This window comes from Idiomarina piscisalsi (genome assembly GCF_003987095.1).
GTDB lineage: Bacteria > Pseudomonadota > Gammaproteobacteria > Enterobacterales > Alteromonadaceae > Idiomarina > Idiomarina piscisalsi.
In genome coordinates, this window is the sequence record NZ_PIQA01000001.1 from 57,672 (window position 1) to 114,253 (window position 56,582).

59 protein-coding genes and 5 tRNA genes (2 of these 64 cut by a window edge) are annotated in these 56,582 nt (G+C 46.3%); 27 read left to right on the forward strand and 37 right to left on the reverse strand.

The features are described from left to right. The 3 genes from pnp to CWI73_RS00240 form a co-directional block, all read left to right on the forward strand. Window positions 1-154 carry the 3' portion of a polyribonucleotide nucleotidyltransferase gene (gene pnp, locus CWI73_RS00230; protein ID WP_126751015.1) on the forward strand. The gene continues 1,997 nt to the left of window position 1, outside the view, so 154 of the gene's 2,151 nt are visible here — the last part of the coding sequence; its start codon lies off the left edge, out of view; the stop codon is at window positions 152-154. 105 nt (window positions 155-259) lie between these two features. Next, entirely contained in the window at window positions 260-1,147 is an 888-nt protein-coding gene (gene nlpI / locus CWI73_RS00235; RefSeq protein WP_126751016.1) for a lipoprotein NlpI, read from the forward strand. Continuing rightward, window positions 1,144-2,274, forward strand: coding sequence for an SEL1-like repeat protein (locus tag CWI73_RS00240; protein ID WP_126751017.1), 1,131 nt, complete (start codon window positions 1,144-1,146; stop codon window positions 2,272-2,274). Before nlpI ends, CWI73_RS00240 begins: the two co-directional genes overlap by 4 nt. On the opposite strand, the gene CWI73_RS00245 is transcribed toward CWI73_RS00240, so the two are convergent. The 22 genes from CWI73_RS00245 to CWI73_RS00350 form a co-directional block, all read right to left on the reverse strand. Next, on the reverse strand, window positions 2,253-2,645 hold the full coding sequence (locus CWI73_RS00245) for an MAPEG family protein (protein ID WP_053952806.1): 393 nt from the start codon (window positions 2,643-2,645) through the stop codon (window positions 2,253-2,255). The genes CWI73_RS00240 and CWI73_RS00245 overlap by 22 nt on opposite strands. A gap of 26 nt (window positions 2,646-2,671) precedes the next feature. Continuing rightward, window positions 2,672-3,640, reverse strand: coding sequence for a lipoyl synthase (gene lipA, locus CWI73_RS00250; RefSeq protein WP_053952805.1), 969 nt, complete (start codon window positions 3,638-3,640; stop codon window positions 2,672-2,674). After that, entirely contained in the window at window positions 3,624-4,289 is a 666-nt protein-coding gene (gene lipB, locus CWI73_RS00255; RefSeq protein ID WP_126751018.1) for a lipoyl(octanoyl) transferase LipB, read from the reverse strand. Before lipB ends, lipA begins: the two co-directional genes overlap by 17 nt. Before the next feature lie 44 nt (window positions 4,290-4,333). Next, window positions 4,334-4,600: a DUF493 family protein YbeD gene (gene ybeD / locus CWI73_RS00260; RefSeq protein ID WP_126751019.1), complete on the reverse strand. Its 267-nt coding sequence runs from the start codon at window positions 4,598-4,600 to the stop codon at window positions 4,334-4,336. 11 nt (window positions 4,601-4,611) lie between these two features. Continuing rightward, complete coding sequence (locus CWI73_RS00265; protein WP_126751020.1) at window positions 4,612-5,772, reverse strand: D-alanyl-D-alanine carboxypeptidase family protein; 1,161 nt, start codon at window positions 5,770-5,772, stop codon at window positions 4,612-4,614. Window positions 5,773-5,840: 68 nt separating this feature from the next. Beyond that, a complete protein-coding gene (locus CWI73_RS00270) occupies window positions 5,841-6,662 on the reverse strand; it encodes a septal ring lytic transglycosylase RlpA family protein (protein WP_126751021.1) in 822 nt (273 codons plus the stop codon). Beyond that, window positions 6,649-7,614 (reverse strand): lytic murein transglycosylase B, encoded by a 966-nt coding sequence (gene mltB / locus CWI73_RS00275; protein WP_126751022.1) that lies wholly within the window; start codon window positions 7,612-7,614, stop codon window positions 6,649-6,651. The genes CWI73_RS00270 and mltB overlap by 14 nt, the downstream gene beginning before the upstream one ends. Before the next feature lie 15 nt (window positions 7,615-7,629). After that, window positions 7,630-8,745: a rod shape-determining protein RodA gene (rodA, locus tag CWI73_RS00280; RefSeq protein ID WP_126751023.1), complete on the reverse strand. Its 1,116-nt coding sequence runs from the start codon at window positions 8,743-8,745 to the stop codon at window positions 7,630-7,632. Continuing rightward, window positions 8,732-10,627: a penicillin-binding protein 2 gene (mrdA, locus tag CWI73_RS00285; protein ID WP_126751024.1), complete on the reverse strand. Its 1,896-nt coding sequence runs from the start codon at window positions 10,625-10,627 to the stop codon at window positions 8,732-8,734. Before mrdA ends, rodA begins: the two co-directional genes overlap by 14 nt. An 11-nt stretch (window positions 10,628-10,638) precedes the next feature. After that, complete coding sequence (gene rlmH, locus CWI73_RS00290) at window positions 10,639-11,109, reverse strand: 23S rRNA (pseudouridine(1915)-N(3))-methyltransferase RlmH (RefSeq protein WP_053952797.1); 471 nt, start codon at window positions 11,107-11,109, stop codon at window positions 10,639-10,641. Further along, window positions 11,110-11,430, reverse strand: coding sequence for a ribosome silencing factor (gene rsfS, locus CWI73_RS00295; RefSeq protein WP_126751025.1), 321 nt, complete (start codon window positions 11,428-11,430; stop codon window positions 11,110-11,112). Between the two features lie 72 nt (window positions 11,431-11,502). Further along, window positions 11,503-12,132, reverse strand: a complete 630-nt coding sequence (gene nadD / locus CWI73_RS00300) for a nicotinate-nucleotide adenylyltransferase (protein WP_126751026.1) — start codon at window positions 12,130-12,132, stop codon at window positions 11,503-11,505. Continuing rightward, window positions 12,129-13,211 (reverse strand): DNA polymerase III subunit delta, encoded by a 1,083-nt coding sequence (holA, locus tag CWI73_RS00305; RefSeq protein ID WP_126751027.1) that lies wholly within the window; start codon window positions 13,209-13,211, stop codon window positions 12,129-12,131. The genes nadD and holA overlap by 4 nt, the downstream gene beginning before the upstream one ends. Before the next feature lie 11 nt (window positions 13,212-13,222). Next, window positions 13,223-13,672, reverse strand: a complete 450-nt coding sequence (locus CWI73_RS00310; RefSeq protein ID WP_241968797.1) for an LPS-assembly lipoprotein LptE — start codon at window positions 13,670-13,672, stop codon at window positions 13,223-13,225. 41 nt (window positions 13,673-13,713) lie between these two features. Next, window positions 13,714-16,290 carry a leucine--tRNA ligase gene (gene leuS, locus CWI73_RS00315; RefSeq protein WP_126751029.1) on the reverse strand — a complete coding sequence of 859 codons (2,577 nt, stop codon included), beginning with the start codon at window positions 16,288-16,290 and terminating at the stop codon, window positions 13,714-13,716. 35 nt (window positions 16,291-16,325) lie between these two features. Continuing rightward, on the reverse strand, window positions 16,326-16,523 hold the full coding sequence (locus tag CWI73_RS00320) for a hypothetical protein (protein ID WP_053952792.1): 198 nt from the start codon (window positions 16,521-16,523) through the stop codon (window positions 16,326-16,328). A gap of 102 nt (window positions 16,524-16,625) precedes the next feature. Then, window positions 16,626-18,137 (reverse strand): apolipoprotein N-acyltransferase, encoded by a 1,512-nt coding sequence (gene lnt, locus CWI73_RS00325; protein ID WP_126751030.1) that lies wholly within the window; start codon window positions 18,135-18,137, stop codon window positions 16,626-16,628. Further along, complete coding sequence (corC, locus tag CWI73_RS00330; protein WP_126751031.1) at window positions 18,137-19,018, reverse strand: CNNM family magnesium/cobalt transport protein CorC; 882 nt, start codon at window positions 19,016-19,018, stop codon at window positions 18,137-18,139. The genes lnt and corC overlap by 1 nt, the downstream gene beginning before the upstream one ends. After that, a complete protein-coding gene (ybeY, locus tag CWI73_RS00335) occupies window positions 19,018-19,503 on the reverse strand; it encodes an rRNA maturation RNase YbeY (protein ID WP_126751032.1) in 486 nt (161 codons plus the stop codon). The genes corC and ybeY overlap by 1 nt, the downstream gene beginning before the upstream one ends. Then, on the reverse strand, window positions 19,500-20,492 hold the full coding sequence (locus CWI73_RS00340; RefSeq protein ID WP_126751033.1) for a PhoH family protein: 993 nt from the start codon (window positions 20,490-20,492) through the stop codon (window positions 19,500-19,502). Before CWI73_RS00340 ends, ybeY begins: the two co-directional genes overlap by 4 nt. 11 nt (window positions 20,493-20,503) lie before the next feature. Continuing rightward, complete coding sequence (gene miaB, locus CWI73_RS00345; RefSeq protein WP_126751034.1) at window positions 20,504-21,943, reverse strand: tRNA (N6-isopentenyl adenosine(37)-C2)-methylthiotransferase MiaB; 1,440 nt, start codon at window positions 21,941-21,943, stop codon at window positions 20,504-20,506. An 82-nt stretch (window positions 21,944-22,025) separates the two neighbouring features. Beyond that, window positions 22,026-22,895: a DMT family transporter gene (locus tag CWI73_RS00350; RefSeq protein WP_126751035.1), complete on the reverse strand. Its 870-nt coding sequence runs from the start codon at window positions 22,893-22,895 to the stop codon at window positions 22,026-22,028. A gap of 116 nt (window positions 22,896-23,011) precedes the next feature. Here CWI73_RS00350 and CWI73_RS00355 point away from each other — a divergent pair, with 116 nt between their 5' ends. After that, the gene (locus CWI73_RS00355) at window positions 23,012-24,151 is read left to right on the forward strand and encodes an FAD-dependent monooxygenase (RefSeq protein WP_126751036.1); all 1,140 of its coding nucleotides are present in this window, start codon (window positions 23,012-23,014) and stop codon (window positions 24,149-24,151) included. Between the two features lie 56 nt (window positions 24,152-24,207). On the opposite strand, the gene CWI73_RS00360 is transcribed toward CWI73_RS00355, so the two are convergent. From CWI73_RS00360 to lolB, 13 genes are all read right to left on the reverse strand, one after another. Further along, a tRNA-Leu gene (locus CWI73_RS00360) sits at window positions 24,208-24,294 on the reverse strand. A gap of 14 nt (window positions 24,295-24,308) precedes the next feature. After that, window positions 24,309-24,383, reverse strand: a tRNA-Gln gene (locus CWI73_RS00365). 44 nt (window positions 24,384-24,427) lie between these two features. Next, window positions 24,428-24,502: transfer RNA gene (locus CWI73_RS00370), tRNA-Gln, on the reverse strand. A 24-nt stretch (window positions 24,503-24,526) separates the two neighbouring features. Next, window positions 24,527-24,611, reverse strand: a tRNA-Leu gene (locus tag CWI73_RS00375). A 17-nt stretch (window positions 24,612-24,628) separates the two neighbouring features. Then, window positions 24,629-24,705: transfer RNA gene (locus CWI73_RS00380), tRNA-Met, on the reverse strand. A 144-nt stretch (window positions 24,706-24,849) separates the two neighbouring features. Further along, on the reverse strand, window positions 24,850-25,518 hold the full coding sequence (locus CWI73_RS00385) for an SDR family oxidoreductase (RefSeq protein ID WP_126751037.1): 669 nt from the start codon (window positions 25,516-25,518) through the stop codon (window positions 24,850-24,852). Between the two features lie 20 nt (window positions 25,519-25,538). Next, window positions 25,539-26,921, reverse strand: a complete 1,383-nt coding sequence (locus tag CWI73_RS00390; RefSeq protein ID WP_126751038.1) for a class II fumarate hydratase — start codon at window positions 26,919-26,921, stop codon at window positions 25,539-25,541. Window positions 26,922-27,073: 152 nt separating this feature from the next. Further along, window positions 27,074-28,165, reverse strand: a complete 1,092-nt coding sequence (ychF, locus tag CWI73_RS00395) for a redox-regulated ATPase YchF (protein WP_126751039.1) — start codon at window positions 28,163-28,165, stop codon at window positions 27,074-27,076. Between the two features lie 6 nt (window positions 28,166-28,171). After that, window positions 28,172-28,768: an aminoacyl-tRNA hydrolase gene (pth, locus tag CWI73_RS00400; RefSeq protein WP_053952778.1), complete on the reverse strand. Its 597-nt coding sequence runs from the start codon at window positions 28,766-28,768 to the stop codon at window positions 28,172-28,174. Between the two features lie 15 nt (window positions 28,769-28,783). Next, window positions 28,784-29,455: a 50S ribosomal protein L25/general stress protein Ctc gene (locus CWI73_RS00405; RefSeq protein WP_126751040.1), complete on the reverse strand. Its 672-nt coding sequence runs from the start codon at window positions 29,453-29,455 to the stop codon at window positions 28,784-28,786. Window positions 29,456-29,597: 142 nt separating this feature from the next. Then, window positions 29,598-30,545 carry a ribose-phosphate pyrophosphokinase gene (locus CWI73_RS00410; protein ID WP_053952776.1) on the reverse strand — a complete coding sequence of 316 codons (948 nt, stop codon included), beginning with the start codon at window positions 30,543-30,545 and terminating at the stop codon, window positions 29,598-29,600. Between the two features lie 15 nt (window positions 30,546-30,560). After that, on the reverse strand, window positions 30,561-31,421 hold the full coding sequence (ispE, locus tag CWI73_RS00415; protein WP_126751041.1) for a 4-(cytidine 5'-diphospho)-2-C-methyl-D-erythritol kinase: 861 nt from the start codon (window positions 31,419-31,421) through the stop codon (window positions 30,561-30,563). Continuing rightward, entirely contained in the window at window positions 31,403-32,038 is a 636-nt protein-coding gene (gene lolB, locus CWI73_RS00420; protein ID WP_126751042.1) for a lipoprotein insertase outer membrane protein LolB, read from the reverse strand. Before lolB ends, ispE begins: the two co-directional genes overlap by 19 nt. Window positions 32,039-32,172: 134 nt before the next feature. Here lolB and hemA point away from each other — a divergent pair, with 134 nt between their 5' ends. The 10 genes from hemA (at window position 32,173) to CWI73_RS00470 (ending at window position 44,013) form a co-directional block, all read left to right on the forward strand. Beyond that, a complete protein-coding gene (hemA, locus tag CWI73_RS00425; RefSeq protein ID WP_126751043.1) occupies window positions 32,173-33,444 on the forward strand; it encodes a glutamyl-tRNA reductase in 1,272 nt (423 codons plus the stop codon). A 6-nt stretch (window positions 33,445-33,450) separates the two neighbouring features. Beyond that, window positions 33,451-34,545: a peptide chain release factor 1 gene (gene prfA / locus CWI73_RS00430; protein ID WP_380299037.1), complete on the forward strand. Its 1,095-nt coding sequence runs from the start codon at window positions 33,451-33,453 to the stop codon at window positions 34,543-34,545. After that, the gene (gene prmC, locus CWI73_RS00435) at window positions 34,542-35,390 is read left to right on the forward strand and encodes a peptide chain release factor N(5)-glutamine methyltransferase (RefSeq protein WP_126751044.1); all 849 of its coding nucleotides are present in this window, start codon (window positions 34,542-34,544) and stop codon (window positions 35,388-35,390) included. Before prfA ends, prmC begins: the two co-directional genes overlap by 4 nt. Then, entirely contained in the window at window positions 35,390-36,862 is a 1,473-nt protein-coding gene (locus tag CWI73_RS00440) for a DUF3369 domain-containing protein (RefSeq protein ID WP_126751045.1), read from the forward strand. The genes prmC and CWI73_RS00440 overlap by 1 nt, the downstream gene beginning before the upstream one ends. Before the next feature lie 22 nt (window positions 36,863-36,884). Next, entirely contained in the window at window positions 36,885-37,259 is a 375-nt protein-coding gene (locus CWI73_RS00445) for a SirB2 family protein (protein ID WP_126751046.1), read from the forward strand. 16 nt (window positions 37,260-37,275) lie between these two features. Further along, on the forward strand, window positions 37,276-38,547 hold the full coding sequence (locus tag CWI73_RS00450; protein WP_126751047.1) for a DUF819 family protein: 1,272 nt from the start codon (window positions 37,276-37,278) through the stop codon (window positions 38,545-38,547). A 15-nt stretch (window positions 38,548-38,562) separates the two neighbouring features. Further along, entirely contained in the window at window positions 38,563-39,405 is an 843-nt protein-coding gene (kdsA, locus tag CWI73_RS00455) for a 3-deoxy-8-phosphooctulonate synthase (protein WP_126751048.1), read from the forward strand. A 2-nt stretch (window positions 39,406-39,407) separates the two neighbouring features. Further along, on the forward strand, window positions 39,408-40,901 hold the full coding sequence (locus CWI73_RS00460) for a TrkH family potassium uptake protein (protein ID WP_126751049.1): 1,494 nt from the start codon (window positions 39,408-39,410) through the stop codon (window positions 40,899-40,901). An 82-nt stretch (window positions 40,902-40,983) separates the two neighbouring features. After that, a complete protein-coding gene (locus CWI73_RS00465; RefSeq protein ID WP_053952765.1) occupies window positions 40,984-41,610 on the forward strand; it encodes a TetR/AcrR family transcriptional regulator in 627 nt (208 codons plus the stop codon). 63 nt (window positions 41,611-41,673) lie between these two features. Beyond that, on the forward strand, window positions 41,674-44,013 hold the full coding sequence (locus CWI73_RS00470) for an acyl-CoA dehydrogenase (protein WP_126751050.1): 2,340 nt from the start codon (window positions 41,674-41,676) through the stop codon (window positions 44,011-44,013). Window positions 44,014-44,032: 19 nt separating this feature from the next. On the opposite strand, the gene CWI73_RS00475 is transcribed toward CWI73_RS00470, so the two are convergent. Continuing rightward, window positions 44,033-45,367, reverse strand: a complete 1,335-nt coding sequence (locus CWI73_RS00475; RefSeq protein WP_126751051.1) for a S41 family peptidase — start codon at window positions 45,365-45,367, stop codon at window positions 44,033-44,035. Between the two features lie 150 nt (window positions 45,368-45,517). Here CWI73_RS00475 and nagZ point away from each other — a divergent pair, with 150 nt between their 5' ends. Then, window positions 45,518-46,522, forward strand: coding sequence for a beta-N-acetylhexosaminidase (gene nagZ / locus CWI73_RS00480; protein ID WP_126751052.1), 1,005 nt, complete (start codon window positions 45,518-45,520; stop codon window positions 46,520-46,522). Here nagZ and queC read toward each other — a convergent pair. After that, complete coding sequence (gene queC, locus CWI73_RS00485; RefSeq protein WP_126751053.1) at window positions 46,519-47,178, reverse strand: 7-cyano-7-deazaguanine synthase QueC; 660 nt, start codon at window positions 47,176-47,178, stop codon at window positions 46,519-46,521. The genes nagZ and queC overlap by 4 nt on opposite strands. A 63-nt stretch (window positions 47,179-47,241) precedes the next feature. Between queC and queE the strand changes: the two genes are divergently transcribed. The 12 genes from queE to CWI73_RS00545 all read left to right on the forward strand — a co-directional run. Further along, window positions 47,242-47,913: a 7-carboxy-7-deazaguanine synthase QueE gene (gene queE / locus CWI73_RS00490; RefSeq protein WP_126751054.1), complete on the forward strand. Its 672-nt coding sequence runs from the start codon at window positions 47,242-47,244 to the stop codon at window positions 47,911-47,913. A gap of 92 nt (window positions 47,914-48,005) precedes the next feature. After that, window positions 48,006-48,281: a Flp family type IVb pilin gene (locus tag CWI73_RS00495; RefSeq protein WP_126751055.1), complete on the forward strand. Its 276-nt coding sequence runs from the start codon at window positions 48,006-48,008 to the stop codon at window positions 48,279-48,281. 1 nt (window position 48,282) lies between these two features. Further along, window positions 48,283-49,500, forward strand: a complete 1,218-nt coding sequence (locus CWI73_RS00500) for a TadE/TadG family type IV pilus assembly protein (RefSeq protein WP_126751056.1) — start codon at window positions 48,283-48,285, stop codon at window positions 49,498-49,500. Further along, entirely contained in the window at window positions 49,484-50,020 is a 537-nt protein-coding gene (locus CWI73_RS00505) for a hypothetical protein (RefSeq protein WP_126751057.1), read from the forward strand. The genes CWI73_RS00500 and CWI73_RS00505 overlap by 17 nt, the downstream gene beginning before the upstream one ends. 2 nt (window positions 50,021-50,022) lie before the next feature. Next, window positions 50,023-50,526 (forward strand): hypothetical protein, encoded by a 504-nt coding sequence (locus CWI73_RS00510; protein WP_126751058.1) that lies wholly within the window; start codon window positions 50,023-50,025, stop codon window positions 50,524-50,526. Between the two features lie 47 nt (window positions 50,527-50,573). Further along, window positions 50,574-51,638: a hypothetical protein gene (locus CWI73_RS00515; protein ID WP_126751059.1), complete on the forward strand. Its 1,065-nt coding sequence runs from the start codon at window positions 50,574-50,576 to the stop codon at window positions 51,636-51,638. 34 nt (window positions 51,639-51,672) lie between these two features. Continuing rightward, on the forward strand, window positions 51,673-52,179 hold the full coding sequence (locus CWI73_RS00520) for a hypothetical protein (protein ID WP_126751060.1): 507 nt from the start codon (window positions 51,673-51,675) through the stop codon (window positions 52,177-52,179). A gap of 184 nt (window positions 52,180-52,363) precedes the next feature. Beyond that, the gene (cpaB, locus tag CWI73_RS00525; protein ID WP_126751061.1) at window positions 52,364-53,071 is read left to right on the forward strand and encodes a Flp pilus assembly protein CpaB; all 708 of its coding nucleotides are present in this window, start codon (window positions 52,364-52,366) and stop codon (window positions 53,069-53,071) included. Beyond that, window positions 53,056-54,285: a type II and III secretion system protein family protein gene (locus tag CWI73_RS00530; protein WP_126751062.1), complete on the forward strand. Its 1,230-nt coding sequence runs from the start codon at window positions 53,056-53,058 to the stop codon at window positions 54,283-54,285. The genes cpaB and CWI73_RS00530 overlap by 16 nt, the downstream gene beginning before the upstream one ends. Further along, window positions 54,263-55,486: a TadA family conjugal transfer-associated ATPase gene (locus CWI73_RS00535; RefSeq protein ID WP_126751063.1), complete on the forward strand. Its 1,224-nt coding sequence runs from the start codon at window positions 54,263-54,265 to the stop codon at window positions 55,484-55,486. The genes CWI73_RS00530 and CWI73_RS00535 overlap by 23 nt, the downstream gene beginning before the upstream one ends. Further along, entirely contained in the window at window positions 55,468-56,316 is an 849-nt protein-coding gene (locus CWI73_RS00540) for a type II secretion system F family protein (RefSeq protein WP_126751064.1), read from the forward strand. Before CWI73_RS00535 ends, CWI73_RS00540 begins: the two co-directional genes overlap by 19 nt. Continuing rightward, window positions 56,316-56,582: the 5' portion of a type II secretion system F family protein gene (locus CWI73_RS00545; protein ID WP_126751065.1), read on the forward strand. 525 nt of this gene lie beyond the right edge of the window; only the first 267 of its 792 coding nucleotides appear in the window; it begins with the start codon at window positions 56,316-56,318; its stop codon lies off the right edge, out of view. The genes CWI73_RS00540 and CWI73_RS00545 overlap by 1 nt, the downstream gene beginning before the upstream one ends.

Here is a 56,582-nt window from a genome sequence, read left to right on the forward strand (position 1 = left end):
AGTTGGCGACGTAGTGCCGGTTAAAGTATTGGAAATTGACCGTCAGGGCCGTGTTCGTTTAAGTATGAAGGAAGCGGTTGAGAAAAAAGAAGAGGCTAACGACACAGCAAGTGACGAAAGCAAAGCTTCTGAAGAGAACTCAACAGAAGAGTAATCTTCGATATACGCGAAAGCCCCGCAATTTTAGCGGGGCTTTTTTTTGCCTGAAAGGCGCTGAATGTGCTGTAATGTAGGTTATCGTTAAATTAAAGGTACTATTATGCAGTTGGTTCGTTCCCACGCCATTCTTGGTTTTGCTATTGCTTCGATGTTTTTGTCTGGCTGTGCCTCGTTAACGGGACAACAACCTTCGGCAATAAGCCAAATAGTCCTTGCAGAGCCCGAGCGCGCTGAGTTTCGTTATGAAATTGAGCTGGCACGGCTTGACCAAATCCTCACGGAAGACTTAAGCACCGAGCAACGCGCCGAGCTTTATTATCGCAGGGGAGCGTTATATGACGCTGTAGGCCTTAGCACATTAGCGAGAATGGATTTCACCCGAGCCCTTGAATACAACCCACGGCTTGCTGACGCATACAATTTTCTTGGTATCCAATATACTCAGTTGCAAGAGTTTGATTACGCCTATGAAGCCTTTGACTCAGCGATAGAGCTTGAACCTAAGCACAACTATGCGTATTTGAATCGAGGTATCGCGGAATATTATGACTCGCGCTTTGAACTTTCTAAAGAAGACCTGGAATATCACTTAGAGCGTGAGCCTTCTGATCCCTATCGAGTTATTTGGTTATATCTCACCAGCGTTGATATCAACAATGAACAAGCGAAAAAAGCACTCAGTGAAAACGTTCGTGAGCTGGACAAGTCGGAGTGGGGATATCAGGTAGTACAGCTGTTTCTTGGCAACCTGGACGTGGATGAGTTTAGAAAACGCATGACTCAGCAACTGGCTGAAGACGAACAATTAACGGAACGGCTATGTGAAGCTTATTTCTACTTGGGTAAGTATATGCAGCTGAACAATAAGCCGCTGGATGCCATGAACTACTTTAAGCTGGCTCTTTCAACAAACGTATATGAATTTGTTGAGCACCGCTATGCGTCAGTAGAGCTAGACAGAGTTCGGCAGTCGCTTATTAATCGATGATGAAAAAATCGCTTATTGCTCTTACTGTATTGGTATTTGGCAGTATTGGTCATCAGCACCTGACTAGCAATCAAGAGCGTTTTCTTCATGCTGAAAGTGGCGATATTCATGCTCAATTTGAGCTTGCTCATTCATACTGGCAGCAAGGTCAGAAAACCTCAGCCTATTATTGGTGGGAGAGAGCTGCGAATAGCGGCAGTGTTAAATCAATTAACCGCTTAATGACGCATTTCCCACAAAGTTCTGATAAATGGCTGACTCTGGCCGCAAATGCCGGAATCTCCTCAGCAATAGATGCAGTTGCCAAACGGCAGCTTGTCAGTTCAAGCTTTTCTTTAGAGCGCTGGGTGGCACGTTGGCAACATGAGCAGACGGCTTGGCTTGAGAAACAATTCGACTCATTGAACTCCTTTGAAAATAACCCCCAGTGCAAAACGACTCTGGCTGTTATTGGTCACAATCATTCGCAAAAGTCTGGCTATCTCAAAGTGTTGAGCGCATTGGAGGAAAGTGCTTTCGAAGTAAATTGGTGTTCTCAATGGGTTGTCGACTCAGAGCTCGAGTGCACTTTACAAGGGGAAAGGGAACGGGCGAGTTGTAGCGCAACCGAATCGGCTGACTATGAAATTATTTTCGCTGAATCGGGTATTGCCAGTGCTTCTGACCGACAAATTGTTTTAACCAAACATAGCTCCAGAGCCGTTATTCTTCATGAAGTTGCTCACTGGTTAGGGTTGGCAGACGAGTATCCTATGTCCGAAGTTTTGGCGGAAAGCTTTTGTCAGGGGTTGTACCTGCATAAAAGCTTAAATATTGTAGTTACCGACGCCAGTAATAATAAGCTCTATGAACCTGATATAAAGGCTCTTTACGAGCGTCTTCCATGGAAGAACAGTTTGGACTCATGGCGAGATATAGCGCAGTATAATGGTAGTTATTGGGTGTTAGGCTCGGATGACAAGCAGCACGACATTGGCTTATTTAAAGCCGATACCTGTAATGCTGAAGCGCGGTTTCAGGCGTGGAAGCCCGTGAAGGAAACTACCGCTATGGAGCAGCATGCAACCGAATACTGGCCTGCAATTTACTTGCAGCTAATAGAGTCTCAAAGCGAAACGGCTAATTGAGCCAAGATAATAACTGGACAAAATGTTGCCATAAACCAAAGCAAAGAGCGCAGTTTGTCATAGTTCGCTAAGTAAGTAATGTGGTAGAGCACTCGTAACACAATAAAGGCAATGGCAAGGAACTCAATGCGCTCAGTAACTGTGTTTGTCGCTATTGCTGCGAGCAATGCTACTGCGTATAACGGGAATGCTTCATAAGCGTTATAGTGTCCTGCAACGGCGCGTGCTCCGCGACCAATGAGGCGTTGCTGCTGGGCTCTTGGGTGTTTATTATCGTAACCGTTATCGCGGTTTTGGAAATAAACAACAGGGGCTTTGGCTAGAATTGGTAGCAGCCCGGCAATGAGTAAACACCATAAAAGTAAGCTCACAAAGCACTCCTGTTGTTTTTAGTCAATTAACGTACTGTTTCACCTGCAGCCTGCAAGTCTGCATGATAAGAAGAACGTACTAATGGACCACTGGCAATGTGTGAAAAGCCCATTTCTACACCGGCTACTCGTAGCTCTTCAAACTCATCCGGGTGGACGTAGCGAGCGACTGGCAAGTGATGACGACTTGGCTGAAGGTACTGACCAATAGTCAGCATATCAACATCATGCGCTCTCAAGTCACGCATAACCTCTAGTATTTCTTCTTTGGTTTCACCTAAACCAACCATCAAGCCTGACTTAGTTCGGATATCAGGGCGTGCTTCTTTGTATTTTTTAAGCAAGTCCAGCGACCACTGATAGTTGGCACCAGGGCGTGCTGCTTTGTATAGGCGTGGCACGGTTTCCAGGTTATGGTTGAAAACATCGGGCGCTTCTTCTTTAAGAATATCCAAAGCCACCTGCATACGGCCACGGAAGTCTGGCACTAACACCTCAACCTGAATATCGCCGTTACAATGGTGGCGAATTTCACGAATACAGTCAGCAAAGTGCTGAGCACCGCCATCTCGTAGGTCGTCGCGGTCGACTGAAGTAATAACTACGTACTTCACTTTCATGTCGCGAATGGTTTTGCCTAGCTTTTCAGGCTCTTCAGCGTCAGGAGGTAAAGGACGACCATGAGCAACGTCACAGAAAGGGCAGCGGCGAGTACATATATCACCGAGAATCATGAAACTTGCAGTCCCATGATTAAAGCATTCTGGTAAGTTAGGACAGGAAGCTTCCTCACAAACAGAATGTAAACCATGACTGCGCATAGCTTGTTTTATTTCATCAATTCGCTCGGTGGAAGAGGGAAGTTTCACTTTCAACCATGACGGTTTACGCAACATTTCATCGCGCTCGGTTGGAATAACCTGCACGGGAATAAGTGCCATTTTGTCGGCGTCGCGCATTTTGACGCCAGGTTCAACTCTAACTGGCTTTGACATAATCTTGAGCGAGTCCTGTTTGTTGAAGAATGTTGCTGTACGACAGCGCATCAGTAAAGTGTTTGATGACAGCATTAGCTGCTTCATCAAAGGTTTGCGGGCCATTCATATCTTTAGTTTGAACCATTTTAATGCCGGTCAAACCGCAAGGGTTAATTCGGGCAAACGGCTCCATATCCATATTGACATTCAGTGCAAGCCCATGGAATGAACAGCCTTTGCGAATACGTAACCCTAAAGAACACACCTTGTCTCCGTTAATATAGACTCCGGGAGCGTCGCGCCTGGCCGCAGCTTGAACTTGGTAGTCAGCGAGCATATCAACAATGGTTTGTTCTATGCGGTTGACCAGCTGTCTTACACCGAACTTTAAGCGTCGAATATCTAATAGGAAATATATAACTACTTGACCCGGACCGTGATAAGTCACTTGTCCGCCACGATCAACCTGTATAACAGGAATATCACCCGGAGCGAGGAGGTGTTCTTCTTTGCCTGCTTGCCCTTGCGTAAAGACAGGATCGTGTTCCACTACCCAAAGTTCATCAGCGGTAGTTTCATCACGCCTATCGGTAAACGCCTGCATAGCATGCCATACGGGCTCGTATGGCTGCCTGCCAAGGTTACGTATAATCAGAGTATCGTTCATGCCGCGATTATAACGTTTGTAAAGCTTAACGGCTAGTCGTTACATCAAAGTACGTAACGAACGTCCTCAATATCGGAAAGCGAGCGGTACAAGACTTCAATGTGTTCCTGGCTTTCAACGCGAACGGAAACTGAAACAGAATGATAATTGCCTTTGCTGCTCGGTTTTACAGATGGGCTGTAATCTCCTGGCGCATGCTCCTGGAGTACGGCTACAACTTGATCTGGCAAACTCTCAGTAGCGACGCCCATCACCTTAAACGTGAAGTGCGTCGGAAAGTCTACCAGTTTATCAAAGCGCGTTTTTTGCATGACCTAAACCTTTATTCTTCACTAAACTGTTGTTTAATATAGTCCATGATTTTTTTGAAAAAGCCGCCTTCCTCAACAGCTTGTAAGGTAACTAACGGGAATGATGCAACATCTTCGCCATTAAGCTGTAAATATACGGTGCCTACTTTTTGACCCTTACTTAGTGGTGCTTGTAGCTTTTGGTCTAATTCGAAATTTGCGTTTAAATCGTCCTTTTGACCGCGAGGCAAAGTGACAACAACATCCTCGCTGATACCCAAGGCGACTTCGTCGATGTCGCCGCCCCAGATTCGGTGCGCAACAAAGCTTTCACCGGCTTTATAGGCCTTTACTGTTTCGTAGTAACGGAAACCGTAGTTAAGTAGCTTTTTACTTTCTATTTTTCGCGCTTGTTCGCTGTTCGCTCCCATAACGACCGCAATAAGGCGAGTTCCGTCTTCTACAGCCGAAGATACTAGGCTATAACCAGCTTCATTAGTATGTCCAGTTTTAATACCGTCTACATTTAAGCTTCTGTCCCAAAGCAATGAGTTGCGGTTGTACTGCTTAATGTTGTTATAAGTAAATGATTTTTGCGCATATAGCTCGTACTCTTCTGGCGTTTCATTAATCAATGCACTGGCCAAAGTTGCCATATCACGTGCCGATACGTACTGGTCTGGATCTGGCAGCCCATGGCTGTTTGCAAAATGGCTGTTTGACATGCCAAGTTGCTCAGCGTAGTTGTTCATAAGGTCAGCGAAGGCGTCTTCACTACCGGCAATATGTTCAGCCATGGCAACACAAGCGTCGTTACCTGATGAGATGATAATACCTTTGTTCAGCTTTTCGACAGACACTTGCTTGCCGACTTCGATAAACATCTTTGATGACTCAGGGAAATTCTTAGCCCAGGCATTTTCACTAATAGTGACTTGATCAGTCGGTGAAATTCGGCCGGCAAGAATTTCTTTTCCGATAATGTAACTTGTCATCATTTTAGTCAGACTTGCAGGTGGTAAGCTTTCGTCTGCATTTTCTTCAGCCAGCACTTTACCGGTTGTGTGGTCAATCAAGATATAAGCTTTTGCATTAACTGATGATGCACTAGGTACCAGAGATTGAGCAGCTGCTACGCTTGCAGTACTAAAGGTAATGGCAACGATGGCAAAAAAACGACAGATTTTTTTCATTGGAATTATCTTTTTAGTCAGGTGAAACAACATGTAAAACGCGAGTTTTAATTTAGCGCCGGATTATATCAGTTCTGCGCTGTCCCGTCAGGCGCAGCCGTTGTGTTTTGCGTTGCTTTTACACGAAAGGCTTTAGGGTAACCACTGGCTCTTACTTGTTCGAGTAGGTCGTGACTTTCGTGTTCCGGAACAGGCCCTAATACTAGTTTGTATAGACCATCATTTTGCTCGGTAGTTGCAATTTCTTTAAGCGTTGTCGGTAATTGGTCTTTTATTTGCGACAAACGTTGCTTATCGGACGATGCCACTAATTGAATATGGTAAGAACTCGTTGCTGGTTGCTCACCGGCACTGGCTAACGGTGTTTTCAGGTTTATCGCTTCGACCCGGACATGAGCGGTTCCAGAATCCAGCATATCAAGCTTATAAGCGGCGGCAAAAGAAAGATCAATAATGCGTTCGGGGTGGAAGGGACCGCGGTCATTGACTCTTACGATAACGCTTCGCTCATTGCTTAGGTTCGTGACTTTTACATAAGTGGGTAAGGGCAGGCTAGTATGAGCGGCTGTCATACTGTACATGTCATAGTACTCGCCATTCGAGGTAAGATGGCCATGAAATTTATTGCCGTACCATGAGGCATAGCCCTCTTCGACATAGCCTTGAGCTTGCTCCATAACCTCATATTGCTTGCCAAAAACTTCATAGTCACGGTTGCCCTGAGGGCTATGCGGCTCGGGCACCGGAACCGCATTTCGTAACTCTGCCTGAGTGGGTAAGCGAGTCGGCGCGCTGTCGTGGTGTTGGCTGTACCTTCCAGAAGGTTTAGAACTGCAACCAACAACCAGAACAGTGATTAACGAGCAATAGAGCAGGCTAGCGGCGCGCATTTTTCAATTGCTCACTGAATTGGTAAACCGCCATGGCGTAGAGTGGACTATGGTTATAGCGTGTAATCACGTAAAAGTTATTGTAGCCCAACCAGTATTCTGCGGCATTTTCAGTTTGAAATTCAAAGACCCGAACCTTGGTGTCCGGTGTCACGGTTTCGTTATTGGGTAAATCAAGCCCTTGATTTTTCAGTGCTTGACGCGTGGTATTGGGCTTCATGCCCTTACTAATCACTTTTGACCAGTTCTCACTATGGTTCAGCGATTGAGCAACAGGCTGTCCTGCTTGCCATTTATGTTTTGCGAAGTAATTGGCGACACTGCCAATGGCATCGACCGGGTTGGTTAACAGGTTGCGCTCACCATCACCGTCAAAGTCGATGGCATAATGACGATAACTGGATGAAATGAACTGTCCGTAACCCATAGCTCCTGCATAGGAGCCTTTCGCTGAATTAATATCCCAGCCTTCTTCAGAAGCCAGCTGGAAAAACTCACTGAGCTCTGAACGAAAGAATTTGGCACGAGGAGGATAATGAAAACCCAGAGTATATAAAGAGTCCAGTACTGAGTATTTCCCCATGTAGTTACCATAAAAGGTTTCTACGCCAATAATAGCGACAATAATTTGCGCCGGAACACCATACTCTTGCTCTGCTTTTTGAAGGGTTGCTTCGTGTTTTTTCCAAAACTTTAAACCGGCTTTGAGTCGCTTTTCGGTCAAAAATATTGGGTAGTACTGATACCAGGGCTTGGCTTCCCAAGGACGCTGTATCGCTTCAAGTACTTCGTTGTTAACCTTGGCCTTGCTTAACCACTTATTCAGTTGTTCTCTGTCAAGGTTATGTTGCTGAACTTGCTGCTCAATAAACTCATCAACACTTGGTACATTATCCTGTGCTACCAGACCAAAACTGAAAATAGATAGTGTAATGCCTGCTAATAAACGCATAACCAGCCTCTTGTTTTAATTGTTTATAATGAGCCTATGGTGAGTTGCTATCGACATTAATATGCCAAAGCCTGCCATTAGCGTCACCATTGAGGTGCCACCGTAACTAATTAAGGGCAATGGTACCCCAACAACGGGTAAGAGTCCTGAAACCATACCAATATTTACAAAAACATACACAAAGAAGGTCAGCGTTATAGAGCCGGCGAGCAATTTACTAAAAATATCCTGAGCTCGCATTGCAAGGATAAGACCGCGCAAAATCACAAAACCGTATAGAGCCAGAAGCAACACAACACCGGTAAGACCGAATTCCTCGCTAAATACCGAAAAGATAAAATCGGTGTGCCGTTCAGGCAGAAACTCAAGTTGTGACTGAGTTCCCTGCAACCAGCCTTTGCCATCAATACCACCCGAGCCTATGGCTATTTGTGATTGAATAATGTGGTAGCCGCTACCAAGTGGGTCTCTCTCTGGGTTTAAAAAGGTCAGTACACGCTCTCGTTGATAGTCGTGCATGAGATAAAACCAAAGTACGGGTGCAAAGGCGGCGGCCGCTACAGCGGCGGTCATGACCAGTCGCCAACTGAGACCCGCCAGAAAAATAACAAACAATCCGGAACTGGCAACAATCAATGAAGTTCCTAAATCGGGCTGCTTCGCTATTAGTAATGTGGGTATCAACACAAGAAGCAGGCCGCCAAAAATGTGAGTTAATGTGGGAGGAATTTGTCGTCTGTCCATATACCAAGCCAACATGAGTGGCATAGCAAGCTTCATTATTTCAGATGGCTGTATCGTTATGGGGCCAATATCGAGCCAACGTTGTGCGCCTTTGCCCATTTCGCCAAAAGCAAGAACGGCCACTAGCAGCAGCACTGCCAACAGAAATAACGGAACGGCAAGTCGACTTAATGCCCGTGGTGGAATTTGTGCAAGAATAAATAGCATCACAAAAGACACCAAAATTCGGATTGATTGACGTTGCATCATAGCCATGTCTTGCCCTGATGCGCTAAAAACCACGAACAAACTGACAATCGAAAGCGTAACAAGGGCCAAAAATAAAGGTCCGTCAATATGAATTTTTTTTAGTAGGGGATTCCGCTGCCGTTCTTCAGTTGTCAGCATTGTCTTTCACCTGCTGTTTGTCTTTTATCATGTAACGCGAATGCCATGCATCAAGCATTTTACGAGCAACAGGTGCCGCCACACTGCCGCCACCACCGAGTGAATTTTCAATAGCAACGACGATAGTGACTTTAGGGTCAGTTGCCGGTGCGTAACCAACGTACATAGCGTTGTCGCGGTAGCGCTCTGCAATTTCTTCCGCATTGTATTCTTCGTCCTCGCCCAGGCTTCTAACTTGCGCTGTACCTGTTTTTCCCGCTGAGCTGTATTCGGCGTCTCTAAAAGATGAGCGTGCCGAACCGGTGTTACTCATGTTCACCTTCTTCATTGCGTCTTTAATAACGTTCCAGTGCGCAGGCTTTTCAATTTCTACGGGACGTTTATAAGTAATTAATGCTTCAGACACTTGCCCCCCATCTAAAGTACCGCGAAGTAGCCGAGGAATAACATGCTTTCCCTCGTTCGCCACAATGGACGTTGCGACAGCTAATTGAATGGGCGTTGCCGTCCAATAACTTTGTCCAATACCTACTGATAACGTTTCACCGGCGTACCAGGGCTGACCAAATCTGGCTCTTTTCCAGCCGCGGGATGGCATGAGTGCAGGTACCTCTTCATGGATATCAATGCCGGTGATCTCACCAAAGCCAAATTTTGTCATAAAGTCAGATATTTTATCGATACCCAGCTTCAGCGACATGTCGTAGTAAAACGTGTCACAGCTTTCAGTTATCGCACGGGTTACATCAACCCAGCCGTGGCCCCAGGCAAGCCAATCTCGGTAACGTCTGTCAACGCCTTTTATTTCGAACCAGCCCGGGTCCCAAATGCGAGTGTCTTTAGTAATGGTACCATCCTCAAGACCGAGCAATGAGAGTTGAGGTTTAACGGTTGACGCTGGCGGGTAAGCACCCTGTGTGGTCCGGTTAAGCAGTGGGCTGTCTTTAGAGTTCAACAAGGAGCGATATTGTTTAACTGAGATACCGTTGACAAACCAGTTCGGGTTATAGCTTGGGTTGCTTGCCATGGCCAGAATAGCGCCTGTATCGCTATTCATTAGAACGATTGAACCCCGATGTTCTTCAAGCAGCTCAACGGCTTTTTTCTGGAGTTCAATATCAAGCTCGAGAATAATGTCCTTTCCAGGCTCAGGCGCTTCAATGCTAAGCGTGCGAACGGCGCGCCCGCGGTTATTTACTTCAACACTCTGGTAACCGACCGTACCGTGTAGTTGCTTTTCATAGTACTTCTCAATGCCCAGTTTGCCGATGGTTCGGCTGGCAGCATAATTTGCAAGTTCCCCTTGCTCTTTAAGGCGGGTAACGTCTTGTTGATTAATTTTTGCAACGTAGCCAACGGCGTGGGTCAGTAAGTCATCGTACGGATAGCTTCGGATAAGTCGGGCTTCCAGACTAACCCCGGGGAACTTATGCTGGTGTGCGGCAAAAATTGCCAGGTCTTTTTCACTGACGTTATCCAGAAGCGGGACATTATTAAAGCGACGTTGACTTTTTAGGTTTTGTTCGAATTGTTGGAGTACATCATCTGAAAAGCCCAGTAAATTTTGTAATTGCGTAAGTGTTGCATTGAGATCATTGACTTCTTCCGGGGTCACATCAATGCTGTATATGGGTTTGTTCTCAGCCAGAAGAACGCCATTTCTGTCGTAAATAAGCCCTCGATTAGGGGCTAAAGGCACAAGCTTTATGCGGTTGTCGTTAGAGCGGGTTTGCAGTTCGTTGTGCTCACTGACTTGCAAGTGGAACATATTGGAAGCCAACAGCACAAAGACGGCCACAACAATAACGATAGCGACCATCGCACGGCGGGCAAAAATAGCAGATTCGGCTTCGTGATCACGTATGGTTGTGCGCTGGCGCATTATTATCGTTATTATTCTCTGTGATAAGGGTGATTATTATTCAAACTCCATGCCCGGTAAAGGCTTTCCGCAACAATTAATCGAACCATTGGGTGCGGCAAAGTTAAATTCGATAACGACCAACGCTGCTCTGCCAGTGACAGGCATTCATCTGATAGACCTTCAGGACCACCAACCAGCAACGTAACATCGCGACCATCCATTTGCCAGGCCGAGAGTTGCTTTGCCAGTTTAGGTGTGTCCCAGGCTTTGCCGTTAACTTCTAGTGTAATGACTTTATTGCCTTTGGGGATAGCCTGAATAAGCGCCTTGCCTTCTTCTTGCATTATTCGGTTCACATCGGCCTTTTTGGTTCGTTTGTGAGCCGCAATTTCGGTCAAAACAAGCTTACAGTCATTTGGGAAACGCTTCTGGTATTGGTCAAAGCCTTCTTTTACCCAGGTTGGCATTTTGGTGCCAACCGCAAGTAATTGAATGTGCACTTACTGACCCCAAAGCTTTTCTAATTGGTAAAAGTCGCGGATGGTTTCCTGCATAACATGTAAAACCACATCACCCAGGTCAACTAAGACCCATTCCGACTGCTCACCACCTTCAATTCCAATAGGTGGGAAACCAGCGTGCTTGGCTTCCGTTGCCAGGTACTCGGCAATGCTCTTAACGTGTGTTTTAGAGCTACCCGAGCAAATGACCATAAAGTCAGCAACGTCGGTTTTATCGTGCACATCAAGAACTTGTATGTCACGAGCTTTCATATCTTCAATTTTATCAATGACAAAATCGCGTAATTCTTTTGCCTGCAAAGGAGGGTCTCCATTCGATTTTAAGTTTTGTTTCAACCGCTAAGTTTAACAGATTATCTCTGTTCTGTTCAGCTACAAATACAGTTTGTTTTCTTTAATGTACTTGTAAACAGATTCAGGAATTGGCGGCGATGCAGGGCGTTTGTGTAACTGCTCGCGAAGTTCGGTTGCGGAAATGTCGATAAGAGGAGTTTGGGCAATATAAAGCTTGCCGTTTTTGGCACTTTCTAAGTCGCTTGGTTGGTTAACTCTGTGTTGAGCTATAAAAGTTTCAAGCTCGTTACCTTGTGGCGCGAAAGGTACACCACTGCGAGGCATCACTACGATATGCGCATATTGAACGATTTCCCGCCATTTGTGCCAACGATTCAGGCTCATCAGCGAGTCCATTCCCATAACAAAAACAAGTGTATCGTTAGGAAAGCGTTCAGAAAACTCAGCGAGTGTGGCTGCAGTATAGGAAGGGCGTGATTGTTGTAACTCCCAGTCTTCAGCCTCAAAACCGGGATAGTCTTTGCAAGCAAGCTTAACCATGTCGAGTCTCTGTTCAGCTGAAGCTTCTGGCTGCGTACGATGTGGGGGAATAGCACTAGGCATAAACGCAAGCCGGTCAATTCCGAGTTCTTTCATCAGTGCGCTGGATGTTTTTAAATGACCGTTATGTATAGGGTCAAAAGTGCCACCGAAGAATGCTCGAATCATAGTGAAATAAAAGAACGTTCAGTCTGAAATGGTTGAGAGAAAGTGTTTAAATACTCGGTGGTGTTTAAGTGGTTCGTGCCTTGCTGGCAAAGCAGCCCGAGCAAATGAACAGTTAATATTAGCGGAGATTCACCGCTGTCCTGTTTTAATGCCATTTCTAAGCGTTCGATTAGGTAGTGTAACTGATGCAAAGCGTCTATAGACAAAGACTCTGCGCGCTTCATATAGCCAGGTTGTTGGTTGGACCAAATCATATTACGGCGAAAAACGGCAGAGACATCAAGGTTGTTACCACTGTTTTTAAGGATAGTCAGCAGTTGCACTTCTCTTTGCAAAATCCAGGCAAAACGGTGAAAGTCGTCTTCTTCATCAAGTAAACGCGTAAGTCTGTGCAGAGCTTCTTTATAATTACCGGCCTGAATACTTTCCTGTAAGGCGAATACATTAAAGCGGCTGGAATCACTGCTGGCATCGGTCAGAAAATCTTGAGTGATAATGCCCGAGTCACTGAGCAGTTGCCATTTACGAAGTTCCTGATCGAGTGCTAGTAGATTCCCCTCGAACCAATCAGACAATAACTCAGGAACACCGTTTGCTAGCTGTAACTGGTATTTTTGAGCTCGCTTATGAATAAAGGCGGGGAGTCGGCCTTTATCGGGGCTTTGCGTTTTTATTAAAGGCCCTTGTTGAGATAACGACTTAAACCAACGACTGTTTTGATGTTCTTTTTTTAAATAACTGCCAATGACCACAAGAGTATGGTTTTCCGGAAGCTGGCTTGCATAGCTGTGTAAAGCGTTTGAGCCCTCTTTACCGGGTTTGTTTTCAGGAAGTTCGAGTTCGATGAGTGTGTTGCTGCCGAACAAACTCATTGACTGTTCAAGCTCACTGAGTTGCTTCCAGTCAAAGTCTTTTGATTGTATCCAATGGTACTTTTCAGCGTCTTGACCAAAGTGCTGGCGGATAGAATCTATGGCATCCATGCGCAGCAGTAAGTCATCGCCGAACAGCAGCAGTACGGGAGGAACGCCCGAGCGTTCAAGGTACTGGTTGAGTTGTTCGGGATACAAGGTCTGCACTTAACGCTCCGTTATTGCGACAGTTCAGAGACAATTTGCTGAAGGATAATTCGCGATGCTTCAGCCCGCATTTCGTTAACCAACATTTCACGCTCACGGGTTTTTGCCAGGGCAAAGTTTGGGTCGTCCTGGTAGTCGCGGGCAACTTCAGCAGTTCTCTCGACTAATACCTGGTCGTTTTTTAAGAGCTGATAGTTCACTTGGTAGAGTAACTCGTATTCTGCCACCTGTCCGCTTTCGAATAATGACAGGGTGCGGCGTTCGAGTTTGTCAGAAAGCAGAGCTAACTGATAACTACTGCCGCTTTCTACGACGTTAATACCCGAGTGTACTAATCGCTGTTCCATTTGCGAGGCTAGCTCTTTTGACACATTAGAGTGTAATGCCATTGAGTCCAGGTTGGGAGGCAACTGGTAGTCACCACGCAACTGAAAGCCACACCCTGAGAGTGTGGCTAACATTGTTAGACTCAGTAGTAGCCGGCTCATTATTCTCATCGTCATTAACCAACAACAATATTGAGAATTTTGCCGGGAACGTAGATTTTCTTACGTATGTCTTTCCCTTCAATGTGCTTTTGCACTGACTCATCGTCGAATGCTTGTTGTTCGACTTGCTCGGCAGAAGCGTCAGCAGGAACGGTAAGCTTGGCGCGAACCTTCCCATTTATTTGAACCACGATAAGCTTTTCATCTTCAACCAAAGCGCTTTCGTCGACATCTGGCCATGCAGTAAACGACAATGGTTCTTCATGACCGAGCTCAATCCAAAGCTGTTCACAAATGTGTGGTGTAATAGGGGCTAGCATACGAACGACAGCATCAATGGCTTCACCTAGCACCTGACGGTCGGCAGATGTTTCCATGGGGGCTTTCTGAAGGTGATTCAGTAACTCCATAATAGCCGCAATAGCCGTATTAAAATGCTGGCGGCGACCCATATCATCACTGACTTTGGCTATAGCTTTGTGCAGCTCACGGCGTAAGTTCTTTTGCTGAGAATTCAACGTTTCACCAGAGACATAGCCACCGGCGTTAATAAAGTCGAAAGTGAGTTTCCACAAACGACGTAGGAAACGCTGAGCGCCTTCAACACCAGTATCAGACCACTCCAATGTCATTTCTGGTGGTGCCGCAAACATCATAAACAAGCGCACGGTGTCAGCACCGTATCGTTCTACCATGGTTTGCGGGTCAATACCGTTATTCTTAGACTTCGACATTTTACTCATGCCGGCGACTTCAACGGGTTTACCGTCCGCTTTTAATGTAGCCCCTGAAATAGCGCCTTTTTCGTCGCGTTGAACATCAACATCCAGCGGCGAGAACCATTCTTTACCACCTTTTTCAGTCTCGCGGTAATAACTGTCTGCTAATACCATACCCTGACAAAGCAAACGCTTGAACGGCTCGTCAGACTCGACTAAGCCGGTATCGCGAAGCAGTTTGTGGAAAAAGCGAGCGTACAGTAAATGCAGTATCGCATGCTCAATACCGCCAATATATTGATCCACCGGTAGCCAATAGTTTGCCTTCTCAGGATCTAACATCGCGTCATGAGTTTGCGCACTGCAATAGCGAGCGTAATACCAGGATGACTCCATAAAGGTGTCAAAGGTATCGGTTTCGTGCTCAGCCGGCATACCGTTATATTCAGTTTTACGCCATTGGGGATCAGACTTGATTGGCGAGTTAACACCATCCATAACGACATCTTCTGGTAATTTCACCGGCAGTTGTTCTTCAGGGACAGGTACAGACTCACCATTTTCCAGATTCAGCATCGGAATGGGTGTGCCCCAGTAACGTTGGCGCGAAACTCCCCAGTCTCTCAGGCGATAATTCACTTTTTTCTCGCCGATGCCTTTCTCATTGAGTTCTTTCGCTATGGCGTCAAAAGCATCAGCCGAGCTTAACCCGTTGAAACGATCAGAATTGATGACTGTGCCTTTTTCCGTAATAGCCGCTTTAGCAATGTCATTATCGCCCGATAAAGGCTCAATAACTGGTTTTATCGGCAAGTCATATTTGGTTGCGAATTCCCAGTCGCGTTGGTCGTGGGCTGGTACTGCCATGACGGCGCCTGAGCCATAATCCATAAGTACGAAGTTAGCGACCCATACCGGAATTTCTTCGCCTGTCATAGGATGCACTGCTTTAAAGCCAGTATCCATGCCCAGCTTGTCCATGGTAGCGATATCAGCTTCAGCGACCTTATTGTTCTTGCAGTCTTCTATGAAGGCAGCCAGCTCGCTATTGTTTTTAGCGGCTTCTTTTGCCAGCGGGTGACCAGCGGCAACGCCCATATAAGTGACGCCATAAATAGTGTCAGGACGGGTGGTATAGACTTTGAGAGGTTGCTCATAACCATTGACAGAAAAGTCGACTTCGACACCTTCTGAGCGGCCAATCCAGTTACGTTGCATGGCTTTAACTTGCTCTGGCCAACCGTCGAGTTGGTCAAGATCGTCTAGCAACTCTTCTGCATAGTCAGTGATTTTTATAAACCATTGTGGAATTTCTTTTTGCTCTACGGTCGCACCGGAGCGCCAGCCTTTTCCATCGATAACTTGCTCATTTGCTAAAACCGTTTGATCGACAGGATCCCAGTTCACTGTCGCGTTCTTTTTATAAACCAAGCCTTTTTCATAAAGCTTGGTAAAGAACCATTGTTCCCAACGGTAGTAATCCGGCGAGCAGGTTGCTACTTCGCGGTTCCAGTCATAGCCAAAGCCTAAGCTTTTCAGCTGCTCGCGCATGTAGTCGATATTCTGGTAGGTCCATTTAGCGGGAGCCGTTTTATTTTGAATAGCGGCGTTTTCAGCAGGTAGACCGAACGCATCCCAACCCATTGGCTGTAGCACATTTTTACCTAACATACGCTGGTGACGGCTAATGACGTCGCCGAGCGTGTAGTTACGGACGTGTCCCATGTGTAACTTACCGCTGGGGTAAGGAAACATTGATAAACAGTAGAACTTGTCTTTGCCCGGCTCTTCTTTTGCGGTAAAAACGTCTTGCTCCTGCCAGCGTTTTTGCATAGCAGTTTCAATTTTGTTGGGATTATATTGTTCTTGCATAGTCCTGCTTACTTCCGTTGGTGCAATAAAGTGAATTAACTGATGGCGTACCACATGACAAGCATGACAACGATGCCTGCTAAACCAAAAAAGCCATACTCAAATACAGAACGTTGTTTCACTTCTGCAGGGGCAGACTTATCGATACCAAATAGCATCAACCAGCTGCTTAGGCCTAAACCGCCAGCGGCAACCAGAACGGCAAACAAAATAGCATCGAAAATATTTTCCATAATGATATTCCTGTAGAAAGTACAAATAATAACTGCAGATATAGGCTCTGCTGACACACTGAACACACAGCCTAATAGTGTACTGATTTTAGGGCGTTCTGACTACGCTTGAGATCGCTTATTACGGGCTTTTGTCAATCCTGCAGGAAGCAGTCCTGACAGCGCAAGTATAAAAGCGCCCCATAAACCAAACCGCTTGTACCAAGTATCGCCATTAACTGGGTAGAGCTCGGCTGAAACGGTTGCAGCCTTAAATTGCGGAGCTTTTTCAATAAACTGACCAAACTCATCGACAATAGCAGTGACACCGTTATTCGTTGCCCGTAAAAGAGGGCGCTGCAATTCAAGCGCTCGCATTCGGGAGATTTGCATGTGTTGCCAAGGTCCGTGAGAGTCGCCAAACCAAGTGTCATTACTTATAGTGACCAAAAAGTCAGTGTCTTCAAAGGTATTGTCCCGAACCTGCTGCGGAAAGGCTATTTCGTAGCAAATGGCCATAGACAGCTTTCTGTTATTAGCTTCAAGGTTAGGCTGCTGATACCCACCCCGGCTAAAAGAGGACATGGGTAAATTAAACAGCGGAGCTATTGGACGCAAAATGTCTTCAAAAGGCACGAATTCACCAATTGGAAGCAGATGGTGTTTTTGATAACGGTTTTCGCCACCGTATTGGTAGGTGTCGTCATCAAGCACAATAACACTGTTATAAAAGGCGTCATTGAGTCTGTCGTAATCGATAATGCCAGTAATTAACGCTGAGTTGTTAACCGACGCAGATTGTTCCATCGTGTTCAGAACGTCCTGCGCATAAGGTTCTAAAGCGGTTACCGCTGACTCAGGCCAAATCACAATATCATGATTGAATTTAGGTCGCGTTAAGTCGAGATAACGCAGAATATTTGGCCACTGCTGTTCGGCTTGCCATTTCAGTGACTGCTGAATGTTGCCTTGTACTAACAGTACACTGGTTAACTCAGTACTTCGCCAGGTAGGCTGCAATTTGTAACTTAAGTTTGAAACCGTGAGTAATACAAGTGGCACAATTAAGAGTAGCGGACGATGATATTTTACAGCCATTAAAATAGACAGTGCTGTTAGCCATAAGGTGACAGTAATGCCAGATTCGCCAACCAGAGGCGCTAAATTGGCAAATACACCGTCGGTTTGCGTGTAGCCAAGACTAAGCCATGGAAAGCCTGTGAACAGCCAGCCCCGAAGTAACTCAAAGCCCAGCCAAATAAGCGGAAGTGAGAAACGCCACTGTATGCTTCGGTGTGACAATTTTTGCCAAAGCCCGAATGCAAGTGCAGGAAATAAGGACAAGTAAAGAAACAGCAGCAGGAGAATAAGAAGGGTGGCGTAAATTGGTAAACCACCATACTGGTCAATACTAACGTAAATCCAACTCAACCCTGCGGTAAACCAGCCAAAGCCAAAGGTTAACCCCGCATAAAAAGCTCGCTTCGGAGCCATTGGCCAAATGACTTTCAGAACCAAAGGTAAAATAATAAAAGGCAACCAATGCCAGTTGAACGGGGAGTATGCCAGAGTTAAAGATGCTCCAGACAAAAGCAAGAACAGAGAGTTAAGCTTACTCCCCCAGCGTTTCTTCATTATTCGGCGTTCTCCGAAGACTCGACTTCTTGAATGCTTACTTGAAGTTGTTGAATCCGTCGTTTGTCGGCGTTAGTAATACGGAAAGTGAAATTGCCTAAGGTAATTTCTTCTCCAGCTTGTGGAAGATGCCCAAAGCCATGGGCGATTAAGCCGCCTACTGTGTCGTGCTCTTCGTCGCTGAATTCTGACTTAAAGTACTCGTTAAAGTCTTCAATAGTGGTTAATGCTTTAACTGAGTATCGAGTCGGGCTTAAGCGACGAATGTTTTGTTTGTCGTCATTCTCATTGATATCGGTTTCATCTTCAATTTCGCCGACAATTTCTTCGAGAATATCTTCTATCGTAACAAGCCCTGAGACACCGCCGTACTCATCGACAACAATAGCCATATGGTAGCGGTTTGAGCGAAAGTCTTTCAGCAACACGTCTACCCGCTTGCTTTCAGGAACAATGACAGCCGGGCGCATGACTTTTTCTAACGAAAAGTCCTCTTCGTTTAAGTTAAAGCCATAACTGAGCAAGTCTTTCGCGAGTAGAATACCCTCAACCTGATCTTTATTATCCGTCACTACCGGATAACGACTGTGTTGAGAGTCGATAACGATGGGTAAAAACTCTTCGACGCTTTGGTGTACATCAATAGTGACCATTTGCGAGCGCGGAATCATGATATCGCGAACCTTAAGCTCCGCGACATCGAGCACGCCTTCAATCATTTCTTTGGTATCGTTATCAATCAGATCACGCTCTTCAGCGTCCTGAATTAAATCGACGAGTTCTTCTCTGCTTTTCGGCTCACCGGTGAATATTTGTAATAACTTGGCTGCCCAAGATTTACCCGACGAGCCGTTGGCTGAGTGGGGGTTGTCGTCGCTCATTAAAGTGTATGCTCCGTGTTGCTTGTTGTTTCATATGGGTCTGGATAATCAAGAGAAGCCATAATTCGCTTTTCTATCGACTCCATTTCGACGGCATCTTCTTCTTGTATATGGTCGTAACCCAAAAGGTGCAGAGTACCGTGTATCACCATGTGCGTCCAGTGGGCGATAACCGACTTATTTTGCTCTTTTGCTTCGCGTTCGACGACGCTTTGACAGATGACTAAATCACCCAGTAACTGGATGGGTAATTCAACGGGACTTTCAAAAGGAAAAGACAGCACGTTTGTTGGGTAATTTTTGCTTCTGAACTGGAGGTTGAGTTCAGCGGCTTCGTTATCTTTCACAACTCGAACCGTTAGCTCCACAGGCTTATCGATACCAAGGTGCTTAATAACAGCGTTGGCCGCAAGAGCAATGGTGCTTTCTTCCGGTGCGTCTTTAATACCCTCGGCAGTTTGGTAATCAAGCGTGATCTTACTCATGAGCGCTTATCGAACTCATCGTATGCTTGGACAATACGTTGAACCACTGGATGCCTGACAACATCTCCTGCCTGGAAAAAGGTAAAGCTGACATCGGATACTTTATTTAAAACCTCAATGGCGTGACGTAAGCCCGAGCGTTGGCCGCGTGGTAAGTCGACCTGTGTAATATCTCCGGTAATGACCGCACGCGAGTTAAAGCCGATACGTGTCAGGAACATTTTCATTTGTTCACAGGTTGTGTTTTGACTTTCATCCAGGATGATAAAGGCATCGTTCAAAGTACGACCACGCATATAAGCCAGTGGGGCAACTTCAATGACGTTTCTTTCAATAAGCTTCTCGACCTTTTCAAAGCCAAGCATCTCGAATAGCGCATCATAAAGAGGCCTTAAGTAAGGATCGACTTTTTGAGCCAAATCACCGGGTAAAAAGCCCAGTTTTTCGCCTGCTTCCACAGCCGGACGAGTCAGTAAAATACGGCGGACTTCCTGGCGCTCTAATGCGTCAACGGCACAAGCGACGGCTAAGTAGGTTTTGCCCGTTCCCGCAGGTCCAATACCAAAGTTCACGTCGTGTGCGAGAATGGCGCGGACGTATTCAGCTTGGTTATGGTTGCGTGGCTTAATTAGGCCGCGTTTGGTTTTAATGTGTGTCATTTTTTCTGCGGCTGGGTCGCCTTTGTCGCGGTCCTGTTCAAGGACTTTGGCCTGTTGAATGGCTAAATGTACCTGCTCTGGCTCAACTTGACCGTCACGACCTTTCATTGGTGCCGTATCGACATATAAATCAAGCAGCAACTTTTGCACAGCCGAAACCGTTTTAGCGTTGCCTATTAAACGAAACTGATGACCACGGTGGGTTATCTCAACACCAAGTCGGCGCTCAATATGCTGCAGATTCTCGTCTAAAGGCCCGCAGAGGTTAGAAAGCCGACGAGAATCCGTCGGCTCCAATTCAAAATCTAGCGTTTGCGTTTGTGGACTCAATCGATTCCTCTTTAACTCGCTTGTGGAGGCATTTTTACAACACCCAATTCGTCAGGTTCGTTGACTTTGCCTCTTTGTAAAATTGTTTCTGGGGCGGTGTCGACACGCAGCCCCATGTCTTGTTCTTCACGGATAAGGTCGCCGCGAAGACTGTTCGGTAACACTTCCGTAATACGAACATCAACGAACTGACCTATCATATGGGGTTGCCCAACAAAGTTTACAACCCGGTTATTTTCCGTTCTACCTGACAGTTCCATCGGGTTTTTCTTCGATGGTCCGGTGACCAGAATTCTCTGCTCGGTGTCCAACATACGTCGCGCGTGCGCCATAGACTGTTGGTTCAGTCGCTGCTGTAAAATTTGCAAGCGCTGCTTTTTCGTTTCTTCTGAAACATCGTCAGGTAAGTCTGCAGCCGGAGTGCCCGGACGTGCGCTATAAATAAAGCTGAAACTCATGTCAAAATCAACCGCCTGGATCAAATCCATCGTTGCCTGAAAGTCGGCATCGGACTCGCCCGGAAAGCCAATGATAAAGTCAGATGACAGGGCAATATCTGGACGTGCTTTCTTTAATGCACGCATTTTGGATTTGTATTCAAGCGCAGTATGGCCGCGTTTCATCATTGTTAGTACTCGGTCTGAGCCGCTTTGCACCGGTAAGTGCAGGTGACTCACCAGCTCAGGGATAGTTGTGTACGCTTCAATAATGTCGTCAGTAAACTCAACCGGATGCGACGTGGTGTAACGAATACGGTCTATACCATCAATGGCTGCAACCAGGTGAAGTAACTCAGCAAAGCGACATTGAGTGCCGTCAAAGTGCTCACCTAAGTAGGCATTTACGTTTTGACCAAGCAAATTAACTTCGCGTACGCCTTGATCTGCCAGCTGAGCAATTTCATAAATAACATCGTCAACAGGGCGGCTGACTTCTTCACCACGAGTATAAGGAACCACGCAGAACGAACAGTATTTGCTGCAACCTTCCATAATAGATACGAACGCACTAGCGCCGTCTGCTTTGGGCTCCGGTAAACGGTCGAATTTTTCAATTTCAGGGAAAGACACATCAACCATAGGCGCATGGGTTTCGCTGACTTGGTTAACCATTTCTGGCAAACGGTGCAGCGTCTGCGGCCCGAATATAATATCGACGAAAGGCGCGCGAGAACGTATTTCATCGCCTTCTTGCGAAGCCACGCAGCCGCCTACGCCAATGAGTAAGTCTGGCTTTTTCTGTTTAAGGTTTTTCCAACGCCCCAGCTGATGGAAAACCTTTTCCTGAGCTTTTTCGCGAATGGAGCAGGTATTCAGTAAGATCAGATCAGCGTCTTCTGCTTCTTCTGCCACATCGTACCCGTGCGTCGATTTGAGTAAGTCAGCCATTTTCGCTGAATCGTACTCGTTCATCTGACAACCCCATGTTTTGATATATAACTTCTTGCTCATGACTACTCGATGGTTGATAGGTTCTAGAATTAAGACCGCGTATTTTATCGTTTATTGGGGCAAATTGCCAAACACGAATTTGCTAGCTTTTACGACGCGATCGTATTGCAAAATAACCCGCCACAAATATGATGAGAGCGCCCCATAACATGTGCCAGGCAAGTGCTTCATTAAACAGCCAAAAGCCCAGTAGTGCGGCGAAAATAACAGAGCTGTAAGTAAATACGCCGACTTTTGCCGGAGGGGCAATTGAAAAGGCTTTGGTCATAGCTAACTGACCGTATACGGCCAGTAAACCCATCGCTAAAACACCAAACCAATGATGGCTCGGAATAGGCTCCCATAACCAAAGTAAAGGAATGCCTGACGCAATTGTGGCTAATGCCGAAAAGTAAAACACAATTTTGCTGGCCGATTCTGTGCTGGACATACGACGTATTACGGTCTTAGTAAATGCGGCTAAAGCCGCTGCTAAAAATGCCACAGCAATGACCGGAGACAGCTCACTGTTCATTGGGTCTAGGAAAATAAACACGCCAACAAAACCAAGGGCAATAGCCAGCCAGGTTTGACGGGCGACATAATCCTTTAACCAAAGCCAGCCAATAACGGGAATTAGAAATGGCGATAACAGTAGTACCAATGTGGCTTGAGCAAGCGGTATGGTGGCAATGGCATAAAAGAAGAGATACATCGCAGTGATGCCGGCAGCCGCTCTGACTAAGTGCAAGCCGAGTCGTGTTGTTTTTAAAGAGCTGGCACCTTTTCGCCAAAGCCATGGCAGTAACACTAAAAACGCCGTTAAGTTTCGAAAAAACACCAGTTGTTCGAAAGGCTGATCCTGGCTGATGAATTTTACCAGAGCACTCACACCGGCAAAGCTCGCTTCAGCGCTTAAAATTAAAAACGAGGCGAGAATAACGGCTTTTTGAGAGGTCTCTGTTGTTGGCATTCGTGTGCTCTTAAAAAATGTGATGTTTCTACCGCTGAATCTGCCCATGATAACGGAAAAAACACTAAAAATGTGTTATTTATAGAGAACTTATACTTACAGACAATTCAGGTTCTATGCGAGATTTAACGGTTGTCATAAATGGCGGTGGAATGGTCGGTGCTGCGTCAGCGCTGGCACTTGCTAAAGCCGGGGCTTACGTCAAATTATTTGAAAGTCATCCACCAAAGCTCGAGGGTCAAACCGATGATTGGGATCTCAGAATTTCGTCCGTAAACTTATCCAACTGGCAGTGGTTACGCTCACTGGGGGTTCATGAGGTCATCGCTCACAGCAAAGTAAGAGACTACCAGCGGTTAACGGTAACTACTCAGTCAGGAAAAAGCCTGACATTTGATGCCAGTGAAGTCGACCAGGCGTCACTGGGGGTGATGGTAGAAAATAACGCTTTGCAGGCAGCGCTTTGGCAGTGTTTGCGAGACTACGAAAGTGTCGAACTCGTGACAGAGAAGCGTATTAATTCCTTGAATCCTCATGACAGAACCGTCGAGTTCACTAACGGCGAGCGGAGTAGCTTCGACGTATTGCTGGGATGTGACGGTGCGAACTCCATTATAGCTCAGTTGACCCACACTGCGTATCGTGGCTGGGATTATGATCAACGTTGTTTGCTGGCTAATGTTGAGCTTGAACAGCCTGTCGCTTCCGAGACTTGGGAGGTTTTCAGACCACAGGGACCTTACGCATTACTGCCACTGTCTGACAGTAAAGCCTGCCTTATTGACTATGATAAAAGAGCGGATATTCGTTCGCTTCAGCATGATAAAACCGCACTGCAAACCCATTTATCACAGGTGTTTGAGCCACATTTAGGAGCATTTCAGTTGATAAAGGCCGCGAGCTTTCCGTTGCAGCGTAAGCATGCATTAAACTATTGTTCATACGGTTGCGTTGCGTTACTCGGAGACTCTGCTCATAGTATTCATCCTATGGCGGGGCAGGGCGTTAACCTGGGGTTCGCCGATATTCAGTGCTTGCTCAACGAATTACCTAATAAGCCAGTGACTCAGGCGCTTAACGGATACGAAAAACAAAGAAAATTTGAAAACGCTAAAATGATGCGTTTAATGGATGCACTTCAAATAAGCTGGCGCAGCAGTAATCCGATAGCTCGTCTATTGGCTGACGTCTCTTTGAATGCCGCCAGCGCCCCGATACTGAAGCATTTCTTAATAAAGCAGGCTATTGGGGAATAGAATAACTAAGGGGAAACGGGCACAAAAAAACACCCTGAGGTGGCCATTGTCTGTTGTGGTGCGGAGGGAGGGACTTGAACCCTCACGTCCTTTCGGACACTAGCACCTGAAGCTAGCGCGTCTACCAATTCCGCCACCACCGCAACAGTAGTTAGTATGGCTGGGGCACCAGGGATCGAACCTGGGAATCGCGGGATCAAAACCCGCTGCCTTACCGCTTGGCTATGCCCCATCCAACTAAGGACAGCAATCACAAAATAAAATTAAAGAAGCTAATGGCTGGGGCACCAGGGATCGAACCTGGGAATCGCGGGATCAAAACCCGCTGCCTTACCGCTTGGCTATGCCCCAATTTTAGCTACCCTGATAGAGAGTTGGTGCGGACGGAGAGACTTGAACTCTCACGCCGTGAGGCACTGGAACCTAAATCCAGCGTGTCTACCAATTCCACCACGTCCGCACATTTCTCAGTTAAGTTGGTGGCTACGGCGAGATTCGAACTTGCGACCCCAGCATTATGAGTGCTGTGCTCTAACCAGCTGAGCTACGTAGCCAACTTTTTTAACTTTCCGCTCTCTGTGAGTGCGGCGCGTATTATGCAAATCGCTCCGCAACCCGTCAACCTATTTTTGAGAAAAAATACGATAAAGCAGTGCGTTTGTGCAAAAAAACAGTCATTTGATTAAAAAGGCGTCAAATCACCATGGAAGAGGGTCACCATTACTGTGATAAAACTCGCCCGTCGACTCCATTGAAAGTTCGTCGATTCGTTGCATGAGTCGTTCGGCCGCCGTTTCTGCCGGAATATCTCCCGCATGATTGACCATGTCGGTCTGGACGAAGCCTGGATGCAGTATCGCGACAGCAATGCCTTTATCTTTTAAATCAATAGAAAGAGACTTGCCCGCTGCATTTAGCGCGGCTTTAGACATTCTGTAACCATAGCGGCTGCCCGAGCCATTGTCTGCAATTGAGCCCATCCGGCTGGTAATCAATGCAATTTTGCTGCCTTTAGATAAGTTATCGAGTAATGCTTCGGTTACCCGCAAGGGCGCTAATGCATTAACTTCGAATTGTGCTCGAATGGTGCCGGCGTCCAGCTCACCTAAAACCTCTTTGTGCAGTAGACCTGCGTTATTGATCAAAATGTCTATTTTCTTGTCGCCTAATGTTTCTCTTAAACGCAACAAGTCTGAGGCTTTAGTAACATCGACACCTTCTATGATGTCGACGTCCAATTCGGTCAGCTGCTTAGAGTTATTACGGCAAACGGCAGTGACTTTGTAACCTTTTTCGGCATACTGTTTGGCAAACTCAAAGCCGATGCCTCTGTTTGCGCCTGTTATAACGACATGGGGTTGACTCATTCTACTGCTCCTTTAATCAGTTATTGGCTGACGCCACCTTCTGTTAGCTTTTTAGGGTCTAATAATTGTTCCAGGCGCTCACGACCTAAATCGGTCATTTCGTCTGCAACATCGATAATGGGACGCCCGTTTTGGTAAGCCTTCTTCGCTATCTCAGCCGCTTTACTATAACCAATAACAGGGTTTAGCGCGGTCACTAAAATAGGGTTCTTAGCCAAGGCTTCATTAAGGCGCTCTTCGTTGACTTCAAAGTCTTTAATGGCTTTATCAGCTAAGGCATGACAGCTGTTTGTCAGAAGCTCTATCGACTGCAGTAAATTATACGCCACAACGGGCAGCATAACGTTTAGCTGAAAATTCCCTTGCTGAGCAGCAGTTGTAATAGTGGTGTGGTTGCCGTTAACTTGTGCAGCCACCATGGCCACGGCTTCCGGTATTACCGGGTTCACTTTACCAGGCATTATGCTGCTGCCGGGTTGAAGTGCCGTTAACTGAATTTCACCCAGGCCGGCTAAGGGGCCGCTGTTCATCCATCGTAAGTCATTGCTCATTTTTAACAGCGTCGTTGCCAGGGTGTTCAATTGGCCGTGTAACTGCAGGTTCAATTCTTGTCCCGCAATACCTGTAAATGGATTCGGGGATGCCTTAAATTCAGTACCGGTGAAGTCGCTGAGTTCTTTTGCAAAGGCTTCTGCGAACCCCTCTGGTGCGTTAATGCCAGTGCCTATTGCTGTGCCACCCTGAGGCAGAATTCGGCTGTGTTGGAGCAGCTGTGGCAGTTGTTCAGCGGTGTGGCTGAGCTGACCCGCCCACGTTTCTAACTCCTGCGCTAGCGTCATAGGCATGGCATCCATCAAATGGGTGCGCCCGGTTTTTACGACGTCCCGAAGCTCGACAGCTTTACTCCGAATAACCTCCATTAAATGCTTAATGGCAGGCTGTAAGCGTTTTTCAATGGCTAACACGCTGGCCACTTGAATGGATGTGGGTATGACGTCGTTACTCGACTGGCTTTGGTTGACATGGTCATTCGGATGAACATCAACGCCGTTTCTTTTACACAAATTCGCGATAACTTCATTGACGTTCATATTAGAGCTGGTGCCCGAGCCCGTTTGAAAAATGTCGATAGGGAAATGGGCTTGGTGCTCACCGTTTATAATTTGTTCGGCAGCCTGAACAATAGCGTCTCGTTGTTTTTTGTCTAAACTACCTACCCGGGCATTTGCTTTGGCGGCGGCAGCTTTTACACGGGCAACCGCTTTAATCATATCATCAGGCATTGTCAGCCCGCTTATCGCGAAGTTGTCTACGGCCCGCTGTGTCTGTGCCGCGTAGAGCGCGTCTTCGGGAACCTGAACTTCACCCATACTGTCGCTTTCAGTGCGATATCCTTGAGTCATAAAGTAAACCTCCTGCGGCGAGTTTTTATAGGTAATTAACATTAATAGGTATAACACATTACGAATGGAGTGAGAGGAAGATCACGCAGTATAGAGTGCTTTCAAATAAAAAAGCCGCTCAAGATGAGCGGCTTTGAAGCAGTATTACATTCTTAGACGTTAAAGCGGAAGTGTATGACGTCACCGTCTTTAACAATGTAGTCTTTACCTTCCAGGCGCCACTTACCGGCGTCTTTTGCACCTTGCTCGCCGTTATGTTCAATGTAGTCGTCATAGCCGACGACTTCAGCACGGATAAAGCCTTTTTCAAAATCGGTATGAATACGACCCGCGGCTTGTGGCGCTGTAGAACCGACTTTTACCGTCCATGCGCGAACTTCTTTAGGACCGGCCGTAAAGTATGTTTGCAGGTTCAGAAGCTCGTAACCAGAACGAATAACACGGTTAAGTCCAGGCTCTTCCTGACCAATCTCCGACAGAAACTCTTCTTTGTCGGCGTCGTCCAGCTCAGCAATTTCTGATTCAATGGCCGCACAAACCGGCACAACAACGGCATTCTCGGTTGCCGCTATTTTGCGAACTGTGTCCAGGTGGGGGTTATTTTCAAAGCCATCTTCATTGACGTTGGCAATGTACATAGTTGGCTTCAATGTCAGTAAGTTGTATGAGCGAATGGTTGCCCGGTCTTCTTTCGTCAACTCTACTGAGCGAGCCATATGGCCTTCATCCAGTGCAGGCTTCAGTTTTTCCAGAACGGCAATTTCAGCCTTAGCCTGAGCGTCGCCACCTTTGGCTTTCTTGCCTAAACGGTGCAAAGCTTTTTCGACGGAGTCTAAATCGGCTAATGCCAATTCGGTGTTAATTGTGTCAATGTCATCAGCAGGGTTAATTCCGCCGCTAACGTGGACAATGTTGTCATCTTCGAAACAACGGACGACATGTCCAATAGCGTCAGTTTCACGAATATTAGCCAGGAACTGGTTACCTAAGCCTTCACCTTTGGAGGCACCTTTTACCAGGCCTGCAATGTCAACGAACTCCATGGTCGTTGGTAGTACTTTCTCTGGGTTAACAATTGAAGCTAGTTTGTCCAGACGAGTATCCGGAACCGGAACTACACCGGTATTAGGTTCAATTGTACAAAAAGGAAAGTTTGCTGCTTCAATGCCTGCTTTAGTCAGTGCATTGAACAAAGTGGATTTACCGACGTTGGGTAAACCAACAATACCACACCGAAATCCCATGATGAGTTAACCTTTCTGTTGAGGACGGTAGCTGTGGAGGCGTTGAAGCGCATCCGTCCAGCCTTGTTCCATTAATGTGTCAATACTGCGACTGGCTTCATCGATACAGTCATCAATGAGTCGCTGTTCAGTTGCTGGCGCTTTACCCAGCACAAAACCGGTTACTTTCGATTTGTGCCCAGGATGACCAATGCCAATTCGCAGTCGCAGGAAGTCCTGGCTGCCAATTTGCGCGATAATATCTTTAATGCCGTTATGGCCACCCGCACCGCCGCCTTTTTTAAATTTCGCTATGCCAGGAGGTAGGTCGAGTTCATCGTATGCGACGAGTATCGACTCTGGCGGAATTTTATAGAAATTGGCGATATGTGCGACAGAGAAGCCGCTGCGGTTCATGTAATTCTGGGGTAGCACAATGCGCAGATCGTGAGCGCCTTGCTGATAACGGCCTATTAGTGCTTTTGATTTGGTATCGGCGGATAATGTAACGCCGTGTCGTCGACAAAAGTCTTCAACTAACCAAAAACCCGCGTTATGGCGGGTTTTTTCGTATTCGGGGCCTGGATTCCCCAGGCCCACTAACAGCTTAATGCTTGTTCCCATAGCTAGGACTAGTGCTTACTCTTCGTCAGCAGCGTCGTCTTTGCTCTTCTCTGCAGGAACTTCATCCGGTACTACTGTTTCTTCTTCGTCTTCTTCTTTCTCTACGCGAGGAGCTGAAACAGAAACAACCGCCTGGTCGTGGTCTTCACCTTTAGTCAACTCAACCAGCTCAACACCTTTAGGAAGGTTCAAGTCAGTTAGGTGAATAGTGTCACCAACGCTCAGTTCTGCGATGTCAACTTCCAGGTACTCTGGTAAGTCTTTCGGAAGAACCAGGATTTCAACGTCATTGACGTGGTGAACAACAACGCCACCTTCTTCTTTAACGCCTTTCGCCGTTGTTTCATTCAAGAAGTGAAGTGGTACGTGAGTGTGCAGCTTCTGGCCTTTCTCAACACGTTGGAAGTCTAAGTGAGTCAACTTAGGCTTGAAAGGGTGACGTTGCATATCTTTTAAGATGCACTGTTCTTTTTTGCCGTCGATGTCTAACGTCAGAATGTGTGAATAGAAGGCTTCGTAGTCAGCCATGTTGTTCACTTTGTTGTGATCCATTTCTAACGCTACTGGCTCACCTTTACCACCATATAGGATGGCAGGTACTTTATCCGCATGACGCAGGCGGCGGCTCGCACCTTTCCCCTTGTCCCCACGGACACTTGCTTTAATTGTGAAATCTAATTCAGCCATGATATTGGGCTCTCATTGTTAAATGTTTTAATTTGTCAGCACTCGCGACCAAGCTGCTGACCCAGATACTCAGAAACCGACGACGAGGCCGGTTTCCAAGGGCGCGCAATACTAGCACTGAAGTCTCAAAAAAACAACTTTATCAGTACTCAAACATTGCAGAGATAGACTCTTCATTACTGACGCGACGAAGTGCTTCAGACAACATGCCGGAAAGTGTCAGTTGGCTCACTTTTCCTGTCGCCTTCATTTCTTCGCTAAGTGGAATACTGTCAGTAACTACCAGTTCGTCAATCGCCGACTCTTCTATATTCTTAACAGCGTTACCGGAAAATACCGGGTGTGTTGCATAAGCAAAAACGCGTTTAGCACCATGGCTTTTAAGCGCTTCCGCTGCTTTACAAAGTGTGCCGCCAGTATCAATCATGTCATCGACAATAATGCAGTCGCGTCCTTTAACATCCCCAATAATGTGCATGACCTGAGAAACATTAGCAGAAGGGCGGCGCTTATCGATAATTGCTAAGTCGGTGTCGTCCATTAACTTGGCAAACGCGCGGGCACGAACAACGCCACCGATATCCGGAGAAACAACCACTGGGTTGTCGAATTGCTGTTGGCGCATGTGCTCAAGTAATACTGGTGTGCCAAATACGTTATCGACCGGCACATCGAAGAACCCTTGAATTTGTTCAGCATGCAAGTCAACGGTCAGAACGCGGTCAACACCAACGCTTGATAAAAAGTCAGCAACGACTTTCGCGGTAATAGGAACACGAGCAGAACGAACGCGGCGATCCTGGCGAGCGTAGCCAAAATAAGGCATTACAGCGGTAATACGGCCTGCAGACGCGCGGCGTAGTGCATCAACCATGACGATAAGCTCCATGAGGTTATCGTTGGTAGGTGCGCAGGTGGATTGCAAAATAAAGACATCGGAACCGCGGACATTTTCATTAATAGCGACACTGATTTCGCCATCACTGAAACGTCCAACAGACGCTTCACCCAGTTTAATGTATAAACGATCGGCGATTTTCTGCGCTAGCTCGGGGGTAGCGTTGCCAGCGAAAAGTTTCATGTCAGGCACAACATACCTCGACTTTTATTGGGTTAATGTTTGGAATAGTGGTGAACGGTTCTGGCCTTGAGCAATAAATGAACACAGTTCCTGAGGAATGTGCTTTTGAGCTTCCTCTGCCGCTTGTCTGCTCTCGAACGTCGAAAATAGACATGCTCCACTGCCAGTAAGCCGAGTCGGTGCGTATTCTAGCAAGGCATCGCGTAATTTAGCAACTTCAGGATGCAGAGCACAGACCACTGGCTCGAACACATTTTCATGATGACCTTGTTCCCAGGCAGCGGCTTCAATCGGTTTGCAGTCTCGCCTTAGGTCCGGGTGATTAAAAAGTTTGGCGGTGGAAATATGGACGTTGGGTTTAACAACCAAGTACCAGGGAGTAGGCGGCTCAACATCCGTGAACCGCTCACCAATGCCTTCTGCGAAACATGACTTTCCATGGATAAATACGGGAACGTCGGCGCCTAACTCGAGGCCTATTTTTTGAAGCTGCTTGTTCGACAAGCGTTCTCCCCATAGGTAATTAAGACCAACGAGCGTTGTGGCAGCATCCGATGAGCCGCCGCCCAAGCCAGCGCCTTGAGGTAAACGTTTCGTAACTTCAATGGTAACGCCTGGCAACTGACTAATGCCTTTACTTGAATACTCCTGGCGAAGCCGCACTAAGGATTTCCAAATTAAATTGTCTTCTTTGGCAATTTGAGACTTGCTACCTATGAAATCGAACTGGTCATCCGGCGCTGGTTGAAAACTTATGGTGTCGCCGTAGTCCAAAAATTGAAAAACAGTTTGCAGTTCGTGATAGCCGTCATTCCTGCGTCCCGTTATGTGTAAAAACAGGTTCAGTTTTGCCGGCGCTGGTAGCGTTAGTTGCTGGTCTGCCATTCGTTCATTTGTACCTTTATTTTTAATGTCGGGCTTTCAATGTGCACCTGCTCGGGGAGAGGGAGCTTTGTTTCTGCTTCTAACTTATAGAACCATCGAATACGCCACTGTTCATCATTTTGAATAACTGAAGCACTGGCTAGCGTACCGTCGTTGTAATACGTGAGTTTTTTCAGTTGTGACGTTTTTTGACCGACAATCCATTGATGCAGATGTTCAAAAGGAATATAAACCGGCAATACATCCGCGAGAAGAGCAGGGGCGCTTAACGCCGAGCGCATGGCTCCGTTAGAGTCTACTAACGTTGCCTGTTGGTTGCTAACGGTCAGCTTCGCCAGCTGACCTTTTAACGGATGTGAAAAGCGAAGTTCCTGATAAGTCGGTTGATATTGCCAATTAACATAAAATGAGTCGCGCTCGTCGAGCTCTTTCTGAATAAGCGCCATGCGACCTGACATCGACCAGCTATTTAACGTGTTCAGCTTATTTTGGTGTGCTTTGACAAGCTCAACATTGACTTGTCGGCTACTGTCCTGGTGTGACGGTGTTGGTATTGAGCAGCCTGCGGCAAGCAACACAGCCAGCAAAACCGCAAATCGAGTTAGGTATTGAATCATATTTTTCTATTGGCGTAATCGATGGACCGTTAGTTGACCAGAAAGCGCTGTGACTTTCAATGATTAGGGCTTTCACGTACAATCACTGCCACTTAATATCATGACCGCGTTGAGATAACGAGTTACACAATCCGATGACCATTTCAGCTCTGGGAATAAACCACAAAACAGCCCCCGTTGATTTGCGTGAGCAAGTTGCTTTCAATGCCGAGCAGCTCGACGCCGCATTGCAAGCTGTGCGTGGTTTACAAGGCGTGCAGGAAGCGGTCATTGTCTCGACGTGTAACCGTACCGAACTTTATTGCCGTGGTGATGTATCAGACGATTTATTACTCGGTTGGTTCACGGGTTTTCACAGCTTACCTCCCGACGCTTTGCAAAATCATCATTATCTGTTTAAAAATGATCAGGCTATCAGTCATTTAATGTCCGTTGCCAGTGGCTTAGACTCGCTAGTGCTTGGGGAGCCGCAAATACTCGGGCAAGTAAAACAGGCGTATCAAATAGCGAAACGGCAGGCGGCTGTCGGCGGTATTTTAGAGCGTTTGTTTCAGCAAACATTCCGTGTCGCAAAAACTGTCCGTAATGAAACCGCCGTTGGGCAAAATGCTGTGTCAGTGGCTTACGCCGCAGTGTCTATGGCGCGACATATCTTTTCGAACTTAGCCAAGTCTAAAGTGTTATTAATTGGGGCTGGAGATACTTCTGAACTTGTCGCCCAACACTTAAAGCAGCAAGGGGTGACGGAAATAACAGTCGCTAACAGAACCTTGCAACGCGCACGAGAGCTGGCTGAGAAAGTGGATGGTGCCGCACACAGTTTGTCAGAACTGTCTGAACTTCTCCCTGACGCTGATATTGTGGTGAGCTCAACTGCCAGTACCTTACCAATAGTGGGTAAAGGCACGGTTGAAAAGGCATTGAAGAAACGTCGCCATAAGCCGATGCTACTGATTGATTTAGCCGTGCCCAGGGATATAGAAGAGCAAGTGAATGAGCTTGATGATGCCTATTTGTATACGGTTGACGACTTACAAAGCATTATTAGTGAAAACATAAGAAACAGAGAGCAGGCAGCAAAGGAAGCGCAGGTAATTATCCGCCAGCAGGCGCAGGAATTTACTGACTGGTTGCAGTCGCTCAACAGTGTGGAGTTGGTTCGGTCATACAGACAACACACGAAAGCTGTCGCCGATACTCATTTAGAGCGAGCCTTGGCTCAACTGCAGCAAGGTAAAGCACCGGAAGAGGTGCTGAAGCAATTTAGTCATAAACTGGTGCAGCAACTGACGCACCAACCCACCAATTTGTTAAAATCTGCCGGTGAAAATAACGATCAGTATACGTTGGCAGTGTTACAGCAATTGTGGTCAGGCGACGATTCTGACCCTTTAGAAGGCAAATAAAAGAATATGTTGAATCCATCCATTGAACGAAAACTTGAAGGTTTGCTTGAGCGTTACCAGGAAGTTCAGGCGCTGCTGGGTGAACCGGACGTTATTTCCGATCAGAACCGTTTTCGCGCGCTATCGAAAGAGTATTCACAACTTGAAGAAGTCGTTGACTGCTTCGAGAAATACAAGCAAAACCAGGAAGATCAGGTCGCTGCTAGAGACATGGCCGAAGAAGACGACCCGGAAATGCGGGAAATGGCCCAGGAAGAGCTAAAGCAGGCGAAAGAAAACGAAACTAAGCTGGAGCAGCAACTGCAAATTTTGTTGTTGCCTAAAGATCCCAACGATGATCGCAATTGCTACCTGGAAATACGAGCGGGCGCTGGTGGTGATGAAGCTTCAATTTTTGCCGGCGACCTGTTTCGTATGTATAGCCGCTACGCAGAAAAACATGGCTGGAATATCTCTGTCGTAAGTGCCAGCGAAGGTGATCACGGTGGCTATAAAGAAGTGATTGCACAAATCAATGGCGATGGCGCTTATGGCCGTATGAAATTTGAGTCCGGTGGTCATCGTGTGCAGCGAGTACCAGAAACTGAGTCACAAGGCCGTATCCATACATCGGCCTGTACGGTGGCTATTCTGCCAGAAATTCCGGAAGCCGAAGCCATAGAAATTAATCCGGCGGACTTACGTGTCGATACTTTCCGTGCATCGGGCGCCGGTGGTCAGCACGTTAACCGAACTGACTCGGCCATTCGTATTACGCACTTGCCGTCAGGCGTTGTTGTTGAATGTCAGGAAGAGCGTTCACAACATAAAAACCGCGCCAAAGCGATGTCAGTTCTGCAAGCTCGATTACAGAAAATCGAGGACGAAAAACGTCAGCAGGAAGAAGCAAGCACACGCCGTAACTTAGTGGGTAGTGGTGACCGCTCAGAGCGTATTCGAACTTATAACTATCCGCAAAGTCGTGTGACTGACCACCGCATTAACTTAACCTTATATCGGCTGGACGAAGTTTTGCAGGGCGACTTGGATTTGATTATGGATCCGATTATTACTGAACATCAGGCCGATCAGCTGGCGGCATTGTCTGAAGGACAAGAATGACCATAGAAGAAGCTCAACAGTGGGCACGTCGGCAGCTAGCGCACAGAGATGATGTAAATGCTGACGTCTATGCGTTATTGAGCTTTGTGCTTAACAAAAATAAAACCTACATAATGACTTGGCCGGAAAAAGCTTTAACCGCTGCGCAGTGGGAACGTTTCCAAGCTTTGGTTAATGAAAGGATTAGCGGTAAGCCAATAGCTTATATTACTGGGCGTAAAGAGTTCTGGTCGTTAGAGCTGGAAACCAATGAAAGTACATTAATACCAAGAGGGGACACAGAAACCCTGGTAGAGGCAGTTTTGGGTCTGGATCTTCCCGAAAATGCGCAAGTACTGGATTTAGGTACAGGGACTGGTGCTATTGCTTTGGCGTTAAAGTCAGAGAAGCCTAATTGGCAAGTGTTTGGCTGTGATAAGAACGGCGAGGCTGTTGCTTTAGCCACCCGCAATGCGGTACGTAATGACCTGGACGTTGAGTTTTTTCAAAGCGACTGGTTTTCTAATGTACCAACGGACAAGACGTTCGATGTGATTGTCTCTAATCCACCCTATATTGAAGAAGCTGACCCACACCTTAAGCAGGGTGACGTGCGGTTTGAACCGTTAAGCGCCTTGGTGGCCAAAGGTGATGGTTTAGACGATATTAAGAACATCGTTGTTAGTGCAAGATCATACCTTGTTAATGGTGGTTGGTTACTACTTGAACAAGGGTGGCAGCAGGCCGATAGTGTCATTGAGCTACTCGCAAAAAATGGTTATAAAAAGGTTAACCGTTGGCAGGATTATGCTAGTGTAGAGCGAGTATCAGGTGGACAATACGTCACGGCGGAGAGAGACAAGTAATGAGCAACCAGTTCATGTTTGCTGATGAAGCCAGCCAGCAAAATACAAAATTACCGACAGAATACTGGAAAATTCTAATTGTCGATGACGAGCCAGAAGTGCATGCTGTCACTAAATTGGCGTTGAATGATTTTAACTTTCTGGGGCGTGGTCTTAAGTTTTATAGCGCATTCTCCGGGGAGGAAGCCAAAAAACTCATCGATGAACATCCGGATGCAGCAATTCTTTTGCTGGACGTTGTTATGGAAACCGATGACGCTGGTCTTCAGGTTGCTCGTTACATTCGCGAGAAAGCGGATAATCATTTTACCCGCATTATTTTGCGAACGGGTCAGCCAGGTCAAGCGCCTGAGCGTACCGTTATCGTTAATTACGACATCAATGACTACAAGTCGAAGACTGAATTAACGGCGCAAAAGCTCTTTACCGCAGTGATGTCGTCACTGCGTTCATATCGAGACATCATGTCTATTGATCAAAGCCGCCATGGTTTAGAAAAAATTATTTCAGCCTCAACAAACTTATACGCACTGCAGCCTATGAATAGTTTTGTTGATGGCTTAGTTCAGCAGTTAAGTTGGGTTATTGGCGGTGCGAAGCAAACCCTTTATGCGACGGCCAATGAAGAAGGAACGTCTTATAAAGTGTTGGCCGCGCATGGTGAAGACTCTCAGGTTAGTGTGGGGCAAACTCTGCGGTCGGTTATTCCTTCAAAAGCCTTAGCGGAGTTGGAAAACGTGATTGCTAATCATGGCTCGTTCTACGGTGAAGACTTTGTATTGATGTATTGCCGCAGCCATTGCCGAGCGCATGGTTCGGTTTTATTTATTGGTGGCCTTTCTCGTACGTTAACAGCTGATGACCATCACGTACTGCAATTATTTGCGGAAAACGTGCAGCTGGCCCAGGACAATGTTGTTTGTTTAGAAGACTCTGATCACTTCTTGGCGCGCTTAGCCGATCAGTTGATGCTACACAATGCGAATCATTTTAATAATGTACTGGATGGAAGCAGAGAAGGGCGCATAGCTTACCGATTGTCACAAGCGGTTAATGCTGACGAGGCGGAAGCAACGGCTTTAGCCTGGTCGCTATTTGCACAAGCTCGGCCGTTGTTAGATTGTGCTTCGACGGCTGTTGCTGCTAACGAAACCACTTGTCAGCAGCGAGTTGCTCGCTCATTAAGAGCCTTAACTCATGGTGAGCACGAAGCGACTCAAAAAGCGCATCGTGCGTTAATTGAGCGCCTCGAACGTTGGGACGGTTTAGGCCTCCCTGAAGGAAAGCAAGGTAGTGATATTGCATTAAGCACTCAGGTGTTGTTATTGACCGAGCAGCTTGTGGACTGGTTCAAAGAAGAGACCAGTGACGCTGATATCAAAACACGACTCGATGATGAAAAGGGCCGCTATTACTCACCTGAATTCCTCGAGCAGGCTCTGAAGCTACTACCCGAACTTAGAAATCTTTAATTTATTATAAAGGGGTTATACTGTGTACGTTGTTTTTAAACACCTGCATGTCTTATTTGTTTTCATTTCTATCACTTTATTTCTATTCCGCTTCATATTGCGGTTGTTAGATTCTCCTGCATTACAGAAAAAATGGCTAAAAATAGTTCCTCACGTTAACGACACACTTCTACTGGCGAGTGCTATTGGCATTATGGTGACTGTTGGTATGTATCCCATACAAGTGCCTTGGTTAACCGATAAAGTCATTGGTGTTATTGGCTACATTATTTTTGGTATTTTCGCCATGAAAGGCCAGTCAGCTTTGACTCGCTGGGTTGGTTTTGTTGGTGCTTGCGGCTGGATAGCGTTTTTATTGCATGTGGCTATGTCTAAAACACCATTAATTGCCGGCTAATTGAAAGGGAGTTTGTATGTTAGCACCGGAATCTGCAGTAACAGAGACTAGCGCACTTATTACCAATGACGGCGTGATTGTCGGCTTATTAATGGCTATTTTGGGGTTCGTTTTTTATACCAATAATAGCGACCACCCGGCGTTTAAAAAGTTTTATCGCTTTGTTCCTGCGCTGTTACTTTGTTACTTCCTGCCGTCGTTACTCAATACGTTTGGAATTGTTGACGGTAATGCGACAGCAGTAACTGATATAACAATGGACTACTTACTGCCGGCCTGTATGGTGCTGCTAACCTTAAGCTTGGACTTAAAAGCTATTCTGGGACTGGGCTCTAAAGCACTAATACTGTTCTTAACGGGTACTTTCGGTATCGTGATTGGCGGCCCGATTGCGCTGCTTTTGGTGTCGCTCATATTTCCTGAAATGTTGGGTGGTGCAGGGCCAGACGCTGTTTGGCGCGGCATGACAACCATTGCCGGCAGCTGGATAGGCGGCGGTGCAAACCAGGCTGCAATGAAAGAAGTGTATGAAGTCGGCGGTGATATTTTCTCTGCCATGGTGACGGTGGATATAATAGTCGCTAATTTGTGGATGGCTGTACTGCTATACATGGCGGCTAACTCTAAGAGAATTGATGAGCGCACTGGTGCAGATACTTCGGCTATAGATGCCATTCGCCATAAAGTTGAAAAGTTCGAGGCGGAACACGTTCGTAACCCTAGTTTGAGAGACCTAATGCTTATCTTAGCTATTGGTTTTGGCGTGGCTGGCATAGCTCACTTGTTAGCTGACTGGATTGCCCCCGCTATTGGTGCAAATTACCCCGCGCTGAGCAAGTTCAGTTTAGATAGCTTGTTCTTCTGGGTTATCGTGCTAGCAACAGCCGGTGGTATCGCGTTGTCTTTTACTCGAGCACGCTCTTTGGAAGCGGCAGGGGCCTCTAAAATTGGTTCGGTTTTCGTCTATGTACTAGTAGCCAGCATTGGGCTACACATGGATGTGACTAAAATTGTGGAAGCACCCAAATATTTCCTTATTGGCGCTATCTGGATGATTATTCATGCGTCATTAATGCTGTTTGTTGCTAAACTTTTACGCGCCCCTGTTTTTTATATGGCAGTTGGCAGCCAGGCTAACGTTGGAGGAGCCGCTTCGGCTCCTGTGGTTGCATCAGCCTTTCACCCTTCGTTGGCTCCAGTTGGTGTCTTGCTGGCCGTCATGGGCTATGCCCTCGGTACCTATATGGCGTACTTCTCGGGTCAAGTATTGCGTGTTGTTGGCAGTTAATTAAAAGGAATGACCATGATTTCAAAGTTAACGTTAAATGATATTGAAATAGCCAATGACAGTCCCTTCGTTCTGTTTGGCGGAATGAACGTACTGGAGTCGCGTGATTTAGCACTCCGTATAGCCGAGCATTACGTTGAAGTGACGGATAAGTTAGGCATTCCTTACGTCTTTAAAGCGTCTTTTGATAAAGCTAACCGTTCATCGGTGCACTCATTTCGTGGTCCCGGACTGGAAGAAGGGCTGCGCATTTTTGAGGAAGTAAAGCAGCAATTCAATGTGCCGCTTATAACCGACGTGCATGAGCCTCATCAGGCTAAGCCTGTGTCTGAAGTTGTAGATATCCTTCAACTACCGGCGTTTTTAGCGCGTCAAACAGACCTGGTTGTTGCTATGGCTGAAACGGGCGCCATGATTAACGTGAAAAAACCTCAGTTTTTAGCGCCGCATGAAATGAAGCATATTATTAGCAAGTTCGCAGAAGCCGGTAATCAAAATATCATGCTGTGCGAGCGAGGCTCTTGTTTTGGTTATAACAACCTGGTGGTTGATATGCTGGGCATGGATGAAATGAAGACCATGGCTCCGGTCATTTTCGATGCGACCCACGCGTTACAGCGCCCCGGTGGCCGCACGGACTCGGCTGACGGACGTCGTGCTCAAGCGGCACAACTTGCACGATCAGGTATGGCTTTGGGCATTGCCGGTTTGTTTATTGAAGCACACCCCAACCCGGATGAAGCTAAGTGTGACGGGCCGTGCGCACTGCCACTACGCGCATTAGAAGATTACTTAACGCAAATGAAAGCCGTTGACGACTTAGTGAAGTCATTCAGCGAATTGGATACGTCTAATTAGCCATGTCGCTTCAGGCCAGCAGCTCGCTTAAGCAAACGCCGCTTGATAAACGTCAGGCGATAAAGCTTCTATTGAAAGCTGTAGGTGGTTTGCTGGCGCTGCTGTCTTTGGCATTACTGGCACCATTTGTTATGGCTGTCATTAATGCAGAAAAAGAGCAGTGGACGTATTTAACACTGGCTATCATTGGTTTTGTGATTGGTGTTGCGCTTTTCCTGCAACCGGTTGGTGACGCAAAACTTAGGGCCCGGCAAGTCTTTCTATTAACCACCTTGTGTTGGATGTCAGCTAGCCTTTTTGGGGCTTTGCCGTTTATCTTCGCTCAACCGTACCTCGATTTCTCCAGCGCTTGGTTTGAGTCGATGTCAGCTATTACCACAACGGGTGCTACGGTTATTTCCGGTTTGGATAACTTACCGTCGAGTGTGTTGTTATGGCGAGCGATGCTGCAGTGGTTAGGCGGTATAGGAATCATCGTTATGGCTATGGCCATACTACCGTTTTTGCAGGTTGGTGGTATGCGCCTGTTCCAAGCTGAATCTTCCGACATGTCGGGCAAATTTATGCCTCGCTCAAGCCACATGGTTTTAGCCATAGGGCGTGTTTATTTAATACTGACTGTTGCAGTTATTGCGCTATACCTTATTGGTGGAATGACGAGCTTTGATGCCTTTGTCCATGGTATGACAACCATAGCCACTGCTGGTTTCTCTAATTACGATGCCTCTTTCGGCCACTTTTCTGACACGCCATTTTTGGTCATAACGGGCACGCTATTTATGGTTGCGGGGGCATTGCCCTTTGTTCTTTATATTAGAGCCCTGAAAGGAGATTACGAACCTATTTGGAAAGATACTCAGGTTCGTGCTTTTGTTACTTTTTTACTAATCGCCATTGCGCTTATTTCCTTGGTGCAAGTAGTCAAAGGGCGAGAGCTCGGCGACGCCCTCATGCACACCGCATTTAACGTGGTGTCTGTGGTGACCACTACCGGGTACGCGACGGAAGATTACGGCAACTGGGGCAGCTGGTCGTTGATGGTCTTTTTCTATCTTATGTTTATTGGCGGCTGTACTGGCTCGACTGCCGGTGGCATGAAGATATTCCGCTTCCAGCTTTCACAGTTGCTGCTTAAAAAACAGTTTAGTCAACTCATTCACCCAAACTTGGTTCGGGTTGAAACGTATCAGGAGCGACGAGTTAACGACTCACTATTGGGCTCAATGGTGGCGTTCTGCTTTATGTACTTCTTGCTGGTGGCTGTTATTGCTCTGGGACTGTCGTTATTTGATCTCGACTTTCTAACCGCTATTTCTGGTGCTGCATCAGCTGTGGGGAACGTTGGTCCGGGGCTTGGCGAAATTATTGGACCTGCAGGTAACTTTTCAAGCCTGGACGGTGGTGCCAAACTATTGCTGATATTTGCTATGTTAGCGGGGCGTCTGGAAATTATGACGGTGCTTATTTTATTTCACAGACATTACTGGAAGCACTAAAATAAATTTCAGCGAACACTTGCACGCTGAAACCACATGAATTAAATTAAACGCATGTTTAAATCATGCGTTTATTTATATCATGGCAGCACGCATTACGACTCAACAAAAAATACTCAACGCCGCTGAAGCGCTGTTTGCGCGAGACGGCTTTGAACAGACCTCTTTACGGCAGATCACCCACGAGGCGGGCGTGAATCTGGCTTCCGTAAACTATCATTTCGGCTCAAAAAAGGCGCTGATACAGGCAGTCATTGCCCGTTACCTAAGTGTTTTTATGCCTGCTTTAGAGGAACAGCTAAACGAAGCTGAAGCCCAAAAAGACTTAAAAACACAGGCGTTATTTGAGCGTTTCAAACTTCCGCTTGCTAAGTTGACCCAAATCAACAAGCGCGGTCCCGATACTTTTTTACGATTACTGGGTTTTGCTTATTCTGAAATACAGGGGCATTTGCGTAAGTACACTCAGCAAGAGTACGGCAATGTATTACAACACTTACTGCAGCTTTTAAAGCGCACTAATCCGCATTTAGATGAGCAACAAATGTTTTGGCGTCTGCACTTTGTGTTGGGCTCTGTGGTCTTTGCTCAGGTATCAGGGCAAGCACTTATAGAAATAGCGCAGGCTGAGTTTAATCAGCAAATTGGCGCACAAGATGTTATTGACCAACTTATTCCGTTTGTGTCTGGCGGGCTCGAAAATTCGTAAATAAACTGTCGTAAGACTGAGATTTGACTACACTTTCATTGTGATGGTGCACTGGAGATAACCATGGAAATTCTCATTTTGTTGTTGGTTTTAGTAGTACTGGTATTTGCAGTCGGAGATATCCGTCGCAGCCTTATTACGAAACCTGTTTTTGGTATTTTTAAGCGCATTTTGCCACCAATGTCGGACACCGAGCGAGAGGCTATGGAAGCTGGTGACGTATGGTGGGACGGCGAGCTATTTAAAGGCCGCCCAGACTGGCAGAAGCTGCTGGATATGCCTCAGCCGAAGCTGACTCAGGAAGAGCAGGATTTTATCGATAACCAGTTGAATACGTTGCTGGATATGATCGATGACTTCAAAATTGTGCAGCAAGACAGAGACTTGCCAAAACAAGTATGGGACTTTCTGAGAAAAGAACGTTTCTTTGCCATGATTATTGGCAAAGAGCACGGCGGTCTCGACTTTTCTCCGGCGGCTAACTCGTACATTGTGTCGCGTATTGCCAGCCGTTCAATTAGCGCCGCAGTCTCGGTTATGGTGCCTAACTCATTAGGCCCGGGCGAACTGCTGACGCATTACGGTACCAAAGAACAAAAAGAGTATTGGTTGCCTCGTTTAGCCGATGGTACCGATATTCCATGCTTTGCCTTAACGGGCCCTGAAGCCGGGTCTGATGCAGGCTCCATTCCGGACGAAGGCATTATCTGTAAAGGCGAGCACGAGGGCGAAGAAGTGGTTGGTATTCGTCTGAACTGGTCAAAGCGTTACATTACTCTGGCGCCTTCAGCTACGGTTCTGGGGCTTGCGTTTAAACTGTACGATCCGGAAGGTTTAATGGGCGACAAAAAAGACATAGGCATTACTTGTGCGCTTATTCCAACCAGTCACAAAGGCGTCGAAATTGGTGACCGCCATTTCCCGTTGAATCAGGCGTTTTTAAACGGTACCACTTACGGTAAAGACGTATTTATTCCGCTGAAATGGATTATCGGTGGTGAAGATTACGCTGGTAAAGGCTGGCGTATGCTGGTTGAGTGTCTGTCAGCTGGTCGAGGCATTTCACTGCCGGCGCTGGCAACGGCATCGGGTCATGTTACTCAGCGAATGACGGGCGCATACGCCTATGTACGCCAACAGTTTGGTCTGCCTATTGGTATGTTTGAAGGCGTACAGTCATCAATGGGTAAAATTGGCGGTACGAACTATATTCTCGAATCAATGCGCCGCTTAACAATTTCATCGCTGTGTCAGGGGATGAGTCCATCGGTAGTAACGGCAATGACTAAATACCACATGACAGAAATGGGTCGTGAGGTTATTGAGCACGCTATGGATATTCATGCCGGTAAGGGCATTCAGTTGGGGCCACATAACTACCTGGGCCACAATTACATGGCAACGCCGGTTTCTATTACGGTAGAAGGGGCTAACATTCTAACCCGTAACCTCATGATTTTTGGGCAGGGAGCGACTCGTTGTCACCCTTATGTACTAAAAGAAATGCAAGCGGCCGCAAACCCAAATGAAGACGAGGGTATGCGCGAGTTCGACGGCTTGCTAATGAAACACATTGGCTTTGCGGCCAGCAACGTATTTGGAAGTCTGTGGTTGGGTCTGACAGGCGCACGTTTTGGTGAGTCTCCGGTTAGCGGTGAAACGGCTCAGTATTACCGTAAACTGGGCCGCATGAGCCGTGGGTTGGCGTTAGCGTCAGACATTTCCATGCTGATGATGGGCGGTGACCTGAAGCGCAAAGAAATGATCTCAGCGCGCCTGGGTGATGTTTTAAGTCATTTATACATGGGCTCTGCAGTGTTGAAACGCTTTGAAGACGAAGGTCGTCAGGTTGCTGACTTGCCGTATGTGCATTATGCGTTGCAACATCACCTGCACAGTATTGCTGAAGCTTTCTATGGTTTCTTCGAGAACTTCCCGAACCGTGCTGTCGCCTGGATGATGCGCTTAGTGATATTCCCGCTGGGTAATCACTTTAAGAAGCCAAAAGACGACACCTTGCAGGAAATTAGCCTAAGCATGATGGAGCCGGGCGTCACACGAGATCGCCACACCTTCCTGTGCTACTGGAAAGACGACAAGAACGATCCGACCGGTCACATGGAAAAAGCGTTTTTATCCATGCTGGAAATGAAGTCGGTTTACAAAACGCTTCGCAAGGCTCAGAAACGCGGTGAATTGTCGTCTAACCTAAACGGTCAGGAACTTGCCGATGCCGCTTTAGAAAAGGGCTTAGTGGATAAAGAAACTGCTGAGAAGCTGGCAGAAACCGAAGAGCTGCGATTGCTTGCTATTGGGGTCGACAGTTTCGCGCCGGGTATTCTGGAAAATAACCAGTTTTACACGGCAAAAGGTGACTTGAGAAAAGCGGCGGTCAGGGACTGACCACCGCATTTATTTCAACTTAATAAAGTGTTCGACGTTTGTCTTTTAAGTTGAACACTGGGTCCACAAAAGAGCGCTGTTGAGCGCTCTTTTTCGTTTCTGTGCTTGCACTCGCTGTTGCCGGACAACTGCCTGTTTCAATATAGCTGTATGCAGCACCGGTCAGCGGATCTTGCTCGCTTCCCCAATCCGCAATAATTTGGTCCTCAACCTCACAGGTAGGAGCCAAGCCGTCGTAATACTGACCCTCGCCCTCAGCGTTCACTGTTTCAAAGTTAATAGCGAAAGTCACTTTGTCACACAATTGTTCAGGCTGCTGGCCGACAGGTTTACCACAGGTATTTTCACCAATAGTGACAACATTCACGTAAGGTTTTAAAGAGTTAATGATAATTTCCGAAGAAGAGCAGCTGCTGCCGGTCGTTAAAACATAAACAGTATCTAAGTCGAGCTTCTGCGTGCCGTCGATTAGCTCGAACTGGAGGGTTTCGTTTTTATCGCTGTTTTGCTCATTAAAGCGATAAGTTAAAAAGGTTTCGCCCAGTACGTTATTGCCTGCCGCCTGGCTGGAGGTTTGGTTGGCGTAACGAATGAGACCACCACCGTTGTAACGCACATCGATAATTAAATGATCAACGCCTTCGTTAGCGAACAAGTCAAAAGCTTCGTTTAAGTCACTGCCCGTACGGTTAATGAAAGAATCGAGGGTAAAGTAACCGGCAGTGTCTCCGTTATCGAGCACTGTGGTCTGTGCGCCCATGACAGTGTTGGTTTCAACTTCAACTTTGCTTAGAACATCGGTTTGCTCGGTGCCGTCAGGCTTTTCCCAGGTAAGTGTTTTACTAATGCCTTCCTCGTTTGGTCCTAGGGCATCATCAAATTCACCGCTGGCAAGTAGTTCAGAAACCGGCACACCGTCAATGGCAATTAGCTCGTCAGCACGTTCTATGCCCGCTGTATCAGCAGGGGAGTCGTTATAAACAAAGCGAATTTTCACGCGAGTATCGCTTATTTGCTCCATTGAAAAACCGAAACCGTAGTAGGTGGCGTTAACGTATAGCTGTTCGTATTCCTCTTCCGTTAAAATATAGCTGTACCGGTCTTCAGGAACACGTAACTCTTCGAGAACCGCGTAAACATCGTCAAAGGCTTCCGGGTCAATACTGTCCTGTAGTTGATCGGCCCAGAAATAATCCTCTTTCATATAATTGAAAAAGCGCTGGTTTTGATCTTCGACAGAGCAGGTCACGTAGCCTGAGTCATCGTCACCAATGCTGGAGCTGCTGTCAGAGCCACCACAGGCTGATAATGCCGCTGCCATGCTCAGTAGCAATAAAGGTTTCTTAAAGGTCATACTCCATCTCGCGTGTTGTAAAAATGTTAACTCACAATTTAGCACAGAGAACGAAAAGATGAACACCCAGCGTGGCGCTTTTTACTGCATCGTGGCACACTGCCGACACTGACTATTGACCGTTAAACACAGACGGAGAACAACGACGTTATGGCACAAGTCATGATAGACATTGAGGGCACCGAACTAACGCCAGAAGACAAGAAGCTGTTGGCACAACCCTCTGTTAATGGACTGATACTGTTTACACGCAATTTTGCGTCGGTCGAGCAGTTGGTTCGTTTAACTCAGGAAGCTCGTATGGCTGCCGCTAAACCTCTACTTATTGCTGTAGACCACGAAGGCGGGCGTGTGCAGCGTTTCCGGGATGGCTTCAGCGCTATTCCGGCAATGGGCTCACTGCGTCGCATTGAAAGCGCCGATGAGCGCCATCGTGCGGCACGAGACTTAGGTTGGTTAATGGCAGCAGAAGTACAGGCTGTCGGCATAGATATTAGCTTTGCGCCGGTGTTAGATGTCGATGATTGCAGCGAAGTGATTGGCGACCGGGCGTTCTCTGATGTCCCCTCAGAGATTTCTGAGCTCGCCTCTGCGTTTATTGAGGGCATGCATGAAGCCGGTATGGCCTCTACTGGCAAACATTTCCCTGGGCATGGCTCGGTGCAGGCTGACTCACACATTGCCATTCCAGAAGACGATCGCACACTGGAGCAAATTCGGGCACATGACTTGAAGCCGTTTTTGTCATTAAGCCAAAAGCTTGATGGCATGATGCCGGCACACGTTATTTACCCGAAAATTGACCCACAGCCAGCTGGCTTTAGTGAGTTTTGGCTACAACAAATACTGCGTAATGAACTGCAATTTAACGGCACCATTTTCAGTGATGACTTGTCGATGCAGGGCGCGACTGTCGCGGGCGACATGCAGCAAAGGGCGTTAGCCGCATTGAATGCAGGCTGCGATATGATACTGGTTTGTAATGACAGAGCAGGGGCCTTACAGGTACTTGACGCAGAGCTTCCGGCAACCGAGCCAGAAAGTGCTCAGCGCGTTCAACGTATGCTGATGAGCGAATCTGCTGTTGGTCTGGAAGAGTTGAAGCGCACCGAGCGCTGGCAACAAGCACAGCGCTGGCTGTCAGTGGCTAATTAAGCTTCGTAAGGAATGGGGTCTTCAACGCCGTTGGCAGCGAAGGCCTCTAAACGCTCCACACAGGCTCCGCATTTACCACAGGCCTTGTCCCGGCCGTTATAGCACGTCCAGGTTTGGCTGTAGTCCAGACCCATTTTCAGGCCATCGGCTAAAATGGCGTTTTTATCGACGTCTAAATAAGGCGCATGAACAGCTACCGGTTCGTAATTGGCCATTTTACTGACCACATCCATTTGACGCACAAACTCCGGCCGACAGTCCGGGTAAATGGCGTGGTCGCCTGAATGAGCGCCGTAATACACCGCAGAAGCTTTCTGAGACACCGCATAACCAATGGCTAACGACAACAAAATCATATTGCGGTTAGGTACCACCGTCGACTTCATCGACTCTTCTTCGTAGTGTCCCTCGGGAATATCAATGTCGTCGGTTAATGAACTGCCGGACAGTAGTTGGTTAATGGTAGTAATGTCGACTACTTTATGCGGAATTCCATGCTGTTTACAGACGTTAGCGGCAACTTCTAGCTCTTTCACATGGCGCTGACCGTAGTTAAACGACAGTGCCAGCACCTCATTACCTTCCTGCAATGCTTTGTGCAGCACTGTAAACGAGTCCATTCCACCTGAATAAATAACAACGACCTTTTGCGACATGCTGTAACTCTCCGTATAATCTGCGGTCTATCCACCTTAATAGAAGCCATTTTAACGAAAGCTATGTCTTATCGCATCAACGAAATTTTCGAGACCCTGCAGGGCGAGGGCACCTTTACTGGTGTGCCATCCATATTTGTGCGCTTGCAAGGCTGCCCCGTGGGTTGTCCGTGGTGTGACACTCAACACACGTGGGAAACCAACGACAGCGATAAAGTAAGCCCTGACGCGATGATGGCAAAAACCGAAGCCTCATCGAAATGGACAGAAATGACTGCTGAAGACATAGTCAAACGCTTTGAGCAAGAAGGTTATGCCGCCAAACACGTGGTCATAACCGGCGGCGAGCCCGCTATGTTCGACTTGCAGCCACTAGGCGAAGCCTTAGAAGCCAAAGGCTACCAGCTGCAAATAGAAACCAGCGGCACCTTCGAGCTAAAAGTGACCGACAATACCTGGGTAACCGTGTCACCTAAGTTAGATATGCCGGGCGGCTACCTGGTGCGTCCAGACTGCATGGCGCGCGCTAACGAAATAAAACACCCGATTGCCATGCAAAAGCACATAGACGCTTTAGATTCACTGCTAAAACGTTGCCCACCCAAAGCCGACGCTATTATTTGCCTACAGCCCATAAGCCAGCGCCCACGGGCCACCGAGCTTGCTATGCAAACCTGTATTGAGCGCAACTGGCGCTTGTCGGTGCAGATGCATAAATATCTCAATATTGAGTAAGACATTGACTACTCGTGCTCTGACCCTCTGAAAGTCGATCTATACTTCCTGTCCTAACTCGCCAAGCAAGGCAAATTTTGACAGGAGGTTTTATGAAACGGAAATTCATTTCACGCAGTCGCGGTCAGGGAATGACCGAATACATCATCATTGTTGCACTTATTGCTGTTGCTGCAATTGGCGTCTACTCACTGTTCGGCAAAGCCATACGTAACCAAGTTGCTGGCCTGGCTCAGGAGATGACCGGGCAGTCATCTAGTCAACAACTCAACAGAGCCAGACAGTCGTCCCGCCGTGCAGGTACCGTTGCTGACACTGATGTAAACCTCGGCAATTATGACGAGGCGACCGAACAGGGCGACAACTAAAATGTTGGGCTTTCGAAAGAAGCAAACAGGGCAAACGTTGGTCATGATGACCGGCGTTTTGCTCCTGGTCGCAAGTTTACTATTTGCTGTGACAGATATGGGCAAGCATGCACGCCAACAGTTTTATTTGCAAAGTGTTGCTGACAACGCTGCATATAGTGCAGCAGTCGCCATGTCGAGGCAGATGAACTTTATGGCTCTTACCAACCGCGCGCTTATAGGCAACCAAGTTGCAATTGCCCAGTGGGTTGGCTTGGCAAGTTATTTGGCCATGCTGGATCGTACCGCAGAAAATCTTGAAACCATTACCTCGTTTATTCCTTACGTAGCTCAAATAACTCGGGCTATATCGATGATTGTTGAACGCATTGAGGAGAGCTTTGCGGAAGTGGCGCGGTTGCTTGTTATTTTTCAAAAAGCCGTAATTCAAGGAATATCAATTGCGCAAAGAGCTTTAGATATCGAGTTCTTTTTTGATATGCCATTGCTACTAAATGATGTCGTTTCTCAGCACTCTCAAGAATTGGGTTGGGATGCCTATCAAGGTGGTGGCTTGGTTCCATTTCCCTATCTTTGGGTTACAAGGTTCGATCGTGAGTCTACCAGTAACTCTGAAGAGTCTGAGTTTTTTGAAGAGTTAACAATAAAAAGCTTAGACCCATTTAGTAAATCAAGGGGATATAACTGGGTGAGTCTGTTCAGCCATAAAGTTGTTAAACGCGGCGGAACTGAATTGAGCGTTAATAGTGGCGGAAAATGGGACTGGCATTCTTTAGACTCAGTTTCTTTACATGGTCGTCATTGGCTCTTTGGCGGTTTTAGGGAGCAAATTCCTTTAGGGTGGGGAGCAAGTGCACAAGATAAAAAACGTACTCAACGCAATGCCTATGGTGGAGCTTTTAGAAGTAACTCCAATTCTTCTAGCCTTGCTTTATCTCAAATGGAATCATTTGACGTTACTCAAGGAGCTTTTAACTATACGAAACTTAATCATTTTTGGAGTACGGCGGCTGATTCATTGGTGGTAAGAGTTTCACTGGGCGAACAAGTTGCTTACGCAAAAGCTAGAACTCATTTTATGCGACCAGAGTCGGTTTTTCCAAGAAATGATCGTTTTATAGAGCTAGGGAATCTCTTTAACGCTTTATGGCAGGCTAATTTGGAGCCGTTAAGTATAGAAGATAAATTGTGGTTGGCAGGCAATGAATATATTCAATAATCAAAGTGGTCAAGGACTCATAGAGTGTCTTTTAGCACTAACGCTACTTGTGGTAATTACTGTTTCCTTAAGTCGTTTACTAGTACCTGCTATTGATGATCACTCAAACTCATTGAAATTATCGAGACAAGTCACTTGGGAAAGGCTGAGAAACCCGGAAAAAACACACTTGAGCGGACGTTATCGTTTGAATAGCTATTTCGGTAGGTTAATAGAACCAATAGATCGGCTAGTACCAGTTAACCTAGAAAGAGACAACTTAAGGGTTACAAACCAGCAAGAAATAAATACTCACCATATGGTTAGGCTAACGGATAGCTGGGAAACAAAAGAACAAGAGGGGCTAGTTTCGAGACCGTCCGCCCTTGTCGTAAACAACGCTTTAGGACACCCAATAATGCGTACTGTCCAAAATGGTATAGGTTTTATTTTCTTGGCTAAAGAACTGAAAGCAGACTCATTAGTCTTTGGTCATATTGATTCAAATGTTGTTCCTGACAATGCACTAATAGAGAGGTAATCATGGATTTGCCAGAAGTTTTCAATGACTGGTCCTGGAGTCAACAGTCGATAAGCTCATTGGATAATATTGTTAGCTACCATCTTGAGCAACCATACAGGCCAGATTGGGAGCTCATTGATAAGGCATATGACTCATGCGTTGGTGGTCGAAATATTATTTGGCTCTGTACGATAAATAATCGTCAATGGCGATTTTATGAAGCAGATGATAATCAATGGGTTTTAATTGAAGCAAAGCGAGAGGCAAATGATGTGACTCTCGACGGCCCATTAGTTCCAATATATTTCGAGGAAAAAACCGACAAAAAGGTTTGGGCTTACTTAGCCTTGGGAACAGTAGATTTTTTGCAACAATCCCTTTTATCCATTTATAACAAAAAAATTGAGTCCTTTGAGTCTATTAATCGACGAAAAGATATTTGGCACTTAAAGAGCGGTATGGGAACAGTCACTTTTTCTCAAAAGGGCGACAATGTCATCCTTGTTCATACAGTTCCTAAATAAACTATCGTTAATAGTGTTCGATTTTCCAGCAAAAATTGGAGAGGTAAATGGATTTACCAGATGTATTTGATGAATGGTCGTGGAGTCAGCAGTCAATTAGTTCGCTTGAAAATATAGTTGCTTACCACCTTGAAGCACCAGCCGAACCTGTGTGGGAAGACGTTCATGATGAATATCCTGGATGTCTCGGAAATAACACATCTGTATGGCTGTGCATAGCCGACGGGTTAGAGTTGACACTATATCAGAATGGCGATGGACAATGGGTGTTAGCATCAGTTCCTGTAAAGCAAGAGGAAGCTTCAATAACTGGACCAATGATGCCCTTTCACTTCGTTGAAAATGATAACGAGCAAGTATGGGGTTATTTCTCTCTACTTAACATGGGGGCTTCTAAAGCTGCTATGCAACTTGAGCATGCTCAGAGTGTTAAAGCTACCGAATCTATTGAAACTGAAAATGATGTGTGGACGCTGGATAACGAAAAGGGGCGGGTTACATTTTCCCAGCAGGGTGAGAGCGTGATTATTACTCACAAAGTTTCAAAAGGCGGGGCACCCAGTTCAACGCTAAGCAAATCTGACAATACTAATGAAAGTGAACTTCCACCGCTTTTTAATGAGTGGTCATGGAGTATAAAACCGATAAGTTCATTAAATGACTATGTTGTTGGTTATCACTTGGAAGATCCATATGAGCCAGATTGGGAGCGAATAGACTTTCAGTATCCACTTTGCCCAGGCGGAAAAACCATGGTTTGGATCTGCGGCATTGGAGAGGCTGATTGGCGGTTTTATGAGGGCAAAGACGGTCAGTGGATTTTAACCAAGTTAGAAAGTGATGCCCCTGAAGGTATTTTGGAAACGCAACCAATAAAACTTTATTACGATGATTCCGCTGAAGCAGAAGTATGGGCATATATAGTCTGGGGCGATATGGAGCATACTAAAGATATGCTTCTATTTTTTCATAATCAGGATATTCAGTCATTTGAGTCAGTCGAGACAAATAATGATATTTGGCACTTTAAAGGAGACTTGGGTCGTCTTACTTTTTCTCAGGAAGGAAAAAGTATTGTGATAGTTCACACGATTCCCAAAAGTCCTAATTAAAGCGGAACTTAACGAGCAAACTAAGAGGGAACTTATGATTGCTGATATTCCAACAGGGTTTGATCAGTGGCAGTGGACGCAAATGCCGGTAGCAAATAATACCGGTGCGAAAGCCTACTTTTTACAAAATCCGAAAACACCAGACTGGGAACTTCTTAAAGACTTTTATCCATACTGCGACCGTAATAAGTTCGATTTTTGGTTATGCCAAATTGAGAATAAAAACTGGACTTTTTTTAAAGGAACAGATGACACATGGGTTCTTAGTAAAATTATTAGTACGGATATCGAAGGGGCTAAGTTAGTTGGCCCATTTTTCGTGTTGTCGCAGACCGAACAAAATGGCAAGGAAGTTTGGGTTTATGTATCGCACTACAGCTTGGGTGATGTGCAAAAGATCTTAAAGCTTAAATACAGCCAGAAAATACGTTCTTTTCGCTCCATAGAGATGCCAAATGATCTGTGGGAGTTTAAGGATGGCTTAGGCCGATTGGTATTCTCCCAGCAAGGCGAATATGTCGTTATGGTTCATGTGATATGACGGCGTATCAACGCGGACAGGCATCGGTTGAATGGATGCTTCTTTCGATACTCGTCATGTTAGCGCTGGTTGTTGTAGAGGAAAACTGGTCAGTTCTTGATTATTTAATAGAGACAGGGAATAGAGTCAGGGAGTTTTACGATTTTATCTGGCGTCATTTAGTGCTCATTCCAGGAGGGGGTTCGTGAGTAAAAAAGCAAAAGGGATATTTGCAGTCATTTTTAGTTTAATTATTTCATTAATTACTGTTTTCATGATTAATGAATACCTCAACACGGAAACTCAACGCCGTGTGGAGCAAGCATCAGCTGATACTCACTCTGTTGTGGTTTTCGCTAAAGATTTAACTGCAGGAACAATTGTATCGGCAAAAGATTTGTTGGTGCGGCAATACCCTAGCCATCTAATTAATCATAATTGGTTCTTACAGAACGAAGCCGGCCTCATTATTGGTCAGGAACTCAGAGTAGATGGAAGTAAAGGAGAGCCTGTATCGAAGCGAGGTTTATTAAACCAGCAAAATAGCGGTTTGTCGCGTCAGCTGCCCGATGGGCATTACGCAATTACAGTTAGCACCGATAACTTGGGGCTTCATAATGCTTTATTGAAGCCTGGAGATGTTGTTGATATCGCATTTGTGAGTGAACACTTTGAAAGCGGTATCGCGACCGAGTCGTTCGAGAATATTGAGGTGTTCGATATTCATGGGCTCAACGATGGTTATGGAAGCTACGCGTTGACTTTACTTATTAAGCCTGACGATGTTGATGAATTTACCCGGGCTATGGGCAGTGGGATGTTGGTCTGGGCAAGAAGTTCGTCGAGTTCGAGAGAAGATGTTTGGAACACGGAAAGTTTAACTTCAAAGGTGATGTCATGGACGACATATTAAGGTACACACGACCTATTATTTTTCTGCTTTTAGTTTTATCGGCTTTTAATGTTTTAGCCAGTGATATTGATAACCATGTTATTGAGTTAGGTGGTTCGACATCAATTAATATTTCGCCAGGGACTAACGTGCTCGTTAGCGATGAAAATATCATAAAAGCGAAACTTCTCAGTAATGAGAAAATTATTCTTAAAGCGGTGAGTGTAGGCAGTACAGATGTTTGGCTTAAGCATGGCGCCAAAAGCAAAAAGGTTTTAGTAACTGTCGCACCGTCGAATAAAGGGGTACTGAAAGAGCGAGTAAAAGCATTGTCTGCGGTTGAGGATGGGCTTCACCTAGAAGAGCGCAATGGTCTTATGGTCCTTTCAGGCTCGGTTTCTTCCAAGGCCTATAACCTCATTAAGGCGTTAGCTCAGGGGGATTCGAATATAATGAACTTGACCTCGATGCAAGAGAGTGAAGAGCCAATGCTGACGTTGCGAGTAAATATACTCGAAACAAAACGACAGGCTTTGGAAGATATTGGTATTCGCTGGCAAGGTGCACCAGAGGGGCCATCTATATCAAGCGCAGTTTCTGGTTTATTTGACTGGGAGCTTGATATCGCATCCCAGCTCATGTTTATGAAACGCCATGGTCTAGCGAAACTTTTGGCCAACCCAACGCTTTCTACTCAGAGTGGCGAGAAAGCCAGCTTTTTGGCCGGGGGGGAGCTTCCCATTCCTCAAGTCGTTGCCCAGGGTATGCAAGATGTGACTTTCCGTGAGTATGGCATTCGACTCATAGTTGAACCTGTTGTTTTAAAGGATGGGCGCATTAAAACAAAGTTAAGTGCCGAACTGAGTAATATTGATCCTGCGGTTTCTGTGGCGGGAGTCCCCGGTATTTTGACCCGACGTACTGAATCTGTGTTTCTCTCTGAAGACGGCGACACTATGGTTTTGTCTGGCTTATTAAACGTGGATGAATCTAACCAGTCGGATGAAATGCCGGGTTTAGGAGAGCTACCGGGGTTGAATCGAGTATTCGGCAGTCAGCAACACCGGGAGCAAACAACTGAGCTTGTGGTTATGGTTACTGCTGAAAAAATGTCATCGGCTGAGAAACGACGCTTAGATAAAGAGCAAAAGCGGGAAGAAAGAAATAACTGGTTCAAGGACGAGTCAGTATTACAACTAAGGGAACTGGTTCATGAAAATACAACAAGCAATTGAAGCGCTGCGAAACCGTCTTGATGTTCGCGACAGTCAAATTGAAGCATTGGACGAAACAGAGCTGCGTGAGTATGCGCACAGCTTTCTACAAGAAGCCTCAGACTTCGAACCCAGAGTCATTGAAGACGCCATTGCTGAAGTTATTGGGTTAGGGCCTATAGAAAGGCTTTTAGCCGATGATTCCGTCAGTGAAATAATGGTCAATCGTTACGATAAAATCTTTGTCGAGCGTAGCGGGAAATTACAAAAAGCGGCAGAAGTATTTACCTCAGAAGATGCACTAAGAAGAGCAATTGATCGCATTGTTTTGCCGTTAGGCCGACATATTGATGATGCTTCTCCTATGGTCGATGCCCGTTTGCCTGATGGCTCTCGTGTTAATGCTGTTATATCGCCCCTGGCGACAAAAGGTGCTTGTCTTACTGTTCGGAAATTTTCTAAACAGTCATTAGGAATTAACGATTTGGTAAACAGCGGCTCTTTGACTCAGCAAGCGGCTGACTTCTTAAAGCTGGCGGTACGTTGCAGGCAAAACATTATAGTGTCCGGGGGCACGGGAACTGGTAAAACGACGTTGTTGAATATTCTGTCGCACGAAATTCCTGAAGGGGAACGCGTCTTAACCATTGAAGATGCTGCGGAGCTACAGTTAAATCATGACAATTTAATTGGCCTGGAGTCTCGCCCTAAAAACCAGGAAGGCACCGGCGATGTCGGTATTCGAGAGCTGGTGATCAACGCGTTGCGAATGAGGCCAGATAGATTAGTGGTTGGTGAGTGTCGAGGTGCAGAAGCCTTGGATATGTTACAGGCAATGAATACCGGTCATGCTGGCTCTCTTTCCACAGTTCATGCAAACAGTGCCCGTGATGCGCTCAGACGGCTGGAAGTTATGGTTTTAATGGGTGGAATAGAGCTACCAGTCAGCGCTTTGAGGCAACAAATATCAAGTGCTGTAGATATTATCGTGCAAATTGCCCGAGCACCCGATGGACGACGGTTAGTTGTAAGCATTGATGAGCTCACGGGTATTGATGACGACGTTTTACAAATGTCGCCGTTGTTTAGTCGGGAAAGCGCAGAACATTCCCTGACCAGTAATCAAACGTTGTGTCGCTTTGCAGAGCAGCAGTCGGATGATGTTCGAGAAAACCTGTTTAAAACCCTGATGGGTGATGAATCATGTATATCGTCTTTCTAGTACTACTCATTACTCTGACTGTATCTTGCTGGTTTTGGCTATTTTCGCATGCGACGCCAGACAAGTATCAGGAATTCGAGAACAAGTTAAAGCTATCAACCGTTCGTTCTCTGGAAGACTTTTTTCTTAACCTTCCGGTTAGCTGGCTGGTTCGTGGTTACTTGCTATTGTTAGTTGTTCTACCGGTTATTGTTTGGCTTACATCCCCCATTATGTGGGCTGTTTGTAGCTTTATTCTTACGTTAATTGCGCCGCCTCTCATGTATCGCTTTCTTAAAAAGAAACGGTTCGAGAAGTTAGAGAAACAATTGCCCGGTATGCTGATTAGTTTGAGCAACCAAATCCGCAGCGGTGCCAGTGTCAGCACTGCTTTTAAAAGTTTTAAAGGCAGTATGCAGCCTCCGCTTGGGCAAGAAATTGATGAAATGCTTCGCCAGGAAAAAGTTGGGCGGCCTTTCATAGAGTGTCTTGATGACTGGCAGCGCCGGGTCCCGGTCTTTTCCGTCAAACTGGTTGCTCAAGCATTAAAGTTGGGGCTGAAAAGTGGTGGACAGCAATCCGATATATTCCTGAGGCTGGCGGAAAATATTCAACAGCAACAACATATAAAAGAACGGCAACTGACATTAACGTCGCAAGCGAGAATGCAGGCGAAGATTCTCGTATTAATGCCAGCTGGTTTGTATTTTTTATTGGGATGGATAAAGCCAAATCACACTGCTGTTTTTACTGAGTCTTTTATTGGTATGGGAATGCTCGCTGCCAGTTTGTTATTGATGATTTTAGGCGGGTGGATGGTTAAGAAAATAATGAACCCGGATGATGATTAATGTTGTTACTTTTTATATTGATATTTTTTGTCAGCACAGCAGTTTTCTTCGGTACCTATAAATTATGGAGTTACCTTCAATTAAGCTCTTTTCTGGACAGAAAAATAAACCACTTATGGCAAAGAGCACCGGATAAACTGAAAGTCGTTGTCGAACGTTATTTGGTTCTTAAGTTTGCAGGTAATAAAGCACACTTATCATTCTTTGTGTGGTTACTCCTGGCTACTACAAGTGCAGCTACTTCTATCATAAATAGAGAGCCTTTG

What these genes read in the sequence shown, in the direction of transcription:
- nlpI (WP_126751016.1), top strand. Translation starts at nt 260, where the DNA reads ATGCAGTTGGTTCGTTCCCACGCCATTCTTGGTTTTGCTATTGCTTCG.
- CWI73_RS00240 (WP_126751017.1), top strand. Translation starts at nt 1,144, where the DNA reads ATGATGAAAAAATCGCTTATTGCTCTTACTGTATTGGTATTTGGCAGT.
- lipA (WP_053952805.1), bottom strand. Translation starts at nt 3,640, where the DNA reads ATGTCAAAGCCAGTTAGAGTTGAACCTGGCGTCAAAATGCGCGACGCC.
- lipB (WP_126751018.1), bottom strand. Translation starts at nt 4,289, where the DNA reads ATGAACGATACTCTGATTATACGTAACCTTGGCAGGCAGCCATACGAG.
- ybeD (WP_126751019.1), bottom strand. Translation starts at nt 4,600, where the DNA reads ATGCAAAAAACGCGCTTTGATAAACTGGTAGACTTTCCGACGCACTTC.
- CWI73_RS00265 (WP_126751020.1), bottom strand. Translation starts at nt 5,772, where the DNA reads ATGAAAAAAATCTGTCGTTTTTTTGCCATCGTTGCCATTACCTTTAGT.
- CWI73_RS00270 (WP_126751021.1), bottom strand. Translation starts at nt 6,662, where the DNA reads ATGCGCGCCGCTAGCCTGCTCTATTGCTCGTTAATCACTGTTCTGGTT.
- mltB (WP_126751022.1), bottom strand. Translation starts at nt 7,614, where the DNA reads ATGCGTTTATTAGCAGGCATTACACTATCTATTTTCAGTTTTGGTCTG.
- rodA (WP_126751023.1), bottom strand. Translation starts at nt 8,745, where the DNA reads ATGCTGACAACTGAAGAACGGCAGCGGAATCCCCTACTAAAAAAAATT.
- mrdA (WP_126751024.1), bottom strand. Translation starts at nt 10,627, where the DNA reads ATGCGCCAGCGCACAACCATACGTGATCACGAAGCCGAATCTGCTATT.
- nadD (WP_126751026.1), bottom strand. Translation starts at nt 12,132, where the DNA reads ATGATTCGAGCATTCTTCGGTGGCACTTTTGACCCTATACATAACGGT.
- CWI73_RS00310 (WP_241968797.1), bottom strand. Translation starts at nt 13,672, where the DNA reads ATGTTAGCCACACTCTCAGGGTGTGGCTTTCAGTTGCGTGGTGACTAC.
- leuS (WP_126751029.1), bottom strand. Translation starts at nt 16,290, where the DNA reads ATGCAAGAACAATATAATCCCAACAAAATTGAAACTGCTATGCAAAAA.
- CWI73_RS00320 (WP_053952792.1), bottom strand. Translation starts at nt 16,523, where the DNA reads ATGGAAAATATTTTCGATGCTATTTTGTTTGCCGTTCTGGTTGCCGCT.
- lnt (WP_126751030.1), bottom strand. Translation starts at nt 18,137, where the DNA reads ATGAAGAAACGCTGGGGGAGTAAGCTTAACTCTCTGTTCTTGCTTTTG.
- corC (WP_126751031.1), bottom strand. Translation starts at nt 19,018, where the DNA reads ATGAGCGACGACAACCCCCACTCAGCCAACGGCTCGTCGGGTAAATCT.
- ybeY (WP_126751032.1), bottom strand. Translation starts at nt 19,503, where the DNA reads ATGAGTAAGATCACGCTTGATTACCAAACTGCCGAGGGTATTAAAGAC.
- miaB (WP_126751034.1), bottom strand. Translation starts at nt 21,943, where the DNA reads ATGAGCAAGAAGTTATATATCAAAACATGGGGTTGTCAGATGAACGAG.
- CWI73_RS00350 (WP_126751035.1), bottom strand. Translation starts at nt 22,895, where the DNA reads ATGCCAACAACAGAGACCTCTCAAAAAGCCGTTATTCTCGCCTCGTTT.
- CWI73_RS00355 (WP_126751036.1), top strand. Translation starts at nt 23,012, where the DNA reads ATGCGAGATTTAACGGTTGTCATAAATGGCGGTGGAATGGTCGGTGCT.
- CWI73_RS00385 (WP_126751037.1), bottom strand. Translation starts at nt 25,518, where the DNA reads ATGAGTCAACCCCATGTCGTTATAACAGGCGCAAACAGAGGCATCGGC.
- CWI73_RS00390 (WP_126751038.1), bottom strand. Translation starts at nt 26,921, where the DNA reads ATGACTCAAGGATATCGCACTGAAAGCGACAGTATGGGTGAAGTTCAG.
- ychF (WP_126751039.1), bottom strand. Translation starts at nt 28,165, where the DNA reads ATGGGATTTCGGTGTGGTATTGTTGGTTTACCCAACGTCGGTAAATCC.
- pth (WP_053952778.1), bottom strand. Translation starts at nt 28,768, where the DNA reads ATGGGAACAAGCATTAAGCTGTTAGTGGGCCTGGGGAATCCAGGCCCC.
- CWI73_RS00405 (WP_126751040.1), bottom strand. Translation starts at nt 29,455, where the DNA reads ATGGCTGAATTAGATTTCACAATTAAAGCAAGTGTCCGTGGGGACAAG.
- ispE (WP_126751041.1), bottom strand. Translation starts at nt 31,421, where the DNA reads ATGGCAGACCAGCAACTAACGCTACCAGCGCCGGCAAAACTGAACCTG.
- lolB (WP_126751042.1), bottom strand. Translation starts at nt 32,038, where the DNA reads ATGATTCAATACCTAACTCGATTTGCGGTTTTGCTGGCTGTGTTGCTT.
- hemA (WP_126751043.1), top strand. Translation starts at nt 32,173, where the DNA reads ATGACCATTTCAGCTCTGGGAATAAACCACAAAACAGCCCCCGTTGAT.
- prfA (WP_380299037.1), top strand. Translation starts at nt 33,451, where the DNA reads ATGTTGAATCCATCCATTGAACGAAAACTTGAAGGTTTGCTTGAGCGT.
- prmC (WP_126751044.1), top strand. Translation starts at nt 34,542, where the DNA reads ATGACCATAGAAGAAGCTCAACAGTGGGCACGTCGGCAGCTAGCGCAC.
- CWI73_RS00440 (WP_126751045.1), top strand. Translation starts at nt 35,390, where the DNA reads ATGAGCAACCAGTTCATGTTTGCTGATGAAGCCAGCCAGCAAAATACA.
- CWI73_RS00450 (WP_126751047.1), top strand. Translation starts at nt 37,276, where the DNA reads ATGTTAGCACCGGAATCTGCAGTAACAGAGACTAGCGCACTTATTACC.
- kdsA (WP_126751048.1), top strand. Translation starts at nt 38,563, where the DNA reads ATGATTTCAAAGTTAACGTTAAATGATATTGAAATAGCCAATGACAGT.
- CWI73_RS00460 (WP_126751049.1), top strand. Translation starts at nt 39,408, where the DNA reads ATGTCGCTTCAGGCCAGCAGCTCGCTTAAGCAAACGCCGCTTGATAAA.
- CWI73_RS00465 (WP_053952765.1), top strand. Translation starts at nt 40,984, where the DNA reads ATGGCAGCACGCATTACGACTCAACAAAAAATACTCAACGCCGCTGAA.
- CWI73_RS00470 (WP_126751050.1), top strand. Translation starts at nt 41,674, where the DNA reads ATGGAAATTCTCATTTTGTTGTTGGTTTTAGTAGTACTGGTATTTGCA.
- CWI73_RS00475 (WP_126751051.1), bottom strand. Translation starts at nt 45,367, where the DNA reads ATGACCTTTAAGAAACCTTTATTGCTACTGAGCATGGCAGCGGCATTA.
- nagZ (WP_126751052.1), top strand. Translation starts at nt 45,518, where the DNA reads ATGGCACAAGTCATGATAGACATTGAGGGCACCGAACTAACGCCAGAA.
- queC (WP_126751053.1), bottom strand. Translation starts at nt 47,178, where the DNA reads ATGTCGCAAAAGGTCGTTGTTATTTATTCAGGTGGAATGGACTCGTTT.
- queE (WP_126751054.1), top strand. Translation starts at nt 47,242, where the DNA reads ATGTCTTATCGCATCAACGAAATTTTCGAGACCCTGCAGGGCGAGGGC.
- CWI73_RS00495 (WP_126751055.1), top strand. Translation starts at nt 48,006, where the DNA reads ATGAAACGGAAATTCATTTCACGCAGTCGCGGTCAGGGAATGACCGAA.
- CWI73_RS00500 (WP_126751056.1), top strand. Translation starts at nt 48,283, where the DNA reads ATGTTGGGCTTTCGAAAGAAGCAAACAGGGCAAACGTTGGTCATGATG.
- CWI73_RS00505 (WP_126751057.1), top strand. Translation starts at nt 49,484, where the DNA reads ATGAATATATTCAATAATCAAAGTGGTCAAGGACTCATAGAGTGTCTT.
- CWI73_RS00510 (WP_126751058.1), top strand. Translation starts at nt 50,023, where the DNA reads ATGGATTTGCCAGAAGTTTTCAATGACTGGTCCTGGAGTCAACAGTCG.
- CWI73_RS00515 (WP_126751059.1), top strand. Translation starts at nt 50,574, where the DNA reads ATGGATTTACCAGATGTATTTGATGAATGGTCGTGGAGTCAGCAGTCA.
- CWI73_RS00520 (WP_126751060.1), top strand. Translation starts at nt 51,673, where the DNA reads ATGATTGCTGATATTCCAACAGGGTTTGATCAGTGGCAGTGGACGCAA.
- CWI73_RS00530 (WP_126751062.1), top strand. Translation starts at nt 53,056, where the DNA reads ATGGACGACATATTAAGGTACACACGACCTATTATTTTTCTGCTTTTA.
- CWI73_RS00535 (WP_126751063.1), top strand. Translation starts at nt 54,263, where the DNA reads ATGAAAATACAACAAGCAATTGAAGCGCTGCGAAACCGTCTTGATGTT.
- CWI73_RS00540 (WP_126751064.1), top strand. Translation starts at nt 55,468, where the DNA reads ATGTATATCGTCTTTCTAGTACTACTCATTACTCTGACTGTATCTTGC.